The sequence below is a fragment of the Nostoc sp. LEGE 12447 genome (genome assembly GCF_015206985.1).
Taxonomy (GTDB): domain Bacteria; phylum Cyanobacteriota; class Cyanobacteriia; order Cyanobacteriales; family Nostocaceae; genus Nostoc.
Genome location: NZ_JADEXT010000028.1, coordinates 57,672 through 99,782, shown reverse-complemented (window position 1 = coordinate 99,782; position 42,111 = coordinate 57,672). Strand labels below are relative to the sequence as shown.

The 42,111-nt window shown below is 41.1% G+C and carries 37 protein-coding genes (1 of these 37 cut by a window edge); 16 read left to right on the top strand and 21 right to left on the bottom strand.

Translation table 11 applies throughout. The annotated features are described in order from the left end of the window. Window positions 1-196 precede the first annotated feature (196 nt). From IQ274_RS24490 to IQ274_RS24455, 9 genes are all read right to left on the bottom strand, one after another. Window positions 197-2,377: a CHASE2 domain-containing serine/threonine-protein kinase gene (locus tag IQ274_RS24490; protein WP_194143717.1), complete on the bottom strand. Its 2,181-nt coding sequence runs from the start codon at window positions 2,375-2,377 to the stop codon at window positions 197-199. A gap of 157 nt (window positions 2,378-2,534) precedes the next feature. Next, a complete protein-coding gene (locus IQ274_RS24485; protein ID WP_194143716.1) occupies window positions 2,535-4,523 on the bottom strand; it encodes an FHA domain-containing protein in 1,989 nt (662 codons plus the stop codon). After that, complete coding sequence (locus IQ274_RS37775; protein WP_322745310.1) at window positions 4,520-4,723, bottom strand: DUF6760 family protein; 204 nt, start codon at window positions 4,721-4,723, stop codon at window positions 4,520-4,522. The genes IQ274_RS24485 and IQ274_RS37775 overlap by 4 nt, the downstream gene beginning before the upstream one ends. Further along, window positions 4,666-5,049 (bottom strand): hypothetical protein, encoded by a 384-nt coding sequence (locus tag IQ274_RS24480; protein ID WP_012407863.1) that lies wholly within the window; start codon window positions 5,047-5,049, stop codon window positions 4,666-4,668. The genes IQ274_RS37775 and IQ274_RS24480 overlap by 58 nt, the downstream gene beginning before the upstream one ends. 348 nt (window positions 5,050-5,397) lie before the next feature. Beyond that, a complete protein-coding gene (locus tag IQ274_RS24475; protein ID WP_012407862.1) occupies window positions 5,398-5,745 on the bottom strand; it encodes a hypothetical protein in 348 nt (115 codons plus the stop codon). An 11-nt stretch (window positions 5,746-5,756) separates the two neighbouring features. Then, on the bottom strand, window positions 5,757-6,251 hold the full coding sequence (locus IQ274_RS24470; protein WP_041565926.1) for a phage tail protein: 495 nt from the start codon (window positions 6,249-6,251) through the stop codon (window positions 5,757-5,759). Window positions 6,252-6,264: 13 nt separating this feature from the next. After that, window positions 6,265-6,720, bottom strand: coding sequence for a phage tail protein (locus tag IQ274_RS24465; protein WP_094331970.1), 456 nt, complete (start codon window positions 6,718-6,720; stop codon window positions 6,265-6,267). Window positions 6,721-6,864: 144 nt separating this feature from the next. Beyond that, window positions 6,865-8,526, bottom strand: a complete 1,662-nt coding sequence (locus tag IQ274_RS24460; RefSeq protein WP_163931126.1) for a phage tail sheath family protein — start codon at window positions 8,524-8,526, stop codon at window positions 6,865-6,867. Window positions 8,527-8,556: 30 nt separating this feature from the next. Then, window positions 8,557-9,396: a Pvc16 family protein gene (locus IQ274_RS24455; protein ID WP_012407858.1), complete on the bottom strand. Its 840-nt coding sequence runs from the start codon at window positions 9,394-9,396 to the stop codon at window positions 8,557-8,559. Between the two features lie 479 nt (window positions 9,397-9,875). Here IQ274_RS24455 and IQ274_RS24450 point away from each other — a divergent pair, with 479 nt between their 5' ends. From IQ274_RS24450 to IQ274_RS24435, 4 genes are read left to right on the top strand one after another with little or no spacing between them, the layout of a single operon-like run. Next, a complete protein-coding gene (locus IQ274_RS24450) occupies window positions 9,876-10,997 on the top strand; it encodes a sensor histidine kinase (RefSeq protein WP_194143715.1) in 1,122 nt (373 codons plus the stop codon). A gap of 54 nt (window positions 10,998-11,051) precedes the next feature. Then, window positions 11,052-11,732 (top strand): response regulator transcription factor, encoded by a 681-nt coding sequence (locus IQ274_RS24445; RefSeq protein ID WP_114082345.1) that lies wholly within the window; start codon window positions 11,052-11,054, stop codon window positions 11,730-11,732. Between the two features lie 43 nt (window positions 11,733-11,775). Next, window positions 11,776-13,914, top strand: a complete 2,139-nt coding sequence (locus tag IQ274_RS24440; RefSeq protein WP_194143714.1) for a substrate-binding domain-containing protein — start codon at window positions 11,776-11,778, stop codon at window positions 13,912-13,914. Then, complete coding sequence (locus tag IQ274_RS24435) at window positions 13,886-14,533, top strand: FHA domain-containing protein (RefSeq protein WP_163931138.1); 648 nt, start codon at window positions 13,886-13,888, stop codon at window positions 14,531-14,533. The genes IQ274_RS24440 and IQ274_RS24435 overlap by 29 nt, the downstream gene beginning before the upstream one ends. Before the next feature lie 248 nt (window positions 14,534-14,781). Here IQ274_RS24435 and IQ274_RS24430 read toward each other — a convergent pair whose 3' ends face one another. The 4 genes from IQ274_RS24430 to IQ274_RS36715 form a co-directional block, all read right to left on the bottom strand. Next, window positions 14,782-15,216: a PIN domain-containing protein gene (locus IQ274_RS24430; protein ID WP_194143713.1), complete on the bottom strand. Its 435-nt coding sequence runs from the start codon at window positions 15,214-15,216 to the stop codon at window positions 14,782-14,784. Beyond that, window positions 15,213-15,428 carry a hypothetical protein gene (locus IQ274_RS24425; RefSeq protein WP_194143712.1) on the bottom strand — a complete coding sequence of 72 codons (216 nt, stop codon included), beginning with the start codon at window positions 15,426-15,428 and terminating at the stop codon, window positions 15,213-15,215. The genes IQ274_RS24430 and IQ274_RS24425 overlap by 4 nt, the downstream gene beginning before the upstream one ends. 137 nt (window positions 15,429-15,565) lie before the next feature. Continuing rightward, window positions 15,566-15,817, bottom strand: coding sequence for a hypothetical protein (locus tag IQ274_RS24420; protein WP_163931144.1), 252 nt, complete (start codon window positions 15,815-15,817; stop codon window positions 15,566-15,568). Between the two features lie 65 nt (window positions 15,818-15,882). Then, complete coding sequence (locus IQ274_RS36715; protein WP_228058337.1) at window positions 15,883-17,226, bottom strand: DUF4157 domain-containing protein; 1,344 nt, start codon at window positions 17,224-17,226, stop codon at window positions 15,883-15,885. A gap of 219 nt (window positions 17,227-17,445) precedes the next feature. Here IQ274_RS36715 and IQ274_RS24410 point away from each other — a divergent pair, with 219 nt between their 5' ends. The 6 genes from IQ274_RS24410 (at window position 17,446) to IQ274_RS24385 (ending at window position 24,515) form a co-directional block, all read left to right on the top strand. After that, window positions 17,446-17,685: a hypothetical protein gene (locus tag IQ274_RS24410; RefSeq protein WP_163931147.1), complete on the top strand. Its 240-nt coding sequence runs from the start codon at window positions 17,446-17,448 to the stop codon at window positions 17,683-17,685. Then, entirely contained in the window at window positions 17,685-18,209 is a 525-nt protein-coding gene (locus tag IQ274_RS24405; protein WP_114082341.1) for a phage tail protein, read from the top strand. The genes IQ274_RS24410 and IQ274_RS24405 overlap by 1 nt, the downstream gene beginning before the upstream one ends. Before the next feature lie 24 nt (window positions 18,210-18,233). Next, a complete protein-coding gene (locus IQ274_RS24400) occupies window positions 18,234-21,566 on the top strand; it encodes a hypothetical protein (protein WP_194143711.1) in 3,333 nt (1,110 codons plus the stop codon). Window positions 21,567-21,603: 37 nt separating this feature from the next. Beyond that, complete coding sequence (locus IQ274_RS24395; RefSeq protein WP_114082339.1) at window positions 21,604-22,161, top strand: hypothetical protein; 558 nt, start codon at window positions 21,604-21,606, stop codon at window positions 22,159-22,161. Between the two features lie 80 nt (window positions 22,162-22,241). Continuing rightward, window positions 22,242-23,975, top strand: a complete 1,734-nt coding sequence (locus tag IQ274_RS24390) for a VgrG-related protein (protein WP_194143710.1) — start codon at window positions 22,242-22,244, stop codon at window positions 23,973-23,975. Between the two features lie 42 nt (window positions 23,976-24,017). Beyond that, window positions 24,018-24,515 (top strand): PAAR domain-containing protein, encoded by a 498-nt coding sequence (locus IQ274_RS24385; RefSeq protein WP_194143709.1) that lies wholly within the window; start codon window positions 24,018-24,020, stop codon window positions 24,513-24,515. A 131-nt stretch (window positions 24,516-24,646) separates the two neighbouring features. On the opposite strand, the gene IQ274_RS24380 is transcribed toward IQ274_RS24385, so the two are convergent. After that, window positions 24,647-25,129 carry a GNAT family N-acetyltransferase gene (locus IQ274_RS24380; RefSeq protein WP_194143708.1) on the bottom strand — a complete coding sequence of 161 codons (483 nt, stop codon included), beginning with the start codon at window positions 25,127-25,129 and terminating at the stop codon, window positions 24,647-24,649. A 443-nt stretch (window positions 25,130-25,572) separates the two neighbouring features. On the opposite strand from IQ274_RS24380, the gene IQ274_RS24375 reads away from it, so the two are divergent. The 4 genes from IQ274_RS24375 (at window position 25,573) to IQ274_RS24360 (ending at window position 30,854) form a co-directional block, all read left to right on the top strand. Then, window positions 25,573-25,986: a GPW/gp25 family protein gene (locus IQ274_RS24375; RefSeq protein ID WP_194143707.1), complete on the top strand. Its 414-nt coding sequence runs from the start codon at window positions 25,573-25,575 to the stop codon at window positions 25,984-25,986. 242 nt (window positions 25,987-26,228) lie between these two features. Beyond that, complete coding sequence (locus tag IQ274_RS24370; RefSeq protein ID WP_194143706.1) at window positions 26,229-28,427, top strand: putative baseplate assembly protein; 2,199 nt, start codon at window positions 26,229-26,231, stop codon at window positions 28,425-28,427. Window positions 28,428-28,542: 115 nt separating this feature from the next. Beyond that, complete coding sequence (locus IQ274_RS24365; RefSeq protein ID WP_163928439.1) at window positions 28,543-29,574, top strand: phage tail protein; 1,032 nt, start codon at window positions 28,543-28,545, stop codon at window positions 29,572-29,574. An 80-nt stretch (window positions 29,575-29,654) separates the two neighbouring features. Further along, window positions 29,655-30,854 carry a DUF4159 domain-containing protein gene (locus tag IQ274_RS24360; protein ID WP_163928440.1) on the top strand — a complete coding sequence of 400 codons (1,200 nt, stop codon included), beginning with the start codon at window positions 29,655-29,657 and terminating at the stop codon, window positions 30,852-30,854. Between the two features lie 404 nt (window positions 30,855-31,258). Here the strand turns inward: IQ274_RS24360 and IQ274_RS24355 are convergent, their stop codons facing one another. From IQ274_RS24355 to IQ274_RS24325, 7 genes are all read right to left on the bottom strand, one after another. Continuing rightward, window positions 31,259-33,511, bottom strand: coding sequence for an EAL domain-containing protein (locus IQ274_RS24355; protein ID WP_194143705.1), 2,253 nt, complete (start codon window positions 33,509-33,511; stop codon window positions 31,259-31,261). Window positions 33,512-33,732: 221 nt separating this feature from the next. After that, window positions 33,733-34,194: a tetratricopeptide repeat protein gene (locus IQ274_RS24350; protein WP_228058336.1), complete on the bottom strand. Its 462-nt coding sequence runs from the start codon at window positions 34,192-34,194 to the stop codon at window positions 33,733-33,735. Window positions 34,195-34,614: 420 nt separating this feature from the next. Next, window positions 34,615-35,409, bottom strand: coding sequence for a Tab2/Atab2 family RNA-binding protein (locus IQ274_RS24345; RefSeq protein WP_194143704.1), 795 nt, complete (start codon window positions 35,407-35,409; stop codon window positions 34,615-34,617). Window positions 35,410-35,492: 83 nt separating this feature from the next. Beyond that, entirely contained in the window at window positions 35,493-35,762 is a 270-nt protein-coding gene (locus IQ274_RS24340; protein WP_194143703.1) for a YciI family protein, read from the bottom strand. A 98-nt stretch (window positions 35,763-35,860) separates the two neighbouring features. Next, a complete protein-coding gene (gene pheT / locus IQ274_RS24335) occupies window positions 35,861-38,311 on the bottom strand; it encodes a phenylalanine--tRNA ligase subunit beta (RefSeq protein ID WP_194143702.1) in 2,451 nt (816 codons plus the stop codon). Between the two features lie 370 nt (window positions 38,312-38,681). Beyond that, the gene (locus IQ274_RS24330; RefSeq protein ID WP_322745312.1) at window positions 38,682-38,849 is read right to left on the bottom strand and encodes a type II toxin-antitoxin system VapB family antitoxin; all 168 of its coding nucleotides are present in this window, start codon (window positions 38,847-38,849) and stop codon (window positions 38,682-38,684) included. 397 nt (window positions 38,850-39,246) lie between these two features. Continuing rightward, complete coding sequence (locus tag IQ274_RS24325; protein ID WP_194143701.1) at window positions 39,247-40,632, bottom strand: response regulator; 1,386 nt, start codon at window positions 40,630-40,632, stop codon at window positions 39,247-39,249. Window positions 40,633-41,383: 751 nt separating this feature from the next. On the opposite strand from IQ274_RS24325, the gene IQ274_RS24320 reads away from it, so the two are divergent. Both IQ274_RS24320 and IQ274_RS24315 read left to right on the top strand, forming a co-directional pair. Further along, on the top strand, window positions 41,384-42,058 hold the full coding sequence (locus IQ274_RS24320; protein ID WP_114082323.1) for a vWA domain-containing protein: 675 nt from the start codon (window positions 41,384-41,386) through the stop codon (window positions 42,056-42,058). A 50-nt stretch (window positions 42,059-42,108) separates the two neighbouring features. Next, window positions 42,109-42,111, top strand: partial view of a PP2C family serine/threonine-protein phosphatase gene (locus IQ274_RS24315; RefSeq protein ID WP_114082358.1) — the start only. 780 nt of this gene lie beyond the right edge of the window; the window shows 3 of its 783 coding nt (coding positions 1-3); its start codon is at window positions 42,109-42,111; the stop codon falls past the right edge of the window.

The following is a 42,111-nucleotide window of genomic DNA, read 5'->3' as shown; positions in this document are numbered from 1 at the left end:
TATGACAAAGATTGTTGTGATTAACGTTCCAAAGTCTATGCTAGTCATGGGGGAAGTCTGAGTTGAAAAGCTGGTAACTTTCATCTTCTTACTTCTCCCGCCTTTTTTCCTAATTCACATTAGGCGTAAGTTACTAAGTTTGGTAAAAAAATTTAGGTCTACCTCAGTTGGTTAGGAAACGCAACATAACATATTACTAAAGACTTTCGAGAGCTTTGAGAACCTCTGCTGCTGACTGATATCGTTGAGTAAAATCGAAATGCGCCATTTTATTTAAAATAATAACTAACTCGTTTGTAGCGTCAGTTAGCTCGCGCCAATGTTGCCAAGTCTGTTGATTGCCATCAGCGCCATCTTGAATAATTATTTCACCAGTATTTATATCTCTGCGAAAATCTCTAGGATCTACACCAGTTAAACCTTGAATTCCCATAATTCCCAACGCATAAATATCGCTATTGAGTTTTGGCAAACCGCTCATTTGCTCAGAAGGTGCATAACCCGGCGTACCAATTGAAATAGTCTGAGCTTCTTGCTGCTGAGGATGAATTTGCTTAACAGCGCCAAAGTCAATTAAAACAATGTGTTGATCTGATTCTCGTCTAATCAAGTTACTAGGCTTGATATCTCGATGGATTACACCATAGCTGTGAACAAAAACAAGTACGTGTAAAACTTCTTTGAGCATTTCCACAACTTCAGCTTGTTTTAGTCGCTTTCCAGAAGTTACTTCTTTGTCCATAGCGTGCCCTCGAACAAATTCTTGCACTAGAGAAAATTGCCGATTTTCTTCAAAAAAAGCTAGCAGTTGAGGGATTTGTGGATGCTTACCCAAGGTTTCTAAAATTTGTGCTTCAGCGTCAAATAATCGTCTGACGACATTTAAATATTCTGCATCTTGGCGGGGGGGACGCAACTGTTTAACCACACACTGCGGATTCCCAGGACGCTGGATATCATCAGCCAAATAAGTATTACTAAATCCTCCAGAACCCAAACCTTGAGTAATTTTGTAGCGGTTGTTTAGTAGAGTTCCTAGTGAAATTTCTTGCCCGATGGAATCAGCAATTACAGTTGGTGCTTCATTTGAGGCATCGCCGCGCTGCCGTAAAAGACCTTGCAATTCCACAATTAATTGTTGGTGTTCTTGAACCCGTTGGGTAATTTCTTGTTGCTCTTGTTTCGTTTTATAAGCACTATAAGCAAGAACACTCCCGGCGGTAAATACTAACCCCAAAGTCGGAGGTATTACTGGGAACCATCCAGCTTGAGTAAAAATGACAAAATTGCCTCCAAATAAGACTGCAAGGGCTGTTGCTCCTGCTAGCCCTAAGCCTAGTGGATGTTGAATCCGCGATACCAGCAACCCACCAACTACAGTCCATCCCCATATCCACAAGACTTTACCCCATTCAGGTAGAAACCAAAATAATGGCTGTTTGTTAAGAACAGCGCTGAGAATTTGACTAACGCTGTGGGCATGAATTTCAATTCCTGCCATTTTACCGGAATTATCTGACTTACCAGTAGCAAATGGCGTGTTAAAAATATCATTTAAACTATTGGCTGTTGAACCAATTAAAACGATGCGGTCTTTCACCAAATCTGGTTTAACTTGATTTTCAAGTATTTCTGTAATAGTTACTTGCTGGGCAATCTGATGACCAGAATGGTAGTTAAGCAAAATTTGGTAGCCATTTGTATCCGCTTTCTGATAACCGCCAGCGTCGCTTTGGAGGGGTTTAAATACAGTATCTCGTAGTTGTAGTTCTTTTTTGGGGGTAAATTTTAGTTGGATTCCTCCAACTTCTAAGTATTTAAGTGCTAGTTGTAAGCTAAAAGAATAAGTACTTTGGCAGGAATCGGACTCTTCTGCACTTACCAATAATAGGTTGCGACGAATTGTCGCGTCAGTATCTTCTACTACATCATTAAATCCTACTCGTTCTGCTTCAACCCCCTTTGGGGCTGCTATTCCCGGATTGTTAGAACCAGAATGTTTACAGATAGGAATGATGATATCGCTCTGTTGTAGGCGTTGCAGTAGTTTTTCATGACCAGGTTGTACAGGTAAGTCACGGAAAATATCTAGACCAATGGCTCGCGGTTCATAAGCTTCAAGTTTGCCCAATAGTCGGTCTAGAAGTTCGCCAGATAGGGGCCAATTCCATTTTTGAATATCTTTTTCAGTTAAAGCAACAATCAATAGACGAGAGTCTGGGCCTGGGTCGCCACGTAATTGCATCATCTGATCGTAGACCTTCATTTCTAAAGGCTCGAAAACCCCAAGTTTTTGAATGCCTACTAGTAAAATTGTAGCGATCGCACTTGAAAGAATAACTGGCTGTCTAAATAAAGTTTTTAAGTTTGTAAGCATTTCTCTAAATAAGTTTTATTTAAAATATACATATTTTTTATCCTATTTTTCATCATTGAAATTATTCTATGCAATTAGAAACTTTTCTCTAAATATGCAGATCCCCGACTTCTTTAAGAAGTCGGGGATCTTGTTACTCACGAATGATTAAGTAGGGCTATATATGTTTAAGATAATGCACAATCGCTTCTGCTGTTGGCAAATTAGTTGCCAGCAAAACTTGATTAATAGTGCATAATCTAAGCAGTGCTTCTTCATTTGCCTGACCAGGCTGAGGTTGCAGCAAATCTCTTAGGAAAATAACTGCTAAAATTTCTCCTGCTCCAACCAATGAAGCAATTGTTTGATATCCTCCAGAAATTGGTGCGGGGGTTTGCTGACTAATAGTTATTCCTGCTTGTTGATGTAAGACTTCGCCAACAGATGGCCAGGTAATTGTAAAGCTCTGTGAGAAAAATTCATGATGTTGAGAAACAAATTCAGCAAGTTCTGATTTCTTGCTCTCGTGAGCGATGAGTACTATGTTTCTTTCAATAATCACTTGCGGAGGCTCACTTACATTTATTTCTTCTGGAGTTTCATCCAATTGAGTCGCTTCTACTTCAGGAACCTCTTCAATAGTTTGACTGATACTCTCAGGAACTTCGCTTTCTGTTGTTTCCAAAGATTGAATATCAGCTAATTCCGAAACTTCACTTACTAGAACAACATCATCAACATTTACGCTGGCTTCTTCTGTAGTTGTATTATTCAAATCAATGTATTGATTGCTAGAAACTTCTACAACGATATTATCAGGCTCCGTCAATGCTTCAGAAACTTCGCCTCCTGTTTCATAAACAGCAAAACTAGGTTCTACTTGGTCAATATTTGTGCTGTCTTCTGCCGTAAATAAAATATCTAAATCTGCTAATTCATCATTGATATCTTGTGTAGGTTGGCTCAATGTTTCTTGCGGCTGAATCTCCTCTTCTTCAGTAACTTCATTGACAAATTCGCCAAAATCTAAACTGACTTCTTCTGCGACTGGTGTATCTAAATCTACTACTTGATTTTCATTATGAGTAACTTCCAGAACGGTACTTTCTTCATCAGATACTTCGCCGAAAATATCACGCGGCTGCACGAAGGTGACTTCTGCTTCCAGCGCCGCCTCTAACTCTGCATCTTCTGGGGAAGTTGTTTCGGGAACTTGGTGGAAAATATCACGTGGCTGTACGAAGGTGACTTCTGCTTCTAGTGCTGCTTCTAACTCTGCATCTTCTGGGGAGGTTGCTTCTATATCACGCCGTTGCACGAAAGTAGATTCTGTCGCCAGTGCTGTTTCGAAGTCTGTAACCTCACCGTCAGTGGCTTCTGGAAGTGTAATTTCCTCTTCAGAAGTTTCGATGATATTTTCAGGTGCTGCGATCGCAGCTTCGGCTACAGTAAAAGAAACTTCCTCATCATTTTCGCTGATTTCTGGAACCTCTACTTCCTCAGCATCCACGCTAACTTCTGGTTCAACTGACGTTTGCAAATCCACAATTTCATCATGGACATTGTGTGGAACTTCGCTAACTGCTTCTGGTGACTGAATGATGTTTTCAGGGGGGATTACCTCAACAACCGGAATGACATCATCCGCTTGAGTAGCAACAACTTCGGAGGTTTCGCTGACTTCTGGAGAAGGTGTTTCTACTTCAGGAGTAATAGGCGCTGGAACTTCGCTAACTACTTCTGGGGCTGGATTAACGACATTGGGTGCGCTGACATTTTCAGGCGATCGCGGCCGGGAAAACAGTGAAGGGTCTATAATTCTAAAGACTGTCTCTGGTTGCTCATAAGCGGGAGCAACTGCTTCTAAGATCAGAACGTAATCTGCAATCCTGATAATATCTCCATCACTCAAAGAATATGGTCGATCTTTTTCGGCTTGTTTTCCATTAAATATTGAGCCATTTCTACTGCCAAGGTCAGAGAAGTAGTAATTTCCAGCTTTAACAAAAAACTTAGCATGTACCCGACTAATATCAGGACTGTCTAAGACTAAATCAGAATCAGGAGAACGACCTATTAACCATTCTCCTCTCGTTGGAGTTTCTGTGGTCAGGTCAACTTCATTGACTTCACTTAGATTTGGTGAGTAGCTAACTTTTACTTTCATATTAATTTTTGGTTAATTTTATTGATTTCTGCTACCCAGCGCTGACGGGTAGTATGTTCTAAATTTAAAATATCATCTTGTGACCAGTGGAAATGATAAGCAATAAAAGCTACCTCCTCATATAAAGTATCGGAGGGGTAGCTTACGACTCCCCCGCTAGTTCTAGCTCCACTGAAAATTGGGTATTGCAGTGGGGACATTGTGTCGGAATATGTACATCGCCTTGCTGATTGATTCGATTATAAAATTCTCGAAGATAGGCAATGTCATGTAGAAGAAGTTCTTCGAGTAAATCAGGGCTAACAGAGTTAAGACTGCCCAAGCGAGTAATAACCCGTGCAAGCATCACCAAAACACCGTAAGCTGGATTTTCCTGAACTCTGCGCTCTTGTTGCACCAAAATTTCATCTTTAGCGGTGGCTAAACGCATCACCCCATGACGATGTATCCGGTGTTCACTATCACTCAATCCTCTAGGAAGAGTGAAGGCAAATTCTGTGGAGAGAGTATCCTTTTTACGGGGCATAAGTCATTTGGGAATTGGGAATTGGGAATTGGGAATTGGGCATTGGGAATTAGAGAATAGAGGATAAGATTTTCAATACTCGTGAATGAGGCTTTGAACTCCGTTAATGAGTCTTTGAACTCCATTAATGAGTCTTTGAACTCCATTAATGAGGCTTTGAACTTCATTAATGAGTCTTTGAACTCCGTTAATGAGGCTTTGAACTCCGTTAATGAGTCTTTGAACTCCATTAATGAGTCTTTGAACTCCGTTAATGAGTCTTTAAACTCCGTTAATGAAGCTTTGAACTCCGTTAATGAGTCTTTGCTTTCTGCTCCCCACGCCCATGCCCAATGCCCCATGCCCAATTCAATTATGAATAAGTGCTTCGGGGGAGTTTATTGTATCTTCTGGTATGGAAGTTTCACCTTCCAAGCCATTAATTCGCCGATAAAAATCTTGGAGATAATTTAAATCTTGGGCAAAAAAGTTTTCTACTATTGCAGGAGTAACTTCTGATAAAGCACCCAAGTGAGTAATCACTCGTGACAAGATAATAATTGTGGCATAAACGGGATTCGCTTTAACACGTGGGTCACGCAAGGGTGCAATCTCGTCTATCGCCGTTGATAACCGCATTACACCTTTGCGGTGGAGGTTGCCTTCAGAGTCTAGATACCCCTTTGGCAATGTAAATTCAAACTCTGTGGGAAACATACTTCTCCTAATTACTTCACACGTTTAAATTCCTCAAAAGCAACCTCCACTTCCTCAATTTCGATGTCATGGCTGCGGGCGTTAACATCGGCAATTTTATAACTTGCAGGCCAAGCACCAGCTAATTCAAATCTAGCTATTTCTTGATTTGCCTGATTATAAATAGACAAAGCAACAAGTCTACGTTGCTCAGACCAATTACCCTTTTCGACTTTTTCAAACCACTTCCAGAAATCCATAGAGTTGGTAGTACCTCTACGCAGAGTGAGATTACCACTCTTAGGATTGCTAGGAAGCTTAGTTCTCACCACCTGGCCTTTTGATTGCCCTTTTTTACCCCAGGTTTGAGAAGTAACTTCAGAAATTTCAATTACCTCTTGTGTTCTTTTGAAGCCTTGACACTCCAAAAAGAAGCAATTGGCATCGTTTTGACCTTCTAGTGTCAGTTCTAAATAGAACCGATGGGCCGTAAGAACTTCTGGAATTCGGCTTGCGGATTGTACCACTGTTAAATGCTAATTATTTGATTCGTTTAATTCCTTCGTGAACCAATTCAACTGTTTCATTTGCCATATCACCACCAGAGGCAGTTAAGGTAGGGCCAGTGTATTTACAAGGATAACAATTGACAATGTTCCAGCGTGCTTTTTCAGAGCCTTGTTGGTCGTAAGCAACCACCGAACCAGTCTTACGATTCTGTGCCCACTTCCGAGGATCGCCCATGTCTTCGTTACAATCTTGATACCATTTATAAAGGTCTATATCATCAGTGGCGATGACTTTTACTGTGATGTTGGTAAATTTAACAACAGTTGGTGTAGCTTGACGCATTAATTTAGCGCCCTTAGATGAACCGTGGACTTCTTGCGCTGGAGTATTCTCAACGCCTAAGCCACTAATTTCTTTGATGAACTTATCAGTAATTCCGTCAGCCTCAAAGTAAAATTTACAAGAGGTTAAAAATTCGCCTGCCATACTTTTAGACTCCTTTGTGTGTGGTTAATTTGAGAATTGGGAATGGGGAATGGGAAATGGCGAACGGGGAATGGGGAATGGGAGTTAGGAGTTATAAGAATTGTTTCCTCAATTCCCAATTTCCAATTCCCAATTCCCAATGTCCTATTCGCTATCTTCAATGCCATTCCATTGGCTGATGCGGAAAACAACAAATTCAGCCGGTCTGACTGGACAAACACCGACTTCAATATATAAACGTCCTAAAATTCTGGTTTCTGGTGGGTTCAATTCTTCGTCGCACTTGACATAAAATGCTTGTGCTGGAGATGCCCCAAATAAAGCACCTTCACGCCAGATACGCTCTAAGAAATTACTAACGGTGCGGGTGACACGTGCCCATAAATCTTGGTCGTTCGGTTCAAAAACTACCCATTGAGTCCCTAATTCTAGGGATTTTTCGATATAGCTAATTAACCGACGCACACTAATGTAACGCCACTCTGTTTTATCTGGCTCAACTAGTGTGCGTGCGCCCCAAATGCGGATACCTCGGTTGGGGAAGCTGCGAATACAATTTATCCCCAAGGGGTTTAATAGTTCTTGTTCGCGGAAGTTTGTTTCATAGCCCAAACCAATTACGCCTCTGGGAACTTCATTTGCAGGGGCTTTGTAAACTCCTCTGGTTTCGTCGGTGCGGGCCCAAACACCCATCACATGACCACAAGGAGGTACTAAAATTGGATTACCGCGATCGCGTGGATTAGGTACTTTAATCCAAGGATAATAAAGGGCCGCAAACATCGAACGACGGTTAAATCTATTCAACCACTCCACTACTTGCTGGGGTTTGACGGCATCTGGTGGCGCATCAAGTACAACCATGCGGTTGGGCGGGTTGGGAATATCGCCACTGGCAGAACCCTCGCACATACTAATCATCAGTTCGATGATGCCGTGGACTTGATCTAAATTCAGTACCTGCTCTTGATAAGCCCGCATCACATCAGGACAAGCCAGCATTGTGATTTCATCAACTTCAAAGATACCGCGTACCCCGGTGCGATCGTCTCGAACCCCTTCTAAATTTTGCGAAAATCTATCGGGTGGGGCGGCAACAATGGGCGGCGCTAGTTCATATTGACCATTAACGGGGCGACGAGCTAAAGGTTGTCCGCTTTGAGTGATGTCTTCTACAGTGACATACATAGAATTTCTCAATGCCGCCAGCGCATAAGTCGCTGTTTGACCACTAGGTTCGCGGTTCATTGTCAAGTTTTCGTATTGCTCTAAAAGTTCATCTCCCCGACGAATTTGAATGGTGAAATATTCACCTGTATTTGGAGGCGCTTCTCCTTCAGTACCTTCGGGTAGGGCGCGGGGTGAACCATCAATAATTACAAGATTTACTAATCCGCCTGATGCTTGCTCAGGGCGCAAAGTAAAGCGGAGGGCTGGACGATTACCTCTAGAGTTGATTCTGAGGGTAGCCGGTTCTGGAGTTGCGGGTCTGGGCGCGCCTGGTAACTGAGTCCCAATGCTTGTTACCCAGCAACGACCGCCACCATTCATAAAGTAGCCGTAGACTGAAAAGGGTAAATAGGCGTTGAAGTCGGTGAAGCCGTCAGAGTTGGGACGGGCAAAGTAGTTTAAATATTGCGTCCAAGTGGTTACTAGCATGGGCTTGTATAACTCAGCCCCACCACGAACGTCCTCTGTAAAACCTACAAATCCGGCAACTGCTGTGCTAACACCTTCAATTGGTCGGCTACCCCGGTCAATTTCTTCGATGTAGACACCAGGAGCAAAGTAATCAAGTCTAGCCATGAAAGTTTCTCCAAGTCAGTAAAAATCTAATTATTCAGGAGTTAGAAATATTTCTTTGAAAGTATTACTTTGGTTATCTACCAATGCATTGACGTTTTGGGGTAAATAGCCAGGATGATTCAGAGTCAAAACATAATTACCTAAATGAAGGTCTTCAAAAAAGAACAGCCCTTCTTTAGTAGTTGATATGGACTTGTCAGTTCCCCTCACAGCTACTTCTGCCGCTACCAGTGGCAGATTTGTCACTGCACTTTTGACAATACCCGCGATCGCAACTCGCCTGGTTAATACTAGACTGTCACTATCACGAGACAATTGATTTCGCAAATTGAAAATTCGCTCCCAAACCAAAGGTACTGGCGTAGGTTGTGGCTCGAAGGGAATTGTAACTGTCAAATATAAGGCTGAACGCAATGGCACATTGAGAGCGCTCCATAAAGAGCCAATTTCAATTGGCGGCTCTAGAGCAACTGTCATGTTCAAATTACCATAGCCCCGTAATTCAGGAACCAAAAACTCCTCTTCCAAGGTGCGATGGCGCAACAGCACAGCCAACGCCTCACTGATAAAGTGATGCTCCCCTAAAGCTGTTCTATCCCAGGCTGTTAATAGCAGTGAAACATCAAACCAAGCGGGTGCCCAATTTACAGTGGCAGGTTGTAGAGCGCGTGTTAGCTTGCGTTCAACTTGCCTACCAGAATGTTGTACCTGCTTACTCTCACGTATATCAAAAATGTATAAATTGAGAGTCGGGCCTGCTCCCTCTTCCCTTCGATTACCAGGATGGCTAAAGTCAATTTGCTCTGTACTGGTAAGTGAGGTTCCTCCAGCTAGAATTTCGGCTAAAGTTTGAAGAACGAAGATAAGCATGAAGGTGTTCTGCTGGTAGCTAATCCAGATGCATCTACAGTATATGTATCAGCCTTCTAAAGGTAATTAGACTTTTGTCGATATTTTTTTAATTGGTCATTTGTCATTTGTCATTGGTCATTGGGTACTGGTTATTAATTCTTTCCCCCCTGCTCCCCATTTGAGTGGGCTGGAAGATATTAGATTTTCAAAAATCCGAAAAGCAGTAACTTCAATTTGTAGATTAGTCTGGAGCAGTTCTTAATAGGAGTGGCTAGATGACCACGCCACAAAAATTATGCTTTGTAATAAATAATTTGTACTACGTAGCTATATATACTTAGGGAAAGGATAAGTATATAAACATAAACTTAATAATTCTTTGTATTAATTATCTAAGAAGATAACTTAATAAAAAAATAAACATTACTGAGACTGCATAATTTTATACTGGTCAGCAGAGGAATAAAAACATTTGGTTGCAAAAAGCGAGTGAAGCTATGACACTAGGCTTTTATGTACAAAAACTGGAGAATGGCTCGAATTATTTGAATTCCTCAGATATTCAGAGCTATTGTCAGTTAGAGTCTGAACAGTTAACTAGTCAATATCCAATTTTTTTCGCTCGGATTGTCTATCATGATTACTTGCTGAAAAATCATCAGGAAGTTATAAATTATGGTCAAGACCAAGCTCCTTTTTCCCATAAAACTTTAGCTTATTTGCGCTCTGAAGCATGGCTGACAGATTTTCCGCCTGCTTTGACTTTGCATGAATTTAGATTGAAGGATTTTTCTTCCATTTCTTACATTTGCCCTATAGGATATAAAAATCAAAAACCTGAATACATTCAAATCATTACTCATAAGCCTCTGTCAGAGAGCTTGCAATTATATGTAAAACGCTCTGCTATGCTGCTGAGTAAGTATGCAGATATTTACTTGGACTATGGAAGACAAAAAACTGAAATTCAGCTCCTGGAAGATATCTTGCATCGAATAGGACATCAATTGCGTAACTCTCTAGGACTTATAGGATTGTATGCACATAACTTATGCTTAGGTTTAGAGGATAGCCCTTGGCAAGAGCAAGCAACAATCATTGGCGAAAGTATACAAGATTTAGATACTAATTTAAATGAGCTTATTGATTGTGGACAAAGTGCAAAACTGAGGGTAAAACTTCAAGATTTAAGAAGTTTAGTTCTTGAAAGCATCAAAAATTTACAACCTCTAATTAATGAGAAAGAACTTAAAATATTGATTCCAGAAACATCAACCATACTGAAGATAGACAAATTACAAATGAAACAAGTATTTGATAATATCCTCAGTAATGCCGTCCATTTCAGTCCTAACTCAGGAACTATTACCTGTAGCTGGCAAGTTTTTCAAGATGAAGTTTTAATTAAAATTTCAGATCAAGGTCCAGGATTATCACAAGAAGATTTACAAAAAGTATTTACCCCATTTTATTCCCGGCGCAGAGGAGGTACAGGACTAGGCTTAACTATTGCTAAGAAAATTATTTTGGATCATCAAGGAAGTATCTGGGCACAAGCCTTATCAGAAAGTGGAGCGCAATTTTCTGTAATTTTGCCTCGACCAAGGAGCGGGAATTAATTCGCAATTAGTAATAATGTTCCTACGTAGGTAACGTAATTTGTAATTAAAAAGATGGCTAATGATAGTAAGAAACTTTCGGTTTTGCTGGTAGATGATGAAGAACGCTTCCGCCAAGGATTACGTACTCTCCTGAATTTTTATAGTATTAATTCTGCATTACCTGTAGAAGTTATAGGTGATGCAGATTCTGTGGAGCAGGTTTTAAAGTTTACAGCCCAGAAGTGTCCAGATTTAATTTTGCTGGATATGCAATTGAAAGGATGTGATGGGATTACAGTTCTGGCACGTCTTAAGGAAACTGCTTACACTGGCAAAGTTTTAGTGTTGTCTGCTCATCAAGAAGACGACTGGATTTTTAGAGCAATGCAGGCAGGAGCTGCCGGTTATGTGTTTAAAAATCGTGTGGCAACACAATTGTGTGAGGCTATTGATACTGTTACAAGAGCGGAAATTTATCTACCTTCAGAAGTTGCTAGTCGATTTTTCCGGTTTTTTCAGGCTTATTCAGACTCTTGCCTGAAAGCATGTCATGAGGTGCATTTAACCGAAAGAGAGCAAGAAGTTTTATACTGGTTAACTCAAGGTGCTTCTAATGAAGAAATCGCTAAACATTTATATGTAACAGTTGCTACTGTTAAGGCGCATCTCACCAGTATTTTTGAAAAATTGAAGGTTACTAGTCGGACTCAAGCTATTGTGGCTGCCCTCAAGTTAGGATTAGTTCACGCTTGAGCGCGACGAAAGTAATCGGCGCAATTCACGAAACTTTTTGTATATGCCTTCATTTGAATCTTTTTATCAAGAATACCCCTGCTCGTATAATTCTCCCTTAAGTTGCGATCGCCCTTTCCAAACCGCGCAGCAAATCAAGGGGGCTAAGTTTTGCTTGGAATGTGGTTTTCCAGCAACTTTACCACAGGAGGCTGAGATTAAAGGAAGTCAGGGAACTTATCAAATAGCTAGTTTTATTGGTGTACGGGGTTTAGGCCGCCTATACTCAGGTATTCAACTTAAAGATAAACAGCCTGTCATCATCAAAGAATACTTACTACCCAATCGTTCTTTTAATGAAAGCGAGACTCTGAAACGCAAAGAGACTTTCAAACGAGTGGGTGGGGTAAGTTTAGCCGATAGTCGAATTCAAAACTTTCGTCTTGTAGAAACTAAAGAAGCGATCACAGATGAAAAAGGAGAACGCTGCTATCTAATCACTCAAGGAATCGAATCATCCCAAACTTTAGGGAAATATCTCATAGAAAAGGGCGCAATGACATCTCCTGATGTGCGGGAAGTATTAAATCAAGGTTTACAAACTCTCCAGTTTCTCCACACCCAAAAGCTGCGTTTTCCCTCAAATCAAGTACAACTTGGTATAACTCACGGCAATATCAATTTAGATAGTACTTTAATTAAACTAGAAAATAATCAAAAATTCTCTATATACTTTTGTGATTTAGCTACCTGGGAAAACTTATTTATTCCACCTATTATTCCTCAACCCGTGCCCGCCAGACCTGAGCAAGATTTAGAATCATTAGGATTGCTAGCCTTTTATCTATGGGCAGGACGGACAACTAATTTTTTATCCAACCAGCCTCTCGACCCTAGAGATAATCAACAATGGCCGGATACCGATAGCCATTTAAAGCAGTTTATTTATCGCCTCATTGGTCTAGAAACTCCTTTCGAAAATGCGGAAACGGCTCGTCAAGCACTGCTGCAACTTCCCAAAGAAGATCGTGGCAAAAGTTCAGTGTCATCGCCAGCTTCTCAAGCAATAGAAAAGCGTTTATCAATGCCTTTAATCCTGATAGGAATTCTGGCTTTATTACTACTCGGCGGAGGAATTTTGTATTGGTTTTTGGGCAAGAAAACAGATAGTCCTAATCAATATATATTATGGTCTAGACTTGTGCGAAATTTCTCCGAAGTCCCCAATGTTCCTGCCGGGCAATTTACTTACACAGGAGAAAAAGACAGTACGTGGAGTTATGTTTTAACGCAATCAGTAGAAAATAGTCGTTTAGGAGAGTTATTGACCAGACCAAAGCCAGATGCGACAGCAACATTTAACTATGAGCCTGTTTTGTCAGCAAACGTCAAGAATCCGATTAAAAGTATCGAAGAAGTTGAAACAAACAAAAAAGATTTTGCAATTACTAGTTTGGTAGACAACATCACAGATAAACTTTCTAAAAAACAAGTTGCTTATGATGGATTACTTGTTTTTGTAGCATTTAATAAGAGAGATTCAAATCTTGCTAATGCTCTTGGAGGGCAAATAAGTCTTGAGCAATTGCGTCAAATTTACACAGGTAAAATTACCAATTGGCAACAAATTAGTCCGAAACTTCCAAATTTAGCTGTGAAACCTTTTGCCCCAACAGAACCGGAAGCCATCAGTAAATTTCAGGAAATAGTTCTCAAAAATGTCCCTCAAGACGAAGCTTTATTTGCAGCAAATGTTACTAAGCTGGATACAACAAAAACCCAAAATCAGATACGCAGCGAGACTCTAGATGGGCGAACCACTGGTATTATCAGTTTTGGCATTATCAGTAAAACTTCGAGTCAGTGTACTGGTTATCCGCTAGCGATCGCAGATGGCAAAAAATCAGCGATTCAACCTCTGTTTCAACGGCGCGATCGCCGCTCAATTAATCCCTCAGATGATTTGTGCCAACATGATGATTATTATGTTGATGTCACAACATTCCAAAGCTACCCCTTGGGATACCCTATTTTTGTAGTGTACCCTAAAGACACCAGTCGCCTGCCTGGTGGTTCTACATTTGCCCAGATGCTAACCACTCGTCAGGGTCAGTGTTTACTTAGTAAAGTAGGTCTCGTAGCTTTACAACCTATGCCTGATGATATAAATTCCTATGCCTGCAAATCGGTGCCCCAATCCTAGTTGCGAATATTTTAACCGCGCCCTGCCTAACAATGCTAAGGTTTGTCCCTGGTGTTCCACTCCTGTGGGTAATGTAGTTTCCTCAACACCACAACAACCGCCTAGCCAACCACCGCCTATTCAGCAACAACCTAGTCAACCACCACCTGCTCAGTATCAAAGACCGCCTACAGAGCAACCTAATTACCAACCTCCCCAACAACCCCCCGTTGATTATTCAACAGTCTATCAGCCAAGAGTTTCTTATCAACCAACACCGCCTGCTTATGTCCCTCCGCCTCAAAGAGCGCCAGCCTTAAAGCTGATTCATACTACTGGCAGAGAATTTCACCTCGTTGGAGAAGGAGGTTATATTGGTCGCCGCAGTCAAAGTCCAGGAATAGCTCCGCCAGAAATTGATTTGACTGGCATTCCCAGTGAGGGAATAGTCTCTCGTCGTCATGCGCGAGTCGATTGGGACTGGTCGCAAAATGCATACATGATTGTTGATATGAGTACAAATGGTATTTATTTAAACAACAATCCTCTCACTCCTGGTATGCAATATCGCCTGCTTAATGGAGATTCATTGCGATTTGGTCAAGACAACCTAGTTAATTTCACGATATATGTTGTGTAGTAAAACGGTTAGCTAATGCACTAGGGTTGCAAAAAGCTATCAAATTTTATGGGGTAGTTGATCGATCAACTACCCTTCGATTTTGGCAATAGTCACCATAAATTAATGTGAATTTGACATTACAAATCGTGAATGCACGCTACAAGAATTTGGAAGATGGGGCGATCGCGCTAAATTAATTTTCATACACGAGCGATCGCAAGACTATTAAGACAGTCACTACAAGAGCAGCGATCGCACTACGCACTCTAAATCATTAACAAAGTTGCTAATTCTGGATATTGACGGAAAAACCCATCAATACTGGCTAATTTCGCTTGATGTTCAATGGCTGTGGCGATAATAATTCTGTCAAAAGGATCTCGATAAATGGGTGATAAATTAACAGCACTTGATGCGATCGCTGGAGTCAACGGTAAAAGAGAGATTCCCGAAGGTGATAAGGCTTCCTGAAACCATTGATTCACCGGACTTGGTAATAATAAACGACGATAACTATAATCAATTGAACATGACCAGATATTTGATAAATCGCCTTTAAGCTTGTGAGTGTGTAAGCTTGGATGAAAGGGATCTTCGGCTAATTGGCGTAATGTTTGTTCAATCAGGGGTCTAAGATTCGGGTTTTTACGGATTAGACGTTTAAAAGCACGAAGAGATTTGGGTGTCCAACCGATTTTCATGGTTGATCTAATTCTGCTAAGAATTGATCTACTGAGCCAAATTTTACGTTTACTTCGGCAAATTCTTGTTTAATTTCGCTAACTTCTTGGTATAAGTTAGTTCGTCGCCGTTCTTGTAATCGTTTTTGCAGGATATCCAGCAAGATTTCTTGATCTTCTATGGGTAAACTTTCTACTGATTCAATGGCTTGCTGAAGTGCTGATGTTTTCATAGCCTTCAAGGTGATTTGAGTTTGAAAACTATTTTATCTTTATTGGTTGGTTTTCGTTCCCTCAACCCAATCTGCGGGCGGATCTGTTTGCAGCACTGCAACGTTCGCGCACTTACTATATCAGGCGATCGCACTGCTCATTGTCCGCCTAGTCCTGCTGCTTTCAACTGTTCATAAGGATTCCAATTTGGAGGAGGAGGAGTAGATGAATCCCACCACTTAGCACCTGATTGTATCCATGTATTACGCAAAGTAGCATGATCGGTTTCAGAATCATCATAACCAAACTCGGTTCCACAAGATGGACATATTTCAAATGATGGTGAGCCGGACGACTCGTAAGGTGGTGCTTCTAGTCCTTTGTAACCACATACAGGGCATTGGTACATTTTAAATCTTTTCCTCTTTGTGTATTGGCTTAGTGTTTCCTAATACATGGGCATATATGGCTATATTATGTCTGCGCTGTAAAGTAATTTAATGGATTGCTGCTAGGAACAAACATTGTTAAAACTTTACCAGATGCATTTGTTGCCACGAACTGGCCTGTCGTTGTATTAAGACAGTACATCCCTCCTGCGGCCCGAGTTTTTTTAAGTGAGCTTGAATCAGCTACTATCGCATCAGCGGCAGCCTCGTAGGCTGTTTTGTCTGCGTAAGCACCCCCTGCGTCGTTCTGAATCGTTACGTGCTTATTGAAGTGACTGGTTAAGGAAGACGGACTAGAAAAAACACCCTGTATAGTTGACTGTGATATTGAGGATATATTGAATGTATGTGGGAGAGAGCTTTTTGACAAGTGATTCTCATTCTGCTGTACAACATGGGTCAACTCATGCGCCAACAACTCCTGACCACCGCGACTCCCTGGATTATATTCTCCCTGCCGAAAGAACACATCCTGACCTGTTGTAAAAGCACGCGCCTGAATTGACCGATTCAACTGATCAGACAGACCATCCGTGTGAACCTTCACCCCACTGAAATCTGCGCCAAACGCCACCTCCATTGGTTCGCGGATATTGTCTGCGATCGCCTGTCCACCCCCCCGCGCTTGGTTAATGGACGCTTCCAAGTCTGGCGCTGCATACATCCCAGCCTTAGCCTGACGCTGCACCATCGGCTTCATCTGCAATTCTTCCTCATCTTCTGGCAATGCTTCTCGTTGCAGTGTGCTGTTGTCCAGAGATTTCATTTGCAATTCTTCCTCATCCTCTGGCAATGCTTCTCGTTGTAGTGTGCTATTGTCCAGAAATTTCATCTGTAATTCTTCCTCATCCTCTGGTAATGCTTCTCGTTGTAGTGTGCTATTGTCCAGAGATTTCATCTGTAATTCTTCCTCATCTTCTGGCAATGCTTTTCGTTGCAGTGTGCTATTGTCCAGAGATTTCATCTGTAATTCTTCTTCATCCTCTGGCAACGCTTCTCGTTGCACCAAAGGAGTGATGGAATTCGCTAGAGGTTTCATCTGCAATTCTTCCTCTTCCTCTGACAATGCTTCTCGTTGGATAGACTGATGATTTACAGGTTGCGCCATTCTTTGCATTACTTGCTGTGCAACGCTATCAGCTTCCTGTTCGTAAATATCTCCAGGCTGGCTAATTGAGAGTTTTGCTTGGGTACGCAGTGGTATGCGACTGATATCGTGAGTAACTGGTTTATGGAGTGGTTGTACTTCAGGAATTGCTTGGCGTGAAATTGCCGACGACTCCAAACCAAAGCCGCGTGTTGGGTGTTTCAGGGATGGAATTGAGAAGCCTGTAGTAGTTTGTTTCTTCCGGCTGACGTGTTCTCTCATTTTCTTTTCCTGTTTCCCAAGCAGTAGTTAGATGAATAATACGCTGTTGCTTACATTGATATTACAGCGAGCGCACTTGTAACACAATTCCTCTAAGGTAAGGGATTTTCAGCGAACGTAGGGGCGCAAGGCATTGCGCCCCTACTAAGTTCGACTTTTGGCTACTTTTGATTATGATGCAGTACCTTTAGCCTGGATTTAGGGAGAGTTTTTTTATTTATGGACTCAAAACAGCAACAAACTTTTTTTACGTTCGATGGAGATGTAGGCGGTACTGCTGGCTACGCTGGGGTTTCGGCGGCATCTGATGCTAGCAAGGCGGCTAAAACGGCGGGTAAATATCTCAACGACTCACGGCTGATGAACCAGCTTACAGAACACGTATATAAACTTTTGCTAGAAGATTTGCGATCGCAGCGCGAAAGAATAGGTAGTTATGATTCTCAAAGGTGGTTGTGATGGCTACAGGCGCTAACAATGGCAACATTACTCACGAATTAAATTATGTCACTACTAATCGGTTCTACGTAGAGATAGACAGTTCTATTGCTGCATCTTTTGCTGAATGTTCAGGATTAAGTGTTCAAATTAAGAAAAATGTTTTTCAGGAAGGTGGTGTTAACGACCAGCAAAGAATTTATTTAGGTCATACAGAATTTGCAGACATAACTCTTAAACGAGGATTTACCGATCATCCAGGTTTTTGGAACTGGATGAATGCAGTTTTTGATGAAAAAAAGAAAACATCTCGACGCAATGTCAATATTCTGATTTTCAATCAAGCCGGTGAAACGATGATGAGTTGGACTTTGATTGGTGCTATTCCTATAACCTGGAAAACACCTGCACTCCAAGCAGATGGGAAGGCAGTTGCGATTGAAGAATTAACTTTAGCTTATGAAGGTTTACAAGTTGCAAGGTCTACAGGAGGAGGCTCTTCTGTACAACGAGATCAAAAATCAGGATATTTCGTTTCTAGTTAATTGGCTCTTCTTAGAACTATAAATATGCAAATTATTCAATCTTCACTAGGAAACAATATTCATCCCCTTGGGGTAATATCATCTTTATCTAATTCTCAGGGAATAATATTGAGAAAAGAGTCTCATTCTTTGCATTCACGAAATAATTTTATCAGTACAATCCAAACTAAACCACCATTAGTCAAATCCTCTAAATTTTTCTTGTCTCGTCAGTATGAACCATCGATTGAACCATTAATAGGTTGGGATAGTTGGGATACTCAGGATATAACTAGTGATTTTAGTGAATTTACGTTCATTGAATTTGATGCTTCTGATTCAATAGCTGCATTAGACAATAGCAATGAATCAGTAAAAAATAGTATTCCAAAGATAATGCCAACTCCCACTGAGACAAATACGAGTAATGGCACATCCCAAGAAGTAAATATAAAAACTAAATCTCAGCAAAAAAAAACAAATAAATCTCAGAAACCACTAAAAAAAGAACCAAAGTCAAAATCTAGAACTAAAAAAGCTATCAAATCATCTAGTCCTAAAAACTTTGAGCCAATTGTTGATAAGACTAATATTAATCTTAACAAAGATAACTTATTAATATCAGATGAGTCTATGCCTATTGAGGCTAATTTGGAAACACCAAATTTACAACTAGATATTGTGTTAGACAGTACTACAAAGGATCATAGCTCTGTCAGTAGTCCAACCGTAGATACTTCACCTAGCCTTCAAGATCAATCAACTTTATTCGAGAATTTTGCTACCGATGATCTGTCAGAAAATTCTGAGCTAATATCTAGTTTTTCTAGTACAGATTTGTCTTTACCAAAAAATACTTTAACATCGGAAGAAAATATTGAATTAGAAGATGACACTAGTGAATTAGTCAACAGTTCATCTATAGAAGTTCCTTCTAAAAAGAATACAGAAAAAATATTTATACAGGATATTCACTTTACAGATAATGAAGAAAAACTAATACCTGAAGTCTCAGAATCAGTTCATCTGTCAGATATGCAAGTTAGCCAAACGTCACCACAACAAGACATTGAAACAGATAAGATTCCGTATAGAGTTGACAATAAAAGCAGCGTAAGTCAAACAAATTTAATCCAAGCAAAAGATATTTTACCAATCTTAAACTCTCTATCGCAGGAAGAAGAATCACCAGATATTAATACTAAGTTTGAGGAAGTTACAGCTAACGAAGCAGACTTAATATCAGAACAAAGCACAAATGATTTTGTCACAGATAATTCTGCCTCTGATAATTCTTTAAATTTATCTTCAGCACTTACTTCCTCTGAGGTTGATGATTCACCTACTTTACTCCGTTCTTTGGAGAATAATGAAAATACCGTAGAGACGGATTTTACTTCACCTAATTCTGAGTCTTCAGTTGCAAAAAATCCTATTACAGTACAACAAGAAATTGATCCTGACTTTTCACACAATGTAGAAAAAGCAACGCAAAATCTAACCCCTCAGCCCTCTTTAATACCAGATAATAGTGAGAATTTAAAGCCTCTATCCTTTCAGGATCAAGGTTTTCTAGATTCCATGAAAAGTCAGGAAATTGATTCCAGTGTTACGAGTGAGTTTCCAGATATTGCGCCTGTCCAGTTATCACCTACCTCAGCAGTTATTGAAGACACACCTAGTTTATTCAGCAACCCTGATAGCGATGAACAATTAGTAACTTCAGAATCACAGTCTGCGATGGTGGTTAATGTCTCAGATATCTCAGCAAATGTGACTTCACTACAACGTGATAGCAATGTTCAAAATCTTGGTAGGGAGTTTACAGAAAGTCAACCCATCTTAGCAGCACCTGAGATTACTGAAACACCAACAATTAGCGCCACATCACCTGAAATTGATGAAGCATTGGTAGTTAACGCCAATTCGCCTAAGATTACTGAAACACCAACAGTTAGCGCCACATCACCTGAGATTGATGAAGCATTGGTAGTTAGCACCAATTCGCCTGAGATTACTGAAACACCAACAATTAGCGCCACATCGCCTGAAATTACTGAAGCACCAACAATTAGCGCCACATCACCTGAGATTGATGAAGCATTGGTAGTTAGCACCAATTCGCCTAAGATTGCTGAAGCACCAACAATTAGCGCCACATCACCTGAAATTGATGAAGGATTGGTAGTTAGCGCCAATTCGCCTGAGATTGCTGAAACACCAACAATTAGCGCCACATCACCTGAAATTAATGAAGCATTGGTATTTAGCGCCAATTCGCCTGAAATTATTGAGAAAACAAGTATTTTTAGGGAAATTATTGATAATGAACAAACAGTAGAATCAGAAAATCCTGAAATATCAACTGCTGATACCTGGGATAATCCAGATATTCTAGACAACTCAACTTCTCCACAAGATGAGGTAAGCACAGCACCTAAAGTTGAGCAAAATGCGATCGCAGAAAATTTGCCCGCGCCTAAAGGTTATGCTACTGGTGGTCATGTTACAGACTCACGTGTTGAAAATCGCCAGCAGATAGCACCTTCCGATACAGTACCTGCAATGCTTACGCCTGGGGAGTTTGTCATTAATACCAGGGATGCACAGAAGAATCTACCCCTACTACATCACATCAACACGGGTGGAACACCGCAGGATATTATTCTTCCGAGTTTACAAACACCCAATCCCACAGAACCAGAAGCAACAACTTCTCCAGAGACTCCGACTAAAGTCGATTCTTTTCCAGACACTTCATTACAGCTAAAAAGCGCTGAGACTGATTCACCTGAGATATCAAATTCTTTAATTCCTTCTTACTTGGGGTTGAATAGTAATAAACAGAAACTTTCTATTCTCAATTCTCCCCAGCTTCATACTCTTCAAAATAAAACAATAGATGTCGGTGAATCTTCACCTCAATACTCATCGCCTCCCCTGATTTTCCGAAAAGCAAATTCCAGCACTCACACACCTTCCCAATGGTCAGATACACCTTCTCAATGGTCAAGTGTGGAAGATTTACTAAATGGAAATAATGATGATTTTACTAGCTTTAATTTTAATGATGGGGAATCAAACAGTCAAAATTATGAATTTTCTCATGTTTCAGAATCGCCACAAGTTTTTGCTAAACACCTCCCATCACCTAGAGGTTTTGCTAATGGTGGAGAAGTCACTCCACCCGACATATCTAGAGAAATACAACCGATAACTGAAACCATAGAGAGTGCATCCTCATCTTCTCCAGGAGATGAAAAAGATGATACAGCTGATTTGGAAGCTCTAGCTCGTGAAGTTTATCACAGATTACGACAACGGATAGAAATTGAGCGAGAGCGTCATGGCGGTTATTCCGGTCGATTACCTTGGTAAATTTTCATTCAATAATTAATTTTTGGAGAATATTCAAATGGCAAGTCCAGCAATTATTGTTATTCAAAAGCTTAAACCGCAACTTGAGAAAGCCAAACTTGTAGCTTATAACAATGAAGCGCCAGATATTGAATTAATGTTTAATCCCACAGATATTAGTTTCGCTCGGACTGTTAAGTGGGAAAGTAAGGATGGAAATAGAGGAACCACTCTACTTCCGAAAGTAAACTTTTCTGGGGTTGAACCTTACAAATTCACCCTTAAACAGTTACTCTATGATACTTATGAAACGAAAGAGTCGGTGATGAAAAAATATATAGATAACATTAAGAAAGGTGTAGAAACTATCAGTAAAGCAACTGACAAACGACCACCTGTCTATATATTTACATGGGGAGACGAGTATTTTTATTGTGTAATCACGAGTTTAACCTACACTTTAAATATGTTTTTGAGTGATGGTACACCAGTCAGGGCACTGGTAGATATAGCCTTGCAAGAAGTAGATAAGAATAACCTGCCTGGAGGACGTAAATCTGATTCTAAAGGCAACGCTCGTGCAACAGATAAAAAGGGTCAAAAACTGAGTAAGTAAAACATATAAAGTAATAAATTAGTATTTACTCTGTCATTAAAGGCTGCTCTAAACATTTTACAAATTATCAAATAATAGTTATGCCTCCTAAAAAAAGCCTTTATTTAAGCGAACCTAAAATACAGATAGATGAACAACCCGCTTCGCCTGAATTAATGAAGGATTTGTTGCAAATCACAATAGAAGAAAGCCTTCATTTACCAGCAATGTTTACGCTAGTAATCCATAATAGCTATATTCCCACATCTGATCGAGCAGAAAATAAGGCATGGCGACATGATCAGTTGTTTAAGATTGGTAAAAAAGTGAAGTTGGGTTTTACTTCAAGTACTACTCTAGATAATAATTTTCAAGAAGAGGTAGGAGAATTCATTATTGAAGGCGAAATTACAGCGATGGAAGTTCACTTTAATGAAAAATCTGAAGCTGATATAATTGTTCGCGGTTATGATATTTCTCATCGTCTGCATAGAGGTCGTTATAATCGTTCTTTTTTAAATGAAACTGATAGCGGTATAGTCAAAAAAATAATTCAAGAAGTAGGTATAAAACCTGGCAATATAGAGCCAACTGGTGAAGTTCATAAGTATGTCTTCCAAGAAAATCAAACGAATATGGAATTTTTGCGAGAGAGAGCTGCTCGCATTGGTTTTGAGTTATTTATTACCGAGGAAAAACTCAATTTTTGCAAACCAAAAACTCAGGGAGCTTTATCATTAAAATGGCTAGTTGACATTAATAAATTTAGTACTCGTGTTACTAGTGCTGAACAGATAAGTTCTGTAGAAGTACGCGCCTGGGACTATACCCAGAAAAAATTGATTAGTGGAACAGCCAAGAAAGAAAAGCAAATAACTGAGACAGGTAATAAGCTAGGAAGTACTACTAGTAATGCATTTTCTAATCTTAAGTCTCCGAAAATGATTGTTGTAGATAAGCCTGTTGCCAGCAAAAAACAAGCAGATACAATGGCTCAGGCTTTGTGTGATGAACTAGGAGGAGAATTTGTTTACGCAGATGCCAAAGCAGAAGGGAATCCTGAGATTCGTCCTGGACGGGTTATTAGTCTTGAGGATATGGGCGATCGCTATAGTGGTAAGTATTATGTTACAGAAACCCGCCATTTCTTTAATCAGCGCGTTTATGAAACTGAGTTCAGCGTGCGGGGACTACGTTCTGGTAACTTATTCACAACCCTATCTCCAGAAAAACGTCTACAGCCATCTGAGACTTTATTAGTGGGAATTGTGACTGATAATCAAGACCCAGAGAAAATGGGCAGAGTGAAGGTGAAGTTTCCCACTCTCACAGAAGACCATACAAGTGATTGGGCGAGAGTTGTAGCTGTGGGAGCAGGCCCAAACAGAGGTTTTGACTGTTTACCAGAGGTAAACGATGAAGTTTTGGTAGGTTTTGAACATGGCGATATCCATCGTCCCTATGTCATTGGCGGGGTATGGAACGGGAAAGATGCACCACCGGAAAAGGTGAGTGATTCGGTTACAGGTGGTGTCAGATTACGCACAATTAAAACTCGTGTTGGTCATGTTCTACAGTTTGTTGAAGAGGATAAAGGAAGTAGTAAAAAAGGTATTCGCGTAGAAACCACAGGCGGTCACAAAATATATCTCAACGATAGTCAAAGGTGCATAGAGATTGAAACCACAGGTGGTCATAAAATCAAAATGGACGATATGGGTAAATCTGTTTCAGTGAAATCAACAGGTAATATGTCATTAGATGCTGCTGGCAATATCGACATTTCAGCCAACGGCGTGATTACAGTTAAAGGTGCGATGATTCGACTTAATTAATTCGTAATTCGTAATTCGTAATTAACATAATAGGAGGTTGTGATGGGTAAACCGGCAGCAAGAATTACTGATAATGTGGCGCACCCTTTACCCCCAGTCTTAACAGGGGGGCCGGGTAGTCCCAATGTATTGATTGGGTCTTTACCTGCGTGGCGGGGCGTGCTTGCAGCAGCAGTACCAGCTTTACAATCCGCCAAACAAGTTTCTGATACAGCTATCCAAGTGGCTGAGGCTGCTACCCTAGCGGCAGCTGGTACACCAGGGGCTCCTGCTGCATTAGCTGCCGAACAAACTACAAAGGCAACATCAGCAGCTACTATGGGTAGTGCGATCGCAGCAGCAGCTGCCGGTGCTGATATTCATAATTGCGCCACACCTTTACCCCTCCCTCCTCACGGCCCTGGGGTTGTGATTGACGGTAGTCAGACTGTGCTGATTAACAATCTACCCGCTTCTCGGATGGGTGACACCATTTTAGAAGCATTAGGACCACCGAATAAAATTATCAAAGGTGATTTTACTGTTTTGATTGGCGGCTGATTGGAGAAGTAGAGAAAATCAGGGAGGAGAGTTGCAACTTGATCAGAAATTTTGTCAGGCTTGATAACGTAGTGCAAATAGCAAGTAATCATAATCAATCTGCTTTAAAGACTTTTTAATCAATCAGTCACTTATCCTAGTTTCTTCTCCCAGAATAATGCCTTGCCCATCTGGGGATTTAGCTCATAGCCACTGAATCCGCACGCCTTGTATGCTGACTGGGCAACATGGTTTTTTTCCAGTACCTCTAGCGTGAGTTTGCAGCAGCCCAAATCCAACGCTATCTCCTCCGCTTTCTGTAGCAGCAGTTTGGACAAGCCTCTACCACGGTAGGGTAAAGCAACGATGACATCGTGAATATTAAGTAATGGTTTACACGCGAACGTAGAGAATCCTTCTAAGCAGACAACAAGCCCTGCGGGTTCGGCATCGACAAACGCAAGAATTACATGAGCCGCTTTTCTTTTTGCAAGCTCTGCTGAGAGATTTGCTTTAACGTAATCGGACAGACCTTTACTACCACCCATCGGGTCGAGTGCATACTCATCCATTAATTGCACCATAGCCTCCGCATGAGCAGTTATAGTCAGGTCTGCTTCAAAAATTTCAATCATTTATTAATTCTTGATTCTTCAAATGTTGGCATAACGTTTCTGGTCAATGGCTGCCGACAACCTTAGTTTGCGATCGTTTATCTGAAATTACAGCACTTTTCATGTATTTGAACTATATCTGTCGTAAGGGTACAGCATTGCTTGTATCCTTACCGTGTGGTCTATTTAACTGAAAATAGCTGTAAAAAAACTAATTCCGATCCTGAAAAGATACTAGCAGGAAAGGGATTGAAGAAGGCAGAAAGCAGATCGCTTTTAGCGTCTCCCCTTGAGAGAATAGAAGTTGTTCTTGAGAAAAGAATTACTGAAATAATCCTCTTCCTCCACTGCTTCCTCTGCTCCCTGCCCCCCGCCTCTTCATCCTCGACCTTTGGCGAATAGGCTTAAAACCTCTGTGCCGATATCTTTGAAGATATCCATGTACAACTGTCTAAGTGCCAGATATGGTTTATGGTCGTGAACGAGCCTATTTGGGAACAGGTTGGGCTTATCCACTGCATTTAAGTGTGCAAGGCGGGATACAACTTAGCCGTGAAGATCAAAAAGTTAAAGAATCTATTTGGATTATTCTCCGCACGGGAGTAGGTGAGCGGGTTTATCGACCTACCTTTGGTTCGCGCTTATCGGAACTGGCGTTTGCACCTTTAAATAGCGATACCCTACTGCGAATCCGTCTTTATGTCTTGGAAGCTTTAGAAGTTTGGGAACCGCGCATTACTATCGATGAAGTTGTCACCGATCCTGACCCTGTGCGTGGCAGAGTGGACATCATTATCAATTATCGACTCAAAGACGGCCCCGATATTTATAGTTTTGTTTATCCTTATTATTTGGTTTCATCTGGGGAGGAAGCGTGATCCGAATTAAAAATTGAAAATTAAAAATTAAAAATTAATACGACTTACGCAAAATATCTCTCAAACTCTGATTTTTCTGTGCCCTCTGTGCCTCTGCGGTAGCCTGCGGCAAGCCGTTCGCGTAGCGTCTCGTAGAGAAGCGTCTACGTTATTCCATAATTTATGCGTAAGTCCTAATTAAAAAAGCTAAATTTTATCTGGGTTTCTAGCCTTGTATCTGTCACATTCTTTTTTAAATTGGTATGAACTTTGATTTTTTACCGAAATTACCTTCTTCCAACTTAGACGATCGCGCCTTCGATGATTTGGTGGAAGAATGTATTATGCGTATTCCCCGCTACTGTCCCGAATGGACTGACCACAACCTCAGCGACCCAGGAATTACGCTAATTGAGTTATTTGCTTGGTTGACTGACCAGATGTTGCTCAGATTTAACCAAGTACCTCGCAAAAATTATGTCGCTTTCCTAGAATTACTGGGTATTCGTCTCCAGCCTCCCGCCCCAGCCCGCACGGAATTAACTTTTTATTTAAGCGCTGCATTACCCGAAGCCTACACTATTCCCGCAGGATTAGAAGCCTCAACTATTCGCACTGAAACTACAGAAGCTATTACCTTCAGCACAGATTATCCTCTAATTATCGGCAATCCCCGCATCCAACACTTCTTAACTGCCCAAACTACCGAAGATATTCCCCAATCTCTGCGCGAAAGAGTCACAACTTCATGGACTCGCCAATCTAACGGTTTCTGGACAGGTAATGAACAACCGATATTTGAAGAGGAACCCCAACCTGGTAACTGTTTTTATTTAGCAATTAATTCTGACGATCCTTTAGATGCTAATGTTTTAGAAATTATTTTCCAAGGGGCTGCGGCTACTCCTGCTGGTATTAACCCTAATCAACCACCCCGCAAGTGGGAAGCCTGGGATGGAGAAAATTGGCAAGCAGTTTTATTGCAAGAGTCAGACGATAAAACTCGCGGTTTCAGTTTTTATGAAATGGCCCAACAGGGTGGAAACCCATCTCAAGGTGCAGAGGTACGTTTGCATCTGCCTCAAATTTGGCCTGTGGCTAATTTTACCTCTTACCGGGGTCGTTGGTTGCGCTGTAGTTTTGTTTCCACAGAAGCCAATGAAACTGGTTACAATCGTCCGCCAAGAATTATTGGTTTAGCAGCGCGGTCAATTGGCGGTACAGTTAGGGCTAGTCACAGTACGCTGATTATAGATGAGCGATTGGGAATTAGCGATGGTACACCCGGTCAGAGTTTCCAGTTACAAACAGCACCAATTTTAGAACGCCGAGAAAATGAATATATTTTAGTTACTCCCAGTGGTGGTTTGCCTCAGAAGTGGATTGAGGTGAGGGATTTTGCTGATTCTGGGCCGCATAACTTTCATTACACCATTGATTCGATCACTGGTACAATCCAGTTTGGGCCGCTGATTCGGGAACCTAGCCAACTTAAACAACAAACACAAGTACGAACGCGAATTCAAGAACCATCGCTAGATAACACATCTGTACAAGTTCTAGAAAATAACCAGTCGGAACACCAATATGGGGCGATTCCTCCCCGTGGTGCAGAGATTAAAATGGTTGCTTATCGCACAGGTGGCGGTAGGGAAGGCAATGTGCAAACTGGGGCAATCCAGTTTTTGAAGTCTGCGTATCCATACATTGCTAGTGTGGTAAATCGTGTACCTGCAATCAATGGTGCAGATGCCGAATCTCTGGAACAGGCTGTAATGAAAGCTCCCCGCATCCTCCGCACACGCGATCGCGCCGTCACTGCCGAAGATTTTGAAGTTTTAACTCAACAAGCGGGTGCAGGTGCGATCGCGCGCGTCCGGTGTTTGCCAGCAAATTCTCGTAGGCAAGCTGGTATAGTTAGTTTACTGGTAGTTCCTTATGCAAATACAGATGCGATCGCGCAAGGTAATGGCATGACACCAGAAAATTTTGCTCTTAGTAATGCCCTGCAAGAGCAAATTTTGAGTTACTTAGATGAAAGACGGTTATTAGGGGTACAAATAGAATTACAAGAACCAAATTATGTAGGTGTTTCTGTACAAACAGAAATTGCTTTAGAACCTGCTTATGATAATCCTTTTGCCAGAGAAGAAATTCGCCGGAATTTAAGGGTATCACTGTATAAATATTTAAATCCATTAACTGGAGGAATGGACGGCAAAGGTTGGCCATTTGGGCGACCAGTTTATACATCAGATATTGTCGCATTACTGCAACAAACCCCAGGCGTGCGTCATTTAGGCCCCGTCCTGCTGTTTCCCATCCGTAAGCAAGGAGAAAATTGGCGACGACAACCATCACCAGAACAATTGATTGACCCAGGCTCGGAAGGTTTAATATGTTCTTGGGCTGATACCAATCTACGTTCAAATCACGACATTCAAATAATTCGTAATTCGTAATTTGTCATTTGTCATTTGTCATTTGTCATTTGTCCTTCGTCAGTAGTTATTCTCGCCCCCATTCCCCATTCCCCATTCCCCATTCCCCATTCCCCAATTCCCAATCCCTAATCCTATGGTTCAAAGTCGCTCTAGTCCGGCTGTAAGCATTCAATTAACACCAATGCAAATACCCGAAGCTTTACCAGTGGCGGGTTTAGGATTTGCAAATGCGGATATGGATGTAGCTGGACGTACTTTACTCTTGCATCCTGGGCATCCTAGCGAGATGATTGTGCAAGTGCAAAACTTAGAACAACGTCCTTTGCGGGTAAGCTTAAGTGTTGAGGGAAACTTTCCGTCCCAGTGGTGTCAAATTGGCACAGAGGGTAGTGAAATACCACCTCGTGGACAAATGGATGCTGTTCTCTACTTCTCAATTCCCGACACATTTTTTGAAGATCAAGAAGCAATTTCTCCTGGAACAAAAAACAAATTAACTCTCAATTTTCGCAGTCTAGTTACTTTACATATAGATCCAGGTACTGACAACGAACAAATCGAGAGAAGCGAGTATTTCGATTTATATATTCGTCCTTACACCGCCTATATGGAATTCTTGCCAATTTTATATCGAGAAGTAGACTTTATTGGTCGCTTCATGAAGATATTTGAGCAAGCTTTTCAACCAATAGTTGATAGTTACAATGTCATGTGGGCAAACCTCGATCCCTTGACAGCACCACAAGCATTACTACCATTTATGGCTCATTGGGTTGCTTGGCAAGTAGATTCAGTTTGGGATCTTCAGCAACAACGGCGTTTAATTCGTCGGGCTGTAGAACTTTATCGCTGGCGGGGAACTCGTAAAGGATTGCGTCTTTACTTGCATCTTTATACCGGTTTACCTTTAGATGAAGATTTACCTAATGAAGCTGATAAACATATTAGTATTACAGAACCTTTTGGCCCAAGTTTCATCATAGGAGATGCCCAATTAGGAAATGCTGTTTTAGCCGGCGGACAACCATATCATTTTATAGTACGTTTGCGTTCAAATATTTCTAGTGGCATCATTAACGAGCAACTTATCCAAAGAATCATAGAACAAGAAAAGCCTGCTTTCTGTACATACGAACTATCTATTGAAAATCCTTCTAGCCAATAAAATTGTAAACTTCTTCTCTCTGCACATCTGCCTGAGCTTTTCTTAATTTTGAATTTTGAATTTTGAATTTTTAATTATTTATGTCCCATCCTTTCCCACCCCCACCAATCAAATCTTTGGAACGCCTGCAAGCCGCAGACGGGTTACTAATCAATGCAGAACGCTGGCGCACAGCCCATGATTATCACCGAAATCGGCAAAATGCTCAATATCAAAGTTTAAACCAACCAGGAATTGTCTGTGGTTTAGGCGTTCGAGATGTGACAGCCCCAAGTCAAGTAGAAGCTAGATATCGAGATGGGCGTTGGGTGCAAATTCAACCTGGTATTGCAATTGATTTAGCAGGTAATCTCATTGTTGTACCGACTTCTTATGATTTTCCTATTGATATAGAAGTAGTCAGTTCTGAACCACTCATGATCTACTTAGTAGTTAGCTACGTAGACCCTGATGAATTGCGGCGTGGACAGCAAAGAGATATTGTTCAAGAAACTTATCGAATTGACCAAAGAAACTCCATACCAGTCAGTTCAGAAATTGAAATATGTCGGATACTTCTGCAACCAGGACATACTGAAATTACCCAACCTGCGGATGCTTTCTTTCCTGGATATAACAATATTGATTTACGTTATCGCCGTCAAGCGCAAATGCGTCCTCAAGCACTTGTGTGTATGGCGCAAGCAACTCATAGCGATCCTGAATGTGCGCGTAATTTTTTCAGCCTTTCGTATTTGTTGCAAGCAGTAGAACCCTTATATCCCAGTTTACGAGGGGCTGATGAACCAGGACAGGTTTCTTTAAGTGAAAATATCCAAGATTATGACCTACTTTATCTGACAGGTGGACAGGCTATATCTTTAAATAGTCTCGAATTTGAATCCCTCAAAAATTACTTAAATTTAGGCGGCGTGCTTCTCGTTGATGCACCAATAAATGCTAATGCTCTAATTGAGAGTACTCAAGCATTAGCACAACAGTTAGAAAGCCCTTTAAGACCTTTAGAAGAATTGCAACGGAGTCATCCTTTAAGGACAAAACCTTTCTTATTTGCTGCCTTGCCAATGGTTAATCAACAGCAAATTAAAATGTTAATCGGTGGCGGAATTATTTTAGTAATTGGTGATTTAGCAACCGCTTGGGGACTGGATAGAGATTTGAATTTACCCAGATTGACTATTCGTACAGCCCAAGAACTTGGAATTAATATTCTTCACTATGCTTGGAAGCGGCGACAGTTAATAGGTTTGCAACAGGAAGATAATTCAGGACAGTGGTGAGAGCCAAGTTAGTAGGGTGGGTATTGCTTTAAATAATATTGCACCTATTACACATTTTTTTGGCAATGCCTACTGGCGTGACAAGGTTAAATTGATGCAATAGGAAAATTCAATTATGTTTCTAAAATCTGAATATTTCCAAGATTTCTAATGCACTATTTTAGCCTTGACACGCCACTACCCTATAACCCAATACGCTTGGATTAAGGCTAAAACTCTTTGTCAAAGTCAATTATTTGAACCTACACGAGCAGAGGCTTACCGCAGGCTACCGCAATCGCGCAGCGTCTCGTAGAGAAGGACACAAAGAGAAGAAAGAAATGCTTAACTGACAGATTTGAACTTACGTAATACTTGAATTAACAAAAGCTATGTAGTACATTTGCCAACAGTGTATAGGCTAGCTATATCAACACCAATGGGCGAGGTGCTGCAATGCTATATCCCTGTGCGTAATCAATTCCTAGTGCCGTAATTCGCTCTAAAATTGCGTCATTCTCTACAAACTCAGCAATCGTCTTAATACCCATCACACTGCTAATGTGCGTCATTGCTGCCACAATCGCATTATCCACAGGATTATCGACAATGTTACGAATAAAGCTCCCGTCAATTTTGAGGTAATCCACAGGCAGAGACTTGAGATAGGCAAAGGACGACATCCCCACCCCAAAATCGTCTAACGCGAAGCGACAGCCCATCCGTTGAAGTGACTGAATGAATTGGTTGGCTTTGTTCAAGTTAGCGATCGCCACAGTTTCGGTAATCTCAAAGCAGATGCGCTGGGGTGAGATGGAGTATAGGGTAAACTGCTCATACAGAAAGTGAATGAACTGATCGTCGTTGATGCTAGAGCCAGAAAGGTTAATCGCATACATGATTTGTTGATCGCCAACAGCCCTTGTCCAATTCCTGAACAGAGTCCGAATCACCCAGCGATCGATCAGGTGCATCAAGTCGTAGCGTTCTGCTGCTGGAATAAACGTCATCGGCAACACTAAATTTCCCTTTTCATCCCGGAGCCGCAGCAGTACTTCATAATAGTTGCCGTTTTGAGCCGTCGGGGTGATTGCAGCAATGGGTTGAACATAGAGACAAAACCAATCACTATCCAAGGCTTGAGAAATGCGGCTAGCCCACTGCATCTCCCCGCGTTGTTGCAGTCTATCCTGGTCGTCAGTCTGAGCAACGTACACGCGATTGCGCCCCCGGTTCTTTGCGGTATAGCAAGCTAGGTCAGCCGTGCTGATAATCTCTGCAACACTCTCGCTATTCGTGTCGATACTGACTAAGCCGATACTTGCTCCAATTGAGAATACCTGCTCTTGCCAAACAAACCGGAACTCTTGAACACACGAAAGCAGCTCATTCGCAACTAGTAAAGCTTGCTTTAGTGTACACTGATTGAGCAATAGGCCAAATTCATCGCCCCCTAACCGTGCCAGTGTGTCAGTTTTCCGAATCTTCTGCTGCAATAGGATAGTAATTTGACGCAGCAATTTGTCTCCAGCCACATGACCACAGGTATCATTTACGATTTTGAAGTGATCGAGATCCAAATAACACAACGCATGAACCTCGTAGTCTAATTTGGTAAAACGTAATGCTTGTTCAATCCGCTGCTCAAACTCCTGGCGATTTACCAATCCGGTTAAGGCATCATGGCTTGCCTGCCAGAATAGCTGACGTGAAAACTCGCGGTTCTGAGTCACATCACGAAACACCATAACCCCGCCAATAACTTGTCCCTGACGATCGCGAATGGGGGAGGCTGAATCTTGAATCGCAACTTCTTGATTATTCTGATTAATTAAGACGGTATGGTTTGCTAGACTAACAGTTCGATTTTCCTGTAACGCTTGCTCAATTGGGTTCTGAACTTTATCCCCTGTCATTTCATGCACAATTCCAAAGACTTCTTCTAACAGCAACCCTTCTGCGGATGCTTCACTACATCCAAGCAGAGATTGTGCAACCGGATTGAGGTATTTAATTTTGCCAAAGGCATCTGTCGTCAGAACTGCATCTCCGATGGATTGCAATGTCACTTGGGCTAATTCTTTTTCTTGAAAAAGTGTTTCTTCGATTTGCTTGAAGTCTGTGATATCGTATCCCACCGATTGAAATTCCAAAAAGCATCCTTGCTCGTCAAATATCATTTGGTTACGCCACTTAGTCCAACACACCCGATCTCCCAGAAGCACACAATTCTCAATGATGACAACAGGATTATCAGCACTAATTAAAGCTACAAATTCAGCAACTCGCTGCCGATCTGCCTCCAAGATAATGGGTTGATCGGGGCTGCCGATCAGTTCCTCTGGCGATCGCCCATAATAAAGCGCAAAAGCTTGGTTGAAAAACGTCAGTGTGCCGTCTGGTAAATATCGGGCAATCACTTCAGTCTGATCTTCTACAATGGCACGGTAGCAAATCTCGCTTTGTTTGATCGCAATTTCTGCTTGCTTGAGTAAGCGAAGCTCGTCGTAGACATCGCTGATTTTCCGCTCTAGTTCTCGATTGGCTACCAACAGTCGTCCATAACTGGGGAAAGTAAGTGCCTTTGGTATCAACTCTCTCAACACAATATTTGTGTATAGCGATCCGAAAGCCGTGATGGCCTTGATGCAACTACTTAGCCAATGTTTATAAGCCAAGATGTGTACCTGTATTTTTGCAGTAGCTAAAAAACCTGTGAACGGTTACGACTAAAAGGTTGTTGGAAAAATTGTTAGCTGTGATTTTAGGCACTTCTTGATCCCACCTAACACCCCTAAAAAAGGGGAACCAGAATTAAAATCCCCCAATTTATCGGGGGATTTAGGGGGATCTAAAACGTTTTACTATCAACAACAGGACTTTTTAAACAACCTCTAAATTAATCTTCTGGATAAGTCTCCAGCAGACGCTGAAATACTTCTAAAGCTTGCAGATAAAGCGGCTCGGCTTGGTCATGGCGTCCTTGAGAATCATAAAGTGACGCTAGGTTGTTCATGCTGGTGACGACAGAAGGATGTTCTTCTCCCAGCAGCTGTTTTCTCTGTCCTAAAGCTTCCACTAACAACTCTTCGGCTTGGTCATAGCGTCCTTGATAATAGTAGAGTCCTGCTAACTTCTTCAGGCTGGTGGGGACAGAAGAATGTTGTTCTCCCAGCAGCCATTTTCTCTGGTCTAAAGCTTCCACTAACAACTCTTTGGCTTGGTCATAGCGTCCTTGATAATAGTAGAGTCCTGCTAGGATTTTCAGGGTAGTCGCAACAGAAGAATGTTGTTCTCCCAGCAACCGTTTTCTCTGTCCTGAAGCTTGCAGATACAGCACTTCGCGATTCAGCTTGCTCATAGCTTCCTTGATAATAGTAGAGTTCTGCTAGCTCCTTCAGGCTGGTGGCAACAGAGAGATGTTCTTCTCCCAAACGGGTTTGCACCGTTTATCAACGTTGCTCAGACGAAACTGCTGCTATCAGCGCTCAACCCCTACTTACGTAGGATTACAGATATGTGTTTGATATTAAGTCTTGCCAAGGTTTGAGATGTATAATATGAGTGGATAAGGTTTGAATTAGTTACAAATATTATTTAAAAAGTTATAATATCTTCCCTTTCTTTGCGAGCATTTATATAGAGCAAATAGGCAAGAATAAGCGGACAAATATTTTTGGCAATTACAGCTATTTTCATCTATTTGAACCACATTTGTCGTAAGGGCAATTCATGAATTGCCCCTACAGCATGGTCTATTTACCTGAAAATTGCTGTAATATCAATCTTCTGCCCGCAATAACCAAAAGCCGCTATAAGTCATCCCGGAATCATCTGGTTGCACTAACAAAAAATGCAATCCTCGGCAATGCTTTTTTCGCTGTTGATATGTTTGGGCTGCTGTTGTAACTTCCGGATCTTCAAAAGTGGCAACAATCCACCTATCTACTAAGCCAGCCTCTAATACTAAGCCATCTGGTGCGCCAGAAATGTAGTTTAACGCCACAGGACGGGCTTGCTGTAACCACCGGGTTAGGCGCATCGATTGCCGTCCACCATAAATTACTACACCAGGGACGGGCACTGTTGACGCTAAACCCAAGTTGATGGGTTTAAGATGTTCTGGGATGTGCAAAATGGGAATGGGGCGATCGCTAAATCTCGTTTCTACGTCACTAGCAGCTAGAGTCGCAAACCGCCATTGTTCTCCCCAGAGGTTCTCTGGTAATGGTGCTGGAGGTGGTTTATCTACCGTTGCGGGATATTGCTTTTCTTGTAACCACTGCTTCAGTGCCAAAGTGTGGCGCGTAGGTTCGACATTTATACTTAAATTGCGTCCAGCCGCCTCAATTAAGCTTAGAGACTGCGGACGAAACACCTGAATCACATCTGGCAATTTTTCACCTGCGGCTAGCTCAAGTTGAGCAGCAACCCAATTAGAATTTGCTGCTGACTGGAGACAGGTAGCTTCATACTCAAAGCTGCGAGTTGCGTCACAAATCAACAACTCCCATAAAATTTGTCCAGACGCATCTTGCAAGGGACGACGATAAAAATCAACCTGCCAAGTTTTCATAAATTGGGAATGGGGAATTGGGAATGGGGAATTGGGAATAGGGGAGGAGAATTATAATCAATCCCCTATGCCCTATGCCCAATTTATAAAGCTTGAATCCATTCTTTGACTGAATATTCAGTCCAGATGCCATTTTTCCAGTAGGGATCGTTTTCAATTAGTTCGCGGACGATCGCTTCGTCTTCGGCTTCGTAAATCCCAAAAACTTTTGTGACATCCTTGGTGGGGCCAATAGTAATCAGCACACCGGATTCTTTCTGTTTTGCTAATCCGTCTAAATGAGCTTGACGGTAAGGGGTGCGTTTTTCAAGAACATCTTCGCAATAAGTTCCCCAGAGTACATATTTAGGCATAGCTAAGACTATTTTGGATTTTAGATTTTGGATTTTGTAGTCAGTATATCGGGGAGTGAGGAATTATTAATTCCTAACTCCTAGTAAATGACAAATGACTAACTTCTGAGATTTACGCCAAATTTTTCCACCAAGGCTTCGCGGACTTTATTATGTACTGGTTCAACTTCCGCCTCAGTCAAAGTGCGATCGCTAGCCCGATAAACTAGACGGAATGCTAAACTCCTCTGTCCTTCGGGGACATTTTCGCCTCGATATTCATCAAATAATTCCACTGATTCGAGCAAATCTTTACCCGCTTTGGTAATTACTTTTTGAATTTCGGAAACTGAGATTTTCACGGGTGCGAAAAAGGCGATGTCGCGATCGCTAGCTGGATAGGTAGAATATGGCTGGAATGTTGGCACAAGAATTTCGTCTTGTCCTAGAGATTCTAAAAGCACATCTAGATCCAACTGGAAAACATAAACGGAATCTGGTAAACCTTTTTCTCGTCGCAATTGGGGATGGAGTTGTCCAAAAATACCCAGCCTGTTACCCCGAATCCACAGAGAAGCGGTGCGTCCGGGATGTAAGCGATGATCTCGGCAATCGGGTTGGAATTCTACCTGCAAGGCAAGTTGCCGAAATATACTTTCTAAAGTGCCTTTGGCTTCAAACCAGGTGATGGGTTCTTCACGTCCACTTTTTGACCATTTGCCAATGGTGCGATCGCCTCCCATAATCCCAGCTAAGGCTTCTGTTTCTTGCAAACCGTCTTCTTCTCGCCAGAAAATTTGCCCGATTTCAAAGCCGTTTAGGGAACCATTACCCTGTTCTAAATTGTATTGAAAGGCATCAATCAACCCAGATAGCAAATCGTTTCGTAGTGCTGAATATTCGGCAAATAAAGGATTTGACAGTACTATCTGTCTGTCTTCTCCTGGTTTAACTAAAGAATAGTGGATTAATTCTGTCAATCCTTCAGCCCGGAGGAAAGCCCGTAACTTGCGAATCAGTTCCTCGTCTAAAGGCAGATAACCACCTTCCGATTTTTCTGGTAAAGTATCGCAGAATCGGTTGTAACCATAGAGACGGGCGATTTCTTCAATTAAATCAATTTCTCGCTCTAAGTCGCGGTAACGATAGGGTGGGACGGAAACTGACCATGTAGGTTGATGATTGCTATCTTCACCTGAAGGAGTCAACTGACATCCTAGTGCAGTCAGGATGCGCTCAACATCTTGTCCTTGGAGTTCACCTGTGTCCTCTCCCAAATCGATTGGCCCTAATATCTGATTAACTCGGTCTAAACGCAGTGCGATCGAACGACTCCAGGTAGAAGGATCGGGGCGAGTGTCGGCAATTTCCTGCTGGACAAGAATTCCACTAGCTAATTCGCTAATTAAGGATAAGGCGCGGCGATTAGCGATTTCCAACTCAGCGCGGTTAACTCCCCGTTCATATCTCCCAGAAGCCTCACTTCTTAAGCCTGCACTGCGCGAAGAACGGCGAATTGCCACGGAATCAAATAAAGCTGCTTCTAAAACTAGGCTTTGAGTCCCTTCATGGACTTCTGTTTCTTCTCCACCCATGACTCCCGCCAATGCAACGGGTCTATCATTAGCGGTAATTAACAAATTTTGGGTTGAGAGGGTGCGAGTTTGTCCATCTAGGGTTTTTAAGAATTCGCCATTATTAGCGAAACGAACGCCGATGGTTAAATTTTCGCTACTTGCAACAGATTTTAAGCGATCGCGGTCAAAGGCGTGCAATGGTTGTCCCCATTCCAACAAAACGTAGTTAGTAATATCCACCACATTACTTATAGGACGTACCCCAGCCGCCCGTAAACGCTGTTGCAACCATTCGGGGGATGGAGCAATTTTTACCTGTTCGATTACCGTACCGATGTATGCAGGACAAGCTTGTGTATCAGCAATTTTTAAAGTTAAATTTCCAGTATTTTTGCTAATAGAAACTTCACCAGGTTCAGGGATGCTCAATTTTCCACCAGTTAAAGCTGCGACTTCTCTGGCTACACCTACCATACTCAGAGCATCAGCGCGATTGGCAGTTGCAGTCAGGTCTAAAATTACATCATCTAGACCCAACAAAGGACGCACATCACTACCTAATGGTAAATTTTCCTGGGTAAAAATATGAATTCCGTCTACATCGGTGGGCAAGCCGAGTTCTTTTAAAGAACAAATCATGCCCTGAGAAGGGACACCACGGAGTTTTGCAGGTTTAATTTTTAAATCGATGTTGGGTAAGTAAGTACCCGTAGTTGCGATCGGTACATAGATATCTGCCTTCACATTGGCAGCACCACAGACAATATTTAAAGTTTCACCTGCACCGATATCGACTTGGCAAACACTTAATTTATCGGCGTTGGGGTGGGGTTGACGCTCAAGCACTTTCCCTACAACCACGCCATTTGCCCAAGTGCGGCGATCTTCAATATCTTCAACCTCAAACCCCGCCATTGTCAGGGTTTCGGCTAATTCTTCTGGACTAAGTTTTATCTCTACTAGTTCGCGCAGCCAATTTAGAGAAATACGCATGGAGTGTGCTTGTTTTAGGAATCGTCTTTTGTTCTTATTTTAGGGTGCCTACTAGCGATCGATGGCTACTCATCCCGCTAGGCGTAACCTTTCACTTGAACAATCCTACTACGTTAGACTCGCAGAACAATCTCTCTTCCTAATCTTTTCTTGGTGTCTTGGTTTCTCTCAGAGGATATTTAACCAGTCAAATATATGCTCGAAACCTCTCTTTTCGCAGGAGAAAAGCTTTTGGTGTTTCATATAATACTTTTAAAACATCCTTTTAGACCGGAGAGTGTAAAACATAAAAATGGAACCCATAATTGAACAGTTAAAGGCTTTCTACGATTTATGTGTGCGAGTAAGTAAGCTACTACAAACAATTGATCTAAGTAGGTACAAAACCTGAACGCAAAGAATAGTAGTGTTTGTATTCAATCGTACCAAATAGCTCCAAACTTTCCAGTTTCTTTTGATGCTGCATATACTCTCGTAATGTCTCTTCAATAACAGCGTCCTTAGTTGGATGACCACCAAGTTCGAGAGCTTCATTAATAAAGTTTTAGTCAATTTCTAGATTACTAAACCTCATCTATGTTGAAACCTAGAGTTTTTTAAAAGATATATTTATGTAGGTTGGGTGGAGTGAAACGCAACCCAACATTACCACCAAATTTTATGTTGGGTTACGCTATCGCTGCACCCAACCTACAAAATTACTACAAAACTACGGTTCTCAAGGTAGACGAGGTTTAGTACAACACGGCGGAAAGAAACCACCCATTCTAAATCAATCAAATGCTTACACTGTATTAATTTTTAATTTTTAATTCCGCGTACTGTCTCTTAAAAAACTATTGATTAATTCCAATTGAGAAGGAGTATCTTCAACAACCAAAACTGTAGCCATATTTATTTTTACTAGTTCAACATTATTAGATTTTGTGGTTAATTTAAGTCAAATGCATGAAGACTATTTTAAGTAATTCTGCGCGAGTAAATGGTTTAGTCAGATATCCAGATGCCCCAACCAATTTGGCTTTGACTTTATCTACAATTCCTTTATTACCAGTCACAAAAATAATGGGAGTCTTTTGAAATATCGAATTATTTCGTATAATACGGCACAACTCATAACCATCTATTCCTAGCATATTTAAATCCAACAAAATTAAGTCTGGTTTGTGCCTTATAATTGATAAAACGGCTTTTACTGGATCGTTAATAGTCACTACAGAAAAATTTTCATTTTCTAAGAAACGACTAATTTCTTTGAGAATTGTGGGGCTATCATCTACAGAAACGATTTTGTGGGCTTTTTGTGCCGTTACAGTAGCATCTGTTACTTTTTGGGAAGCAGGATTTATGTTATTTGATATTGTTGGTTCCTGAAATTTTTCTTGGGGAGGAAGAGAAATCTGTGGTAATCGTGGAACAGGAGATATATTCTCTTCAGCAATATCAGGGTAAGAGTTGATGGTGCTATTTAGCTCTTTTGTGGTGTTCTCTATCTCTGGAATTATTTTTGAGAAAAGCGATTGCTCTTCAAATAGCTTTGGTAACTTATCAAATGGTGGATCGGGTTCATGCAAGATAATCGCACCATTAAGTATGTAAGGGTATAAATTGCGGGCTAATTGAATTTCATCTTGATTCAAAATTGTTGCCAGATGACACAAGCTGAAACCCTTCATCCAATTAATCAAATCTGGCTGAAGTTTTGGTAAATCTTTTTCCTCAATTTTGCTGTTAATCAACAGATATGGACGTTGATATGGAGAAGAGATTTGCGGAACAAAAGCTTGCCAATTCTGTAATCTTCCTTGACAACGTTCTAGAATCTTTTCTACATCTAGCCTACAAATTCTTGGCATTCTCTCAAGTGGTTCTGTTAATTCATAAGTACCTTCTTTAATGAGCAAAAATGATTCAATCACCTCTTTAACTAATTCTTGAATCAGCACTACTGCTTGTGTAGAATGTAGATGTTGTTGACTAACAAGCCAGGATATCGCCTGATATTCAGGAGGGTGGCTTCTGGAATTGCTGTCATATTCGAGTAACTGATTGTGTGAGTCAGGTTCAAACATCAGACGGGCTTGAACCCGCACCTCGCTAGTAAGCAGGGGAATTTGGTGGCTGAGGCGGCGCAAATGGCGTTCTAGTCGATCAAAAGGTTCTACTGAATGAGTCGCGTAAGTTATTTTACCCTGTTCTAAGTAAATTGACCAACGAACTGAGTTACTTAATGCTTGTAAACAAGTACTATCAAAGCAATTGGATAACTGTCTTAACAAACTTAGAGGACGTAGTTTGGTGAATGCGCCTGAGTTATTCATATTTTTCAAGTTTCTTGCGGAATCAACAACTGAACATTTGTAGATTGAAAATATCAACAATGAAGTCTTCTCTTCTTTGTAATATTTATCTACGGACAATTTATTCCTTTTAAAATATGTATATATTTTAAAAATTATAAGTTTTATAACTTATTTGTTACATTTGGTACTTTTTACTTAATTTGTCTCAAACCACAAGTAGGTATGAATAAAGAGAAACATTTATCATAGCTAGCCTATCAGTAAATATTGGTTAATTCTGGATTTTACCAACTCCTGACAACTCTTACCTTAAGACCTTAGTAATGACGTTTATTTATGCCTACTCACAAAAATCAGGCAAATTTGATTCCACGTTGAAGCAGTTACGCTGGTATACTTCTGGAGCTAAAGATATTAATTATGGTTAATAATTTTTCTGTAAAGGAAAAATTCTTCTACATAAAATCTTTAAAAACTTATCTGGGAAAGTTTACGTATTTATTGTACTGTAGGTTTAATGGATATAAATTTTTGGTAGATACATTACAACAGGTAACACTGGGTTTTGATAAACTCTTTTTTGCTAAACTAAGCTGTACTCAAGTTTTTCTTAAAAAATATATTGAGAACTTCATGAAAATAATTTGTTTAATAAAGATTAGAGCATCTACCACTAGATACTATATTCTGTAGTGACCTCGACGGCTGAAATTATATACTCGGACAAAAAGGAAATAAAGCTTTGAACTTTAACATAACACAAAAAGTTATGCATGATACATTAAGACTTGATGAAGTAGTAGAATTTGCTGAGAACCCAGAACCACGTTGTCCTTGTGTACTTTTACTAGATACATCTGGCTCGATGCAAGGAGATCCGATTGAGGCTTTAAATCAGGGTTTGCTCAGTTTAAAGGATGAATTGGTCAAAAATTCCTTAGCCGCAAGACGTGTAGAAGTGGCGATCGTCACTTTTGATAGTAATGTCAATGTAGTACAAGACTTTGTGACTGCCGATCAATTCAATCCGCCCATTTTAACGGCACAGGGCTTGACTACAATGGGTGCAGGCATTCATAAAGCTTTGGATATAATTCAAGAGCGGAAATCTCAGTATCGTACCAATGGGATTGCTTACTATCGTCCTTGGGTATTCATGATTACCGATGGAGAACCCCAAGGTGAGTTAGAGAATGTAGTGGAGCAAGCATCTGTGCGCTTACAGGGAGATGAGGCGAACAAGCGTGTAGCATTCTTTACAGTTGGTGTAGAAAATGCGAATATGACGCGTTTAAATCAAATAACTGTACGTACACCTTTGAAACTCAAAGGACTAAATTTCATCGAGATGTTTGTCTGGCTATCAACTAGTATGTCAGCTGTTTCTCATTCGCAGGTAGACGAACAGGTAGCACTACCGCCGATTGGTTGGGGGACTGTTTAATTAAAAATCGCAGCTTGATGTTGACACAGCGAGCTGTTGAAAAAAAATCTATG

Bases quoted from the DNA above. Each gene is read 5' to 3' on its own strand.
- IQ274_RS24425 (WP_194143712.1), bottom strand. From the start codon at position 15,428: ATGAAAACATCAGCACTTCAGCAAGCCATTGAATCAGTAGAAAGTTTA.
- IQ274_RS24390 (WP_194143710.1), top strand. From the start codon at position 22,242: ATGCCTCCTAAAAAAAGCCTTTATTTAAGCGAACCTAAAATACAGATA.
- IQ274_RS24450 (WP_194143715.1), top strand. From the start codon at position 9,876: ATGACACTAGGCTTTTATGTACAAAAACTGGAGAATGGCTCGAATTAT.
- IQ274_RS24325 (WP_194143701.1), bottom strand. From the start codon at position 40,632: ATGAATAACTCAGGCGCATTCACCAAACTACGTCCTCTAAGTTTGTTA.
- IQ274_RS24475 (WP_012407862.1), bottom strand. From the start codon at position 5,745: ATGTTTCCCACAGAGTTTGAATTTACATTGCCAAAGGGGTATCTAGAC.
- IQ274_RS24380 (WP_194143708.1), bottom strand. From the start codon at position 25,129: ATGATTGAAATTTTTGAAGCAGACCTGACTATAACTGCTCATGCGGAG.
- IQ274_RS24435 (WP_163931138.1), top strand. From the start codon at position 13,886: ATGCCTGCAAATCGGTGCCCCAATCCTAGTTGCGAATATTTTAACCGC.
- IQ274_RS24345 (WP_194143704.1), bottom strand. From the start codon at position 35,409: ATGAAAACTTGGCAGGTTGATTTTTATCGTCGTCCCTTGCAAGATGCG.
- IQ274_RS36715 (WP_228058337.1), bottom strand. From the start codon at position 17,226: ATGAGAGAACACGTCAGCCGGAAGAAACAAACTACTACAGGCTTCTCA.
- IQ274_RS24440 (WP_194143714.1), top strand. From the start codon at position 11,776: ATGCCTTCATTTGAATCTTTTTATCAAGAATACCCCTGCTCGTATAAT.
- IQ274_RS24405 (WP_114082341.1), top strand. From the start codon at position 17,685: ATGGCTACAGGCGCTAACAATGGCAACATTACTCACGAATTAAATTAT.
- IQ274_RS24320 (WP_114082323.1), top strand. From the start codon at position 41,384: ATGCATGATACATTAAGACTTGATGAAGTAGTAGAATTTGCTGAGAAC.
- IQ274_RS24465 (WP_094331970.1), bottom strand. From the start codon at position 6,720: ATGGCAGGCGAATTTTTAACCTCTTGTAAATTTTACTTTGAGGCTGAC.
- IQ274_RS24395 (WP_114082339.1), top strand. From the start codon at position 21,604: ATGGCAAGTCCAGCAATTATTGTTATTCAAAAGCTTAAACCGCAACTT.
- IQ274_RS24400 (WP_194143711.1), top strand. From the start codon at position 18,234: ATGCAAATTATTCAATCTTCACTAGGAAACAATATTCATCCCCTTGGG.
- IQ274_RS24385 (WP_194143709.1), top strand. From the start codon at position 24,018: ATGGGTAAACCGGCAGCAAGAATTACTGATAATGTGGCGCACCCTTTA.
- IQ274_RS24480 (WP_012407863.1), bottom strand. From the start codon at position 5,049: ATGCCCCGTAAAAAGGATACTCTCTCCACAGAATTTGCCTTCACTCTT.
- IQ274_RS24375 (WP_194143707.1), top strand. From the start codon at position 25,573: ATGGTTTATGGTCGTGAACGAGCCTATTTGGGAACAGGTTGGGCTTAT.
- IQ274_RS24420 (WP_163931144.1), bottom strand. From the start codon at position 15,817: ATGTACCAATGCCCTGTATGTGGTTACAAAGGACTAGAAGCACCACCT.
- IQ274_RS24340 (WP_194143703.1), bottom strand. From the start codon at position 35,762: ATGCCTAAATATGTACTCTGGGGAACTTATTGCGAAGATGTTCTTGAA.
- IQ274_RS24455 (WP_012407858.1), bottom strand. From the start codon at position 9,396: ATGCTTATCTTCGTTCTTCAAACTTTAGCCGAAATTCTAGCTGGAGGA.
- IQ274_RS24410 (WP_163931147.1), top strand. From the start codon at position 17,446: ATGGACTCAAAACAGCAACAAACTTTTTTTACGTTCGATGGAGATGTA.
- IQ274_RS24365 (WP_163928439.1), top strand. From the start codon at position 28,543: ATGGTTCAAAGTCGCTCTAGTCCGGCTGTAAGCATTCAATTAACACCA.
- IQ274_RS24360 (WP_163928440.1), top strand. From the start codon at position 29,655: ATGTCCCATCCTTTCCCACCCCCACCAATCAAATCTTTGGAACGCCTG.
- IQ274_RS24445 (WP_114082345.1), top strand. From the start codon at position 11,052: ATGGCTAATGATAGTAAGAAACTTTCGGTTTTGCTGGTAGATGATGAA.
- IQ274_RS24350 (WP_228058336.1), bottom strand. From the start codon at position 34,194: ATGAGCAAGCTGAATCGCGAAGTGCTGTATCTGCAAGCTTCAGGACAG.
- IQ274_RS24430 (WP_194143713.1), bottom strand. From the start codon at position 15,216: ATGAAAATCGGTTGGACACCCAAATCTCTTCGTGCTTTTAAACGTCTA.
- IQ274_RS24490 (WP_194143717.1), bottom strand. From the start codon at position 2,377: ATGCTTACAAACTTAAAAACTTTATTTAGACAGCCAGTTATTCTTTCA.
- IQ274_RS24485 (WP_194143716.1), bottom strand. From the start codon at position 4,523: ATGAAAGTAAAAGTTAGCTACTCACCAAATCTAAGTGAAGTCAATGAA.
- IQ274_RS37775 (WP_322745310.1), bottom strand. From the start codon at position 4,723: ATGTCCCCACTGCAATACCCAATTTTCAGTGGAGCTAGAACTAGCGGG.
- IQ274_RS24370 (WP_194143706.1), top strand. From the start codon at position 26,229: ATGAACTTTGATTTTTTACCGAAATTACCTTCTTCCAACTTAGACGAT.
- pheT (WP_194143702.1), bottom strand. From the start codon at position 38,311: ATGCGTATTTCTCTAAATTGGCTGCGCGAACTAGTAGAGATAAAACTT.
- IQ274_RS24460 (WP_163931126.1), bottom strand. From the start codon at position 8,526: ATGGCTAGACTTGATTACTTTGCTCCTGGTGTCTACATCGAAGAAATT.